Source organism: Arthrobacter sp. U41, from assembly GCF_007679325.1.
Taxonomy (GTDB): domain Bacteria; phylum Actinomycetota; class Actinomycetes; order Actinomycetales; family Micrococcaceae; genus Arthrobacter.
In genome coordinates this window covers 682,634-740,304 of sequence record NZ_VEGI01000001.1, presented here as the reverse complement: position 1 = coordinate 740,304, position 57,671 = coordinate 682,634, and the positions used below count along the sequence as shown (strand labels likewise).

Annotated in this window: 50 protein-coding genes and 2 tRNA genes (2 of these 52 running past the window's edge); 33 read left to right on the top strand and 19 right to left on the bottom strand. The window is 67.6% G+C overall.

Features of this window, described 5'->3' with window-relative positions:
• From FS787_RS03385 to FS787_RS03360, 6 genes are all read left to right on the top strand, one after another.
• Positions 1–431, top strand: partial view of an Lrp/AsnC family transcriptional regulator gene (locus FS787_RS03385; protein ID WP_144670895.1) — the 3' portion only. 43 nt of this gene lie to the left of the window's left edge; 431 of the gene's 474 nt are visible here — the last part of the coding sequence; its start codon lies beyond the left edge, outside the window; its stop codon occupies positions 429–431.
• 191 nt (positions 432–622) lie between these two features.
• Entirely contained in the window at positions 623–1,336 is a 714-nt protein-coding gene (locus FS787_RS03380) for an NrtR DNA-binding winged helix domain-containing protein (RefSeq protein ID WP_186329129.1), read from the top strand.
• A complete protein-coding gene (gene nadA, locus FS787_RS03375) occupies positions 1,333–2,646 on the top strand; it encodes a quinolinate synthase NadA (protein WP_144670893.1) in 1,314 nt (437 codons plus the stop codon). The genes FS787_RS03380 and nadA overlap by 4 nt, the downstream gene beginning before the upstream one ends.
• Positions 2,643–4,535, top strand: coding sequence for an L-aspartate oxidase (locus FS787_RS03370; protein ID WP_144670892.1), 1,893 nt, complete (start codon positions 2,643–2,645; stop codon positions 4,533–4,535). Before nadA ends, FS787_RS03370 begins: the two co-directional genes overlap by 4 nt.
• Entirely contained in the window at positions 4,532–5,545 is a 1,014-nt protein-coding gene (gene nadC / locus FS787_RS03365) for a carboxylating nicotinate-nucleotide diphosphorylase (RefSeq protein WP_144670891.1), read from the top strand. Before FS787_RS03370 ends, nadC begins: the two co-directional genes overlap by 4 nt.
• A complete protein-coding gene (locus FS787_RS03360; RefSeq protein ID WP_144670890.1) occupies positions 5,542–6,699 on the top strand; it encodes a cysteine desulfurase family protein in 1,158 nt (385 codons plus the stop codon). Before nadC ends, FS787_RS03360 begins: the two co-directional genes overlap by 4 nt.
• A gap of 73 nt (positions 6,700–6,772) precedes the next feature.
• Here FS787_RS03360 and FS787_RS03355 read toward each other — a convergent pair whose 3' ends face one another.
• Positions 6,773–7,324, bottom strand: coding sequence for a GtrA family protein (locus FS787_RS03355; protein ID WP_144670889.1), 552 nt, complete (start codon positions 7,322–7,324; stop codon positions 6,773–6,775).
• A 4-nt stretch (positions 7,325–7,328) separates the two neighbouring features.
• Positions 7,329–8,003, bottom strand: coding sequence for a DUF1684 domain-containing protein (locus FS787_RS03350; RefSeq protein ID WP_144670888.1), 675 nt, complete (start codon positions 8,001–8,003; stop codon positions 7,329–7,331).
• An 85-nt stretch (positions 8,004–8,088) separates the two neighbouring features.
• Between FS787_RS03350 and FS787_RS03345 the strand changes: the two genes are divergently transcribed.
• The 3 genes from FS787_RS03345 (at position 8,089) to FS787_RS03335 (ending at position 11,203) form a co-directional block, all read left to right on the top strand.
• A complete protein-coding gene (locus tag FS787_RS03345) occupies positions 8,089–9,438 on the top strand; it encodes a M20/M25/M40 family metallo-hydrolase (RefSeq protein WP_144670887.1) in 1,350 nt (449 codons plus the stop codon).
• Between the two features lie 29 nt (positions 9,439–9,467).
• Positions 9,468–10,310 (top strand): hypothetical protein, encoded by an 843-nt coding sequence (locus FS787_RS03340; protein WP_186329083.1) that lies wholly within the window; start codon positions 9,468–9,470, stop codon positions 10,308–10,310.
• Positions 10,311–10,396: 86 nt separating this feature from the next.
• Positions 10,397–11,203, top strand: a complete 807-nt coding sequence (locus FS787_RS03335) for a transglutaminase family protein (protein ID WP_144670886.1) — start codon at positions 10,397–10,399, stop codon at positions 11,201–11,203.
• Between the two features lie 40 nt (positions 11,204–11,243).
• On the opposite strand, the gene FS787_RS03330 is transcribed toward FS787_RS03335, so the two are convergent.
• Positions 11,244–12,185 carry an AraC family transcriptional regulator gene (locus FS787_RS03330; RefSeq protein ID WP_144670885.1) on the bottom strand — a complete coding sequence of 314 codons (942 nt, stop codon included), beginning with the start codon at positions 12,183–12,185 and terminating at the stop codon, positions 11,244–11,246.
• 275 nt (positions 12,186–12,460) lie between these two features.
• Here FS787_RS03330 and FS787_RS03325 point away from each other — a divergent pair, with 275 nt between their 5' ends.
• From FS787_RS03325 to FS787_RS03305, 5 genes are read left to right on the top strand one after another with little or no spacing between them, the layout of a single operon-like run.
• Entirely contained in the window at positions 12,461–13,807 is a 1,347-nt protein-coding gene (locus FS787_RS03325; RefSeq protein WP_144670884.1) for a sugar ABC transporter substrate-binding protein, read from the top strand.
• 26 nt (positions 13,808–13,833) lie between these two features.
• Positions 13,834–14,820, top strand: coding sequence for a carbohydrate ABC transporter permease (locus FS787_RS03320; RefSeq protein WP_144670883.1), 987 nt, complete (start codon positions 13,834–13,836; stop codon positions 14,818–14,820).
• Entirely contained in the window at positions 14,817–15,734 is a 918-nt protein-coding gene (locus FS787_RS03315; protein WP_144670882.1) for a carbohydrate ABC transporter permease, read from the top strand. Before FS787_RS03320 ends, FS787_RS03315 begins: the two co-directional genes overlap by 4 nt.
• Positions 15,735–15,777: 43 nt before the next feature.
• Positions 15,778–16,839, top strand: coding sequence for an NAD(P)-dependent alcohol dehydrogenase (locus FS787_RS03310; protein ID WP_144670881.1), 1,062 nt, complete (start codon positions 15,778–15,780; stop codon positions 16,837–16,839).
• A 23-nt stretch (positions 16,840–16,862) separates the two neighbouring features.
• Positions 16,863–17,825 carry a carbohydrate kinase gene (locus FS787_RS03305; RefSeq protein ID WP_144670880.1) on the top strand — a complete coding sequence of 321 codons (963 nt, stop codon included), beginning with the start codon at positions 16,863–16,865 and terminating at the stop codon, positions 17,823–17,825.
• A 60-nt stretch (positions 17,826–17,885) separates the two neighbouring features.
• Here FS787_RS03305 and FS787_RS03300 read toward each other — a convergent pair whose 3' ends face one another.
• Both FS787_RS03300 and FS787_RS03295 read right to left on the bottom strand, forming a co-directional pair.
• Positions 17,886–18,344, bottom strand: a complete 459-nt coding sequence (locus tag FS787_RS03300; RefSeq protein ID WP_144670879.1) for a MarR family winged helix-turn-helix transcriptional regulator — start codon at positions 18,342–18,344, stop codon at positions 17,886–17,888.
• Positions 18,344–19,471 carry an LLM class flavin-dependent oxidoreductase gene (locus FS787_RS03295; RefSeq protein WP_144670878.1) on the bottom strand — a complete coding sequence of 376 codons (1,128 nt, stop codon included), beginning with the start codon at positions 19,469–19,471 and terminating at the stop codon, positions 18,344–18,346. The genes FS787_RS03300 and FS787_RS03295 overlap by 1 nt, the downstream gene beginning before the upstream one ends.
• Before the next feature lie 211 nt (positions 19,472–19,682).
• Between FS787_RS03295 and FS787_RS03290 the strand changes: the two genes are divergently transcribed.
• Together FS787_RS03290 and FS787_RS03285 are read left to right on the top strand one after the other, a co-directional pair.
• A complete protein-coding gene (locus FS787_RS03290) occupies positions 19,683–21,137 on the top strand; it encodes an MFS transporter (protein WP_144670877.1) in 1,455 nt (484 codons plus the stop codon).
• Positions 21,138–21,231: 94 nt separating this feature from the next.
• Positions 21,232–22,248, top strand: coding sequence for a M20/M25/M40 family metallo-hydrolase (locus FS787_RS03285; RefSeq protein WP_144670876.1), 1,017 nt, complete (start codon positions 21,232–21,234; stop codon positions 22,246–22,248).
• Between the two features lie 125 nt (positions 22,249–22,373).
• Here FS787_RS03285 and FS787_RS03280 read toward each other — a convergent pair whose 3' ends face one another.
• From FS787_RS03280 to bcp, 7 genes are all read right to left on the bottom strand, one after another.
• On the bottom strand, positions 22,374–25,694 hold the full coding sequence (locus FS787_RS03280) for an efflux RND transporter permease subunit (protein ID WP_144670875.1): 3,321 nt from the start codon (positions 25,692–25,694) through the stop codon (positions 22,374–22,376).
• A gap of 85 nt (positions 25,695–25,779) precedes the next feature.
• Positions 25,780–27,285, bottom strand: coding sequence for a malate:quinone oxidoreductase (locus FS787_RS03275; protein ID WP_144670874.1), 1,506 nt, complete (start codon positions 27,283–27,285; stop codon positions 25,780–25,782).
• 79 nt (positions 27,286–27,364) lie between these two features.
• The gene (locus FS787_RS03270) at positions 27,365–28,999 is read right to left on the bottom strand and encodes an ABC transporter substrate-binding protein (protein ID WP_144671905.1); all 1,635 of its coding nucleotides are present in this window, start codon (positions 28,997–28,999) and stop codon (positions 27,365–27,367) included.
• Positions 29,000–29,335: 336 nt separating this feature from the next.
• Positions 29,336–30,010 (bottom strand): fasciclin domain-containing protein, encoded by a 675-nt coding sequence (locus FS787_RS03265; protein WP_144670873.1) that lies wholly within the window; start codon positions 30,008–30,010, stop codon positions 29,336–29,338.
• Between the two features lie 448 nt (positions 30,011–30,458).
• A tRNA-Leu gene (locus FS787_RS03260) sits at positions 30,459–30,540 on the bottom strand.
• A gap of 160 nt (positions 30,541–30,700) precedes the next feature.
• Positions 30,701–31,366 (bottom strand): GAP family protein, encoded by a 666-nt coding sequence (locus tag FS787_RS03255; protein WP_186329082.1) that lies wholly within the window; start codon positions 31,364–31,366, stop codon positions 30,701–30,703.
• A gap of 234 nt (positions 31,367–31,600) precedes the next feature.
• Positions 31,601–32,074 carry a thioredoxin-dependent thiol peroxidase gene (gene bcp / locus FS787_RS03250; protein ID WP_144670871.1) on the bottom strand — a complete coding sequence of 158 codons (474 nt, stop codon included), beginning with the start codon at positions 32,072–32,074 and terminating at the stop codon, positions 31,601–31,603.
• A gap of 117 nt (positions 32,075–32,191) precedes the next feature.
• Here bcp and FS787_RS03245 point away from each other — a divergent pair, with 117 nt between their 5' ends.
• Together FS787_RS03245 and FS787_RS17950 are read left to right on the top strand one after the other, a co-directional pair.
• Complete coding sequence (locus FS787_RS03245; protein ID WP_144671903.1) at positions 32,192–32,665, top strand: MarR family winged helix-turn-helix transcriptional regulator; 474 nt, start codon at positions 32,192–32,194, stop codon at positions 32,663–32,665.
• A gap of 413 nt (positions 32,666–33,078) precedes the next feature.
• Positions 33,079–33,219, top strand: a complete 141-nt coding sequence (locus FS787_RS17950) for a hypothetical protein (RefSeq protein WP_186329081.1) — start codon at positions 33,079–33,081, stop codon at positions 33,217–33,219.
• A gap of 26 nt (positions 33,220–33,245) precedes the next feature.
• Here the strand turns inward: FS787_RS17950 and FS787_RS03240 are convergent, their stop codons facing one another.
• Positions 33,246–33,698: a hypothetical protein gene (locus tag FS787_RS03240; protein ID WP_144670870.1), complete on the bottom strand. Its 453-nt coding sequence runs from the start codon at positions 33,696–33,698 to the stop codon at positions 33,246–33,248.
• A gap of 229 nt (positions 33,699–33,927) precedes the next feature.
• On the opposite strand from FS787_RS03240, the gene FS787_RS03235 reads away from it, so the two are divergent.
• Positions 33,928–34,473, top strand: coding sequence for a hypothetical protein (locus FS787_RS03235; RefSeq protein ID WP_144670869.1), 546 nt, complete (start codon positions 33,928–33,930; stop codon positions 34,471–34,473).
• Positions 34,474–34,554: 81 nt separating this feature from the next.
• Here the strand turns inward: FS787_RS03235 and FS787_RS03230 are convergent, their stop codons facing one another.
• From FS787_RS03230 to FS787_RS17945, 4 genes are all read right to left on the bottom strand, one after another.
• Positions 34,555–35,064 carry a hypothetical protein gene (locus FS787_RS03230; RefSeq protein ID WP_144670868.1) on the bottom strand — a complete coding sequence of 170 codons (510 nt, stop codon included), beginning with the start codon at positions 35,062–35,064 and terminating at the stop codon, positions 34,555–34,557.
• Between the two features lie 145 nt (positions 35,065–35,209).
• Positions 35,210–35,285, bottom strand: a tRNA-Lys gene (locus FS787_RS03225).
• 117 nt (positions 35,286–35,402) lie between these two features.
• Positions 35,403–36,626 (bottom strand): PQQ-dependent sugar dehydrogenase, encoded by a 1,224-nt coding sequence (locus FS787_RS03220; RefSeq protein WP_395940309.1) that lies wholly within the window; start codon positions 36,624–36,626, stop codon positions 35,403–35,405.
• A gap of 48 nt (positions 36,627–36,674) precedes the next feature.
• Positions 36,675–37,625 (bottom strand): hypothetical protein, encoded by a 951-nt coding sequence (locus FS787_RS17945; RefSeq protein ID WP_186329080.1) that lies wholly within the window; start codon positions 37,623–37,625, stop codon positions 36,675–36,677.
• A 105-nt stretch (positions 37,626–37,730) separates the two neighbouring features.
• Between FS787_RS17945 and FS787_RS03210 the strand changes: the two genes are divergently transcribed.
• The 13 genes from FS787_RS03210 to FS787_RS03150 all read left to right on the top strand — a co-directional run bounded on the left by FS787_RS03210 (position 37,731) and on the right by FS787_RS03150 (position 55,366).
• The gene (locus tag FS787_RS03210) at positions 37,731–38,669 is read left to right on the top strand and encodes a LysR family transcriptional regulator (RefSeq protein ID WP_144670867.1); all 939 of its coding nucleotides are present in this window, start codon (positions 37,731–37,733) and stop codon (positions 38,667–38,669) included.
• Positions 38,670–38,829: 160 nt separating this feature from the next.
• Positions 38,830–40,551: a dihydroxy-acid dehydratase gene (gene ilvD, locus FS787_RS03205; protein ID WP_144670866.1), complete on the top strand. Its 1,722-nt coding sequence runs from the start codon at positions 38,830–38,832 to the stop codon at positions 40,549–40,551.
• 403 nt (positions 40,552–40,954) lie between these two features.
• Positions 40,955–42,853 carry an acetolactate synthase large subunit gene (locus tag FS787_RS03200; protein WP_144670865.1) on the top strand — a complete coding sequence of 633 codons (1,899 nt, stop codon included), beginning with the start codon at positions 40,955–40,957 and terminating at the stop codon, positions 42,851–42,853.
• A gap of 2 nt (positions 42,854–42,855) precedes the next feature.
• Positions 42,856–43,368: an acetolactate synthase small subunit gene (gene ilvN, locus FS787_RS03195; RefSeq protein ID WP_069952167.1), complete on the top strand. Its 513-nt coding sequence runs from the start codon at positions 42,856–42,858 to the stop codon at positions 43,366–43,368.
• Between the two features lie 101 nt (positions 43,369–43,469).
• Complete coding sequence (ilvC, locus tag FS787_RS03190; RefSeq protein ID WP_144670864.1) at positions 43,470–44,495, top strand: ketol-acid reductoisomerase; 1,026 nt, start codon at positions 43,470–43,472, stop codon at positions 44,493–44,495.
• Positions 44,496–44,612: 117 nt separating this feature from the next.
• Positions 44,613–46,208, top strand: a complete 1,596-nt coding sequence (serA, locus tag FS787_RS03185) for a phosphoglycerate dehydrogenase (protein WP_144670863.1) — start codon at positions 44,613–44,615, stop codon at positions 46,206–46,208.
• Between the two features lie 206 nt (positions 46,209–46,414).
• Entirely contained in the window at positions 46,415–49,204 is a 2,790-nt protein-coding gene (locus FS787_RS03180) for an ABC transporter permease (protein ID WP_144670862.1), read from the top strand.
• The gene (locus FS787_RS03175) at positions 49,201–49,968 is read left to right on the top strand and encodes an ABC transporter ATP-binding protein (protein ID WP_395940308.1); all 768 of its coding nucleotides are present in this window, start codon (positions 49,201–49,203) and stop codon (positions 49,966–49,968) included. The genes FS787_RS03180 and FS787_RS03175 overlap by 4 nt, the downstream gene beginning before the upstream one ends.
• A gap of 9 nt (positions 49,969–49,977) precedes the next feature.
• A complete protein-coding gene (gene metG, locus FS787_RS03170; RefSeq protein ID WP_144670861.1) occupies positions 49,978–51,537 on the top strand; it encodes a methionine--tRNA ligase in 1,560 nt (519 codons plus the stop codon).
• Positions 51,538–51,690: 153 nt separating this feature from the next.
• Complete coding sequence (locus tag FS787_RS03165; protein ID WP_144670860.1) at positions 51,691–52,758, top strand: 3-isopropylmalate dehydrogenase; 1,068 nt, start codon at positions 51,691–51,693, stop codon at positions 52,756–52,758.
• Between the two features lie 125 nt (positions 52,759–52,883).
• The gene (locus FS787_RS03160) at positions 52,884–53,996 is read left to right on the top strand and encodes a branched-chain amino acid aminotransferase (protein ID WP_144670859.1); all 1,113 of its coding nucleotides are present in this window, start codon (positions 52,884–52,886) and stop codon (positions 53,994–53,996) included.
• Positions 53,997–54,150: 154 nt separating this feature from the next.
• Positions 54,151–54,525 (top strand): DUF1304 family protein, encoded by a 375-nt coding sequence (locus FS787_RS03155; RefSeq protein WP_144670858.1) that lies wholly within the window; start codon positions 54,151–54,153, stop codon positions 54,523–54,525.
• Between the two features lie 67 nt (positions 54,526–54,592).
• Positions 54,593–55,366 carry an MBL fold metallo-hydrolase gene (locus tag FS787_RS03150; RefSeq protein ID WP_144671897.1) on the top strand — a complete coding sequence of 258 codons (774 nt, stop codon included), beginning with the start codon at positions 54,593–54,595 and terminating at the stop codon, positions 55,364–55,366.
• A 39-nt stretch (positions 55,367–55,405) separates the two neighbouring features.
• Here the strand turns inward: FS787_RS03150 and FS787_RS18085 are convergent, their stop codons facing one another.
• On the bottom strand, positions 55,406–55,897 hold the full coding sequence (locus FS787_RS18085) for a class F sortase (protein ID WP_395940307.1): 492 nt from the start codon (positions 55,895–55,897) through the stop codon (positions 55,406–55,408).
• 172 nt (positions 55,898–56,069) lie between these two features.
• A complete protein-coding gene (locus tag FS787_RS18080) occupies positions 56,070–57,386 on the bottom strand; it encodes a hypothetical protein (protein WP_260982372.1) in 1,317 nt (438 codons plus the stop codon).
• A 116-nt stretch (positions 57,387–57,502) separates the two neighbouring features.
• Between FS787_RS18080 and FS787_RS03140 the strand changes: the two genes are divergently transcribed.
• On the top strand, positions 57,503–57,671 hold the start of the coding sequence (locus FS787_RS03140; protein ID WP_144670856.1) for a fumarylacetoacetate hydrolase family protein. Its footprint extends 608 nt past the window's final position; the window shows 169 of its 777 coding nt (coding positions 1–169); the start codon lies at positions 57,503–57,505; its stop codon lies beyond the right edge, outside the window.

Genomic DNA, 57,671 nt, shown 5'->3' with positions numbered 1-57,671 from the left:
CGGATTCCCCCCGCGCTTCGGTGCTGGAGGCGTCCCGCGTGCTCAGGGTTGCCCGCGCCACCGTGCAATCGCGGCTGGACCGGATGCAGGACAGCGGAGTTATCGGCACCTGGGTGCCGCAGCCGGATCCGGCGCACTTCGGGTTCCCGGTGGTGGCGTTCTGCTCTCTGACCATCAACCAGGACCTGGGGCACGACGCCGTCGTCGAAGCACTCGCGGCGATTCCGGAACTGATCGAAATCCATACCGTCTCCGGCGGATCGGACCTGATGGCACGCATTGCGGCCCGCTCCAATTCTGACCTCCAGCGCGTGCTGGACGCCATGATCGCCACCCGGACGGTGCTGCGCTCGTCCTCGGTCATTGTCCTGAACACCCACTTCCAGGGCCGCACCCTTCCGCTGCTGGAAGCCGCGGCCGCCGGCAGGTGATAGGCCCGCACGCTGGATCGCGGCCTGTCCGTGCGCGGCGGCCGCCCCTGTGACCTGAAACATTTTGCCCCCGGCAGGTGAGGTCGTAGAATTAGTTCTAGTCAATCTGACTATAACTACTCCGGCGGTCGGGCCGGAGCGTCCCGGACAGCCCCAGCGGGCCGGCCTGGAGCCTCAGAAGGCGGGTGACCATCGTTTACACCACAGCAGCCAACGTCTCCGAGCGCCAACTCGCGCCGCCGTCGCTGGCCATCTCCACGGTGATCTTCGCCCTCCGCCCCAGTGAGCGCTCCGGACGGCCCACCCTCTGGATCCCGCTGGTGCGCCGGATCCGCGAACCGTTCAAGGGCCTGTGGGCACTGCCCGGGGGCCCGCTGACCCACTCCGAGTCCCTGCCGGACGCCGCCTCGCGGAACCTGCAGGAGACCACGGGCCTGGCGCCCAGCTACCTCGAACAGCTTTACGCGTTCGGCGGCCTGCACCGTTCGCCCACCCAGCGGGTCGTCTCGATTGTGTACTGGGCGCTGGTGCAGCCCACCGAGGCCGCGCTCGCGGACGAATCCGAAAACGTCAAGTGGTTCCGGGCCGACCGGCTCGGCGAACTGGCCTTCGACCACAACGCCATCATCGACTACGCGCTCTGGCGGCTTCGCAACAAGATGGCCTACGGGTCCATCGCGTACCACCTGCTGGGCGAGTACTTCACCCTCGCCCAGGTCCGGGAGGTCTACGAGGCCGTCCTGGACCGCGAGCTGGACCCGGCCAACTTCCGCCGGCAGGTCAAGGCCACGCCGGAGATCGAAGAAACCGACCAGTACCTGCAGGGCGGCAAACACCGCCCGCCCCGCCTCTACCGCTTTACCGGCCGCCCCGGCCTTGACCCAGACAACAGGAGCACACCATGAGCAGCGTCAATACGGCCATCCAGCTGATCACGCGCGAACAGGCCGCCAGCAGCGCCACGGGCATTGCAGCGACCGCCTCCACCTGCAGCCCCGCGCTGGCCCGCGGACCCTGGGACTACGACCTCGCCGAGGCCCTCGCCGGTGTGCCCGCCTACGGCCCCGGCGCCTCCGTCGCCGACGTCGCCCCCGCCTCAACACCCCGGCAGGGCCAGCTCCCGGAGGAGTACAAGCTGGCCGGCGACGCCGAGCTCGACGCCCGGATCCGCGCCGCCAAAGCGGCACTGGGGGACCGCGCCGTCGTGCTGGGGCACTTCTACCAGCGCGACGAAGTGATCGAATACGCCGACTTCGTGGGGGACTCCTTCCAGCTGGCCAATGCCGCCCTGACCCGGCCCGATGCCGAGGCCATCATCTTCTGCGGCGTGCACTTCATGGCCGAAACCGCGGACATCCTGTCCCGCCCGGACCAGGCCGTGATCCTGCCCAACCTGGCCGCGGGCTGCTCCATGGCGGACATGGCGGACATCGACTCCGTGACCGAGTGCTGGGAACAGCTGGAGGAACTGTACGGCACCGAGCCCGACCCCGACGGCCGGGTCCCGGTCATCCCGGTCACCTACATGAACTCCTCCGCCGCCCTCAAGGGCTTCTGCGGCGAGCACGGCGGCATCGTCTGCACGTCCTCCAACGCCTCCACCGTCCTCGAATGGGCGTTCGAGCGCGGCCAGCGCGTGCTGTTCTTCCCCGACCAGCACCTGGGCCGCAACACCGCCAAGGCCATGGGCGTACCGCTGGAGCAGATGCCCCTGTGGAACCCGCGCAAGGACCTCGGCGGCAACAACGAACAGACCCTGCTCGATTCCCGCGTGATCCTTTGGCACGGCTTCTGCTCGGTCCACAAGCGCTTCAACGTGGGCCAGATCGAAAAGGCGCGCGCCGAGTTCCCGGGCGTCCAGGTGATTGTGCACCCGGAATGCCCCATGGAGGTGGTGGACGCCGCTGATTCCGCCGGTTCCACGGACTTCATCCGCAAGGCCATCGCCGCCGCCACGGAGCCCACCACCTTCGCGATCGGCACCGAGATCAACATGGTCAACCGGCTGGCCGCGGAGTACCCGCAACACACCATCTTCTGCCTGGACCCGGTGATCTGCCCCTGCTCCACCATGTACCGCATCCACCCCGGCTACCTCGCCTGGGTCCTGGAAGCGCTGGTCCGGGGCGAGGTGGTCAACCGGATCACAGTGACGGACGACGTCGCCGCCCCGGCAAAGGTTGCCCTCGAGCGGATGCTGGCGGCACGGCCGTGACCAGGCCCCCGCGGTTGGTGGTTGTCGGCAGCGGCATCGCGGGGCTGTATGCCGCGCTGCTCGCGTCCGACGCGGTCCGAGACGGCGGCCCGGCGTGCGAGGTGGTGCTCCTGAGCAAGGGAACCCTCGAGCAGAGCAACACCTTCTACGCCCAGGGCGGCGTCTCGGCGGTGCTCGCCCCGGGGGAGGCCGCGCCCGGAGACTCCGTAGCGGCGCACATCGCCGACACCCTCGCCGCGGGCGCCGGACTCAACGACCCCGACGCCGTACGGGTCCTGTGCACCGAGGCCGTCCGGGACATCGCGGGGCTGCAACGGTTCGGCGTGCACTTCGACGCCGGACCCGGCGGCGGCCCGGCGCTCGGCCTTGAGGCGGCACACTCGGCCGCCCGCATCCTGCACGCCGGCGGCGACGCGACCGGCGCCCGCATCACCCGCGCCCTGGTCGCCGCCGTCCTGGAGCGCGCCGTCCTCAACCGGACAGGCCAGGGCCGGCTGCGGGTGGAGACCGGCGCGTTCGTCACCGACCTGCTCACTGACCTTCCTGAACCCACCAGCCTCCCCGAACCCGGCCCGACGGCGGGCTCCGCGCGGGTCACCGGCGTGGCCTACCTGTCCCACGGGCAGCCGCGGCAGTTGCAGGCCGACGCGGTGCTCCTGGCCACCGGCGGCGCCGGACGGCTCTTCGCCCGGACCAGCAATCCGGCCGTCGCCACTGCAGACGGCCTGGCCCTGGCCTGGCGGGCCGGAGCGGCGGTCCGCGACCTGGAATTCTTCCAGTTCCACCCCACCACACTCGCGGCGGACGAGGTGCCCGGCGGCCCGCCGGCGCTGCTCATTTCAGAGGCTGTCCGCGGGGAAGGCGCCGTCCTGCTCGACGCCGCCGGCTACCGCTTTATGCCCGACTACCACCCGGACGCCGAACTGGCCCCGCGCGACGTCGTCTCCCGCAGTATTGCCCTGCACCTCGCCGCCACGGGCGCGCCGGCGGACAGCCCGGTTTTCCTGGACGCCCGGGCGATCGAGGCGGCCCGCGGGCCCGGCTTCCTGGCCCGGCGCTTTCCCAGCATCACGGCTGCCACCCGCGCCGCCGGCTACGACTGGACCACGCAGACGCTTCCGGTGTCCCCGGCGGCGCACTACTGGATGGGCGGCGTGTCCACCGACCTGTGGGGGCGCACCACCGTGCCGGGGCTGTACGCAGCCGGCGAGGTCGCGTGCACGGGTGCGCAGGGCGCCAACCGGCTGGCGAGCAATTCACTCCTCGAGGGGCTGGTCTTCGGCCGCCGCGCTGTGGAGGCATTCCTGGGTGGCGTGCCGTCGCACGGCACCGCTGCTCCGCGGGCTCCCCACGATCGCCCTAGCCTCGCAAGCTCGGCCAGGGAACCCGGATCGCGTGGGCCCACGGCCGCTGCCGGCCTCCCCTTGACGCCCGCTTCCGCAGCGCTGTCGCGCGACTCTGTCGGGGAAGAAGCTCTACCGGCGGCCCCTGAGGTTGGTGTTGTGAAGGCTGAGGCTGATTCCGTGCCATTTTCTCGCGAGGCCCTGCGGCGGTTGATGACTGCGGACGCCGGGGTCCTGCGCAGCGGCGATCAGCTGCGGGAGGCGGAGAACGTGCTGGCGTCATGGGCCGCCGTCGTCCGTCCCGGGAACGTGGCGGACGCAGCGGACCCGCGGGAGCACGAGGACCGGAACCTGCTGCTCGCCGCGCAACTTCTCGTGGCGGCCGCCCGGCAGCGGACCGGCTCCGTCGGCGCCCACTACCGGGCCGACGCGACAGCCGCCGCCCCCGCCCTGCTGGTAGCGCCCGCCCGCCCCACCCTGCCGGCCGGCGCGCACGGCCACCGGCCCGCCGCCGCGTCCCGTCCGAAACAAAGGATTTCCTCATGACCGCACCCGTTGCAGCCCCGACCTCTACACGGTCTACTACCGTGGCCACCGCGCGTCCGGCCGCGCCGTCGGCGACCGCCGCGCTCGCAGGCACCCTCCCCGCAGCAGCCGTGGATGCCGTCCTCCGTGCCGCCCTCTTGGAGGACGCACCCTACGGCGACATCACCTCGCAGACGCTCATTCCCGCGGACACGCGTGCGACGGCGGTCCTGGCCGCCCGGGTGCCCGGCGTGCTCAGCGGCGGGGAGGTGTTCGCTGCGGCGATGAAGCTCACTGACCCCGGCGCCGTCGTCGAACTCTTGGTGGCAGACGGTGCCGCCTTTGCCGCCGGAACGGCGCTCGCGAGGGTCTCCGGCAACGCCCGCGCCGTGCTGCTGGCCGAGCGTGTGGCCCTGAACCTGGTTCAGCGGATGAGCGCCATCGCCACCAGGACGGCGGAGTTCGTCGCCCTCGTGGACGGCACAGGGGCGCGCATCACTGATACGCGGAAAACGACGCCGGGCCTGCGGGTGCTCGAACGCTACGCGGTCCGCTGCGGCGGCGGAGCCAACCACCGCTTCGGCCTCTCCGACGCCGTGCTGGCCAAGGACAACCACCTGGCCGTCCTCACCGGGGGAGACCCGTCGAAACTCACCGCGGTGCTGCGTGACGCCAAAGCCCGGCTGGGGCACACCACCCACTTCGAAGTGGAAGTGGACAGCATGGACCAGATCGGGCCCGTACTGGACGCCGGGGTGGACACCATCATGCTGGACAACTTCACCCCCGCGGAGCTGGCCGCGGGGGTGGCCCTGGTGGCCGGACGGGCGCGGGTCGAGGCCAGCGGCAACGTCAACCTGGCCACTGTGGCCGGTATCGCCGCCACCGGGGTGGACGTCATCTCGATCGGCGGACTGACGCACAGCGTGGCCGCCCTGGATCTGGGACTCGACATTGACCTCGGACCCGGCAGGGACCAGCTCCGTGCTGACGGCACCACCGAACAGGCAGCGGGCCGGACCACGCCATGATATTCCTCGACGCCGCGGCCACCACCCCGGTCCGCCGCGAGGTGCTCGAAGCGATGTGGCCGTACCTCAGCGGGGAGTTCGGCAATCCCTCGAGCCACCATTCCCTCGGCGACGCCGCGGCCACGGCGCTTGCCGGGGCCAGGGCAGCGACGGCCAAGGCACTGGGCTGCCGCCCGGGAGAGGTAGTCTTCACCTCCGGCGGCACGGAAGCGGACAACCTCGCCGTCAAGGGCATCGCGCTGGCCCGGCGGGCCGCGGACCCGCGGCTGGACCGGGTGGTGATCAGCGCCGTCGAACATCCCGCCGTGGAGGAATCCGCACGCTACCTGGAGCGCGTGCACGGTTTCGCCGTCGACGTGCTGCCGGTGGATCCGTACGGCCGCGTCACCGAGGCGGCGCTCGCCGCCGTGCTCCGGCCGGAAACCGCCCTGGTCAGCATCATGTACGCCAACAATGAGGTGGGCACCGTGCAGCCGGTCGCCCGGCTGGCCGCGCTGGCCCGGGCGCAGGGCATACCCTTCCACACCGACGCGGTCCAGGCTGCCGGCTGGCTGCCGCTCGACACCGCGGCACTGGGCGTGGATGCCCTAAGCATCTCCGGCCACAAACTGGGAGCCCCGAAAGGCAGCGGGGCCTTGTTCGTGCGGAGCCGCACCCGGCTGGAGCCCGTCATCCACGGCGGCGGGCAGGAACGCGGGCGCCGGTCGGGGACCGAGAACGTGGCCGGGGCTGTGGCGCTCGCGACGGCGCTCACCCTCGCCCGGGGTTCCCAGGGGGACCGTGCGGCGCAGGTCTCCGCCCTGCGGGATGACTTTATCCGCTCGGTACACGCCGGGGTTCCGGGCGCGGTCCTCACCGGCCATCCGGTGGAGCGGCTGCCCTCCGTGGCGTCGTTCTGCTTCCCGGGGACCAGCGGCGAGTCCGTGTTGCTGGAACTCGAGCGCCAGGGCGTCATCTGCTCCAGCGGATCGGCCTGCGCGGCGGGCTCGGACGAGCCGTCGCCGGTGCTGCGCGCCATGGGCATCGAGGCCGAAGTTGCGCAGACCGCAGTGCGCTTCAGCTTCGACACCACCATCACGGCTGCCGAGCTGCAGGAAGCGGCGGCGGCGGTCCGCACCGCCGTCGGCAGCGTCCGTGCCCTCGCCGGCCCCTGACCCCGCGTTGCCCTGTCACTTAATGCTGTTCCGGGGCCCTCAGAGGGACGTTATCTGACAGGGCAACCGGGGTTTAGCGGTGCCGGGCGCGGCGGAAGATCCAGTGCCGCAGCAGGGTGAAGCGCACGGCCGTGGCCGCGAAACCGGCGAGGGTAGTGGTCCACAGCTCGTCGGCCACGGTGGCGGCGGGATTGATCCAGTGCAGGACGCCGAGGCTGCCGCCGGTAATCAGGAGCGCCACGACGATCACGATCAGCCCGTTGAGGTGGTCGCGCTTCATCCGGTGGCGGTCGGTGATTTTGAAGGTCAGCCGCCGGTTCAGGGCGGTGTTCATCTGCGAGGTCAGGATGAGCGCGGTGGCGTTGGCCGGCTGCGAGCCGAAGTACGGCCGGAGGAACGCGTACAGCGCCAGCGACGTCGCCGTGCAGACGACGCCGACGGCGGTAAACCTCAGCAGCTGCCGGACCAGCGGATAGCGCAGGACGCCGCGGTGCCGGCGTCGGACAGGAGCCCGGCCGGAAGGACCGACCGTCCCGACGGCGGAAGGTCCGGGGGCAGATCCGGTGGCGGCGCCGACGGCGGCACTTCCGGGGGCAGGGGTGTGCTGATCGAGCTCTGTGTCCATCCGCTCAGTACAGCTCGCCGACAGGGATCTCCACGGCCAGGCGGTTGGACGGGCCGGCGAGGGGGCATGCCCACGCCTCGTTGTAGGCGCAGGACGCGTTGTAGGCGAAGTTGAAGTCAACGACGAACTCGGCCTCCGCGCCGGACCCCTGCACGCCGTGGAAGGCACCCTTGATGGTGTCCAGCAGGTAGCGGCCCGCGCCGTAGGTGCCGCCCTGCTGTCCGGCCGTGGCATCACGGAAAGGAACAAAAATGCCGCCGCCGTAGCCGCGGAGCTTCCACACGGCGAGCTGGCCCATTTCCGGCAGGTCGAATGTGCCCAGCCGGACAAACCGCACCAGGCCGTCGGTCCCGGTCTCCACGTTCATTTCCCGCCCGGCACCCTCGCTGGTCAGCGGGATGTGGAAGCGGTAGATCGGATCGTAGTCCGCCGTCTTCAGCCCGCCGAAGCTGGACTTGGCGGACGCCGTGAGCGGCGATGCGGGGTGTGTGCCGAACATCCGGTCCCGCTCCTGGCGCCAGTACGAATGCGCCTCGGCCGGATCCTCTGCCGCGATCTTCCGCACGTTGGCGTAGAGCGCAAAGGTCCGGAGCCGCCAGTCCGCGATGTCGACGGCGGAGATGTCCGCCACGCTGTCCTGGTCTCCGAAATCCGTGGAGTCAAAATCCTGATCCGCCATGTCCCCAGCGTATCCCGCTTTCCCGGCAGCGAATCGCGTCCCCGGCGGCGGGCGCCGGGGCCGGCACGGCCGTAGACTTTCGCGCATGCAGAGCACCCCCAGGCCTCCCGCCAGCCGCGCCGCCGCCGCCCTGGCTGAACTTGTGCGGTTCCGCACCGTGTCCTCCCGGCTGGACCACGAGGTGGACGCCGCCGAGTTCGAAGGATTCATCGCAGCGCTGGCCCGCCTGTATCCCGCCGTCCACGCCGCCCTGGACCTCGAACGCGTCACCGGCAGCGCGCTGCTGTTCCGTTGGCCCGGGACCGGGCCGGACCCCGCTGCGCGTCCGACCGTGCTGATGGCCCACTACGACGTCGTGCCCGCGGGCGACCCGGAGGCCTGGACGCACCCGCCGTTTTCCGGGCACATCGACGGCACCCACCTGTGGGGCCGCGGCACCCTCGACGACAAGGGCCAGCTGGTCGCCGTGATGGAGGCGGCAGAATCCCTGCTCGACGCCGGGTTCGCCCCCGCCCGCGACCTCTACTTCTCCTTCGGCAACAACGAGGAGACCGCCGGGGACAGCGCCGCGGCAGCCGCGGCACTGCTCGCCGGCCGGGGAGTGCGGCCCTGGCTGGTGCTGGACGAGGGCGGCGCCGTGGCCGGCGGGGCGTTTCCCGGCGTGAGACGGCCGGCCGCCGTGGTCGGGGTGGCCGAAAAAGGGATCCTCGATGTGGAGCTGCTGACCCGGGACCCCGGCGGGCACGCCTCCACCCCTCCCCGGATGGGCGCGACGGCGCGGCTGGCGCGTGCCATCACCCGGATCGAACGCAGCCCCTTTCCGCAGTCGCTGCCGGACGTCACCGCGGAGATGCTCCGGCGGTTCGGTCCGCACGCCCCGGCGCCGTTGCGGGCAGTGTTCGCCAGGCTGTCCCTGTTCCGCGCCCCGGTGACCCTGCTCTTTGGCCGGATGGGGAATGAGACCAACGCCATGACCCGCACCACCGTCGCCATCACCACCCTGGAGGGCAGCCCCGGCGCCAACGTCCTGGCCGCCACCGCCCGGGCCAACGCCAACATCCGGGTGGCCGTGGGGGAGACTGTCGAGGGGACGGTGGAGCGGCTGCGGCGGATCATCCGGGACCCCAAGGTGGAGCTGCGAGTGGTGGAAGGCAACGATCCCTCCCCGGTCTCGCCCTACTCCGGACCGCAATGGGAGCTGCTGGAGGCCTCCATCACCGAGGTTTTCCCCGAGGCGCTCGTCACCCCCTACATCATGATGGGCGGCACGGATTCGCGTCGTTTCACCGGGATCTGCACCGCCGTGTACCGCTTCGCCCCGTTCTCGATGGACGCCGGGGCCCGGGCCTCCATCCACGCCGTCGACGAAAAGATCCTGCTGGAGACCCTGGAGCGCGGCGTCACCTTCTACGAAACGCTGATCAGGGAACTCTAGGAGGCCCGATGTCCCGCTACGCTGGCACCATGACTGGGACGGACACCTTCCGGCGGCCCGCGGCCCGCGGGCTCCGGACCGCCGCTGCCCTGGTGCTCGCCGCCACGGCGCTGGCCGGGTGCACCGGCGACGGCAAGGGCACGCCCGCCTGGACGGCGGGCGGCAGTCCCGGGGCGAGCGGTGCGCCGTCGGATCCGTCAGTGGAACCCTCCGCGGGCAGCACGACGCCGGGCGCCTCGCCAGGGTCCACCGCCTCGCCAGGGTCCACCGCCTCGCCGTCGCCGGGTTCGACGGCAGCGGACTGGAAGGTCTTTACGGATCCGGCGAAGAAAATCAGTTTCGAGCTGCCGCGGGAATGGATCGCGCAGTCCTTGCCCCCGGAGCAGGGCACCCTGCCCGGCGCACTCAAGATCGAGGTCAAGGACGCCGACGGCGGCTACCTCGCCACCCTGCAGACCGGCCTCCGGCCCCAGCCCGCCCCGGCCTGCGCAGACAAGGCCGCCAAACCCTACGTCGTGGTCAGCAGCATCCCGGTGGACCTGCCGCACCGCGGCGGCGACGGCACCATCGACCCGCGCGTGGTGTTCCGGGTGATCCAGGGCTACAAGTACTTCGGCTCCTACGGCATCACCAACATCGTCGGCGGCACGGAAGGAAAGGCCTGCGTGCTTCAGAACCTGGTCCGCGGCCCCGAGGGCATGGGCGATTACTCCTTCGCGGACCTGACGGCGCTGAAGGCTTTCGCCCCCGACCAGAAGGTTGCCCCGGCCAAGGCCTTCGACACCCTGGACCAGGCGGCCAAATACGCCAACGACGGCTCGGAATTCGCCAACGTCCAGCGGATGCTAATGTCTCTGGAGATCAAAAACTAGTCCCGCACCGCCCGCCGCCCGCACACAGCCGGGCCGGCAGGGACGACGGCGACGCGACCCGCCGCAACCTCACACCCCGGAGATCCATGCACCGCTCTGTAGCCGCCCGCCTGGCCTTCAAGACCGTGGCCGACACCAAGGTCGCCCTGGCGGTGTCCGTGGCACGAAACGCCGGCTACACCAGCTTCGTGGAGTCCCTGTCCGTGACGGCCGGCGGCGAAGATGTCCCGCTGACCGAGCTCTCCGACCACCACGGAGGGCGCTTCCACTACATGGAATTCGCCGAACCCGCCGACGTGCTGGTGGAGTACACCGCCGCCGTGTCGGGGTTCGCGCTGCCGGAGGAACCCCGGCTGATGGAACTCATCCGCTACGTCCGGCCGAGCCGCTACGCCGAGTCCGACCGGCTCCTGCCCACCGCCTACGCGGAATTCGGCGGGCTGCAGGGCGAAGAGCTGGTGAACGCGGTGCGCAACTGGGTCTTCAGCGAGCTGCGCTACATCAGCGGATCCTCCCGCGGGACCGACGGCGCCGTCGAGACGCTGCTGCACCGCCGCGGGGTCTGCCGCGACTTCGCCCACCTGGCCATCTCCCTGCTGCGCGCCAAGAACGTACCGGCCCGGCTGGCCGCCGTGTACGCCCCTGGGCTGAACCCCATGGACTTCCACGCCGTGGCCGAAGCCCACGTCAACGGTGCCTGGCACGTCATCGATCCCACCGGACTGGCTCCCCGGGAGAGCATGCTGCGGATAACCGCCGGCCGGGACTCCTCGGACACCGCGTTCCTGTCGACGGTGGGCGGCAGCCTATCGCTGACGCAGCTGCAGGTGACCGCCGTCGTCGACGGCGACCTGCCGGACGAGGACCCGGCGAAGCCGGTCATCCTCCACTAGGGATGGTCCGCCAGGCACGCCTCGGTCCCGACCGGCACGATCACAACTGGACGCGCTGGCGGTAATGGCGCGGGGTAACGCCCGCGTCATTCAGGAAATGCCGGTTGAAGTTGGAGAGATTCGAGAAGCCGACTTCGTAACAAATGTCGGAGATCGCTTTGTCGCTGTGTTCCAGCAGGCGCCGTGCGTGGGCGAGCCGCAGTTTGCGGACCAAATCGCTGAAGTTCTGGCCGGTGGCGCGTTTGAAGTATTTCGAAAACGTCGGCTCTGACATCCCTACCAGCGCGGCGGCCTCGGACATCTTGACGCTGCCGGCGTGGTTGCTGAAGACGTATTCGAGGACGATGTCCACCACGGCCGCGGCCTGGCCGTCCAGCTGGGGCCTGAACCATTCGTCGGCCAGGTAGCGCCGTTCCTCCTGCGGTGCGCGGGCAAGTGTCCCCAGCAGCTCAAAAAGATGGTGCAGCCGCTCCAACCCGGTGGATGCGCCCATCGCGTCGATGGACGCGGCGGCCGTCCGGGCCGTCCGTCCCAGGAACTCGATTCCGCGGGAGGACTGTTCCAGCAGCGGTTTGACCTCGGCCATTTCAGGAATGATCGACGCCGCCTGTTCAACCCACTTTCCGTCGAACTGGATGAGGGCGTCCCTGCCCTGGAGGACTTCTCCGGGCTCGAGGTCGCTGACCCAATCGTGCGGCAGCCCCGACCCCACCAGCACAACGTGTCCGGCCTCGAAGGTCCCGATGTGGTCTCCCACGATGAACTTTCCGGTGCCTTTCCGGATCAGGTGCAGCTCGTACTCAGGATGGTAGTTCCAACGTGCCACCGGACTGGGGTAGTCGTGCTCATGCCACCGGACCGAATGGTTCGGGTCTTCCGGGATGACTTCCCGGTTGGCGTGCATGCCCAGCAGTCTTTCTGCAAGCCGGGCAGCCGCACTGTCGACTGGGTCTGCGCCGCCGCTGGGATCTGCTGCGCTCATCCTGGTTCTCCCTAGGTCAAGGTTATGAAATAGCGACAGCCTTTGTGCTACCTGCTCCTAGCGTAGCGCCCGGCCGGGCGCAGGTGCGGAAAATTAGTATCAGAAACTGGCAACCACGGCGCTAGTTGTGCCCTATCCCACGGGCCTAATCTTGAGGAACATCAGCGAGGCGCCCCGGCTTCCAGCCCAGGTCCCGCATTCGGCGCCGCACCCCGACACAGGCAGTCGGAGCGCAGGTCGCATTGCATCCCCCGAAAGAACAAAGGAGTCCTTGAATGCGCGCAAAAACACGCGTCGCCGCGTTGGCCGCAGGTGCCCTCTGCGTGGCCATCAGCGCCTCGGCCTGTGCAGGTGCAGGCGGAGGAAATTCGGCAGGTGACCCGAATGCCATCAATGTCCTGATGGTGAACAACCCCCAGATGGAGGACCTGCAGCGGCTCACGGCGGAGAACTTCACCCAGAAAACCGGCATCAGGGTCAACTACACCGTCCTGCCGGAAAACGACGTCCGCGCCAAGATCAGCCAGGAATTCTCGAGCCAGGCCGGCCAGTACGACATTGCGTCGCTGTCCAACTACGAGATTCCGTTCTACTCCGCGAATGGCTGGCTGGCACCGCTGGACCATGTGGCCCAGGATCCCGAGTTCAACCAGGCGGACATCCTGCCGGCCTACACGGCCTCGCTGACCGGCACGGACGGAAAGCTCTACGGCGAACCGTTTTATGGAGAGTCCTCCTTCCTGATGTACCGGAAGGACATCTTCGACGCCAAGGGCCTGACCATGCCGGAGAAGCCCACCTGGGATGAGGTCGCAGCCTTGGCCGCACAGGCCGACGGCGCCGCCCCGGGCATGAAGGGGATCTGCCTGCGCGGCCAGCCCGGCTGGGGCCAGGTCTTCGCACCGCTGACCACGGTGGTGAACACCTTCGGCGGGACATGGTTCGACAAGGACTGGAACGCGCAGGTCAACAGCCCGGAATTCACCGCAGCAGTCGAGTTCTACACCAAGCTGGTCCGGGACCACGGTCCGGCGGGGGCCGCCCAAGCCGGGTTCACCGAGTGCCTGAACAACATGAGCCAGGGCAAGGTCGCCATGTGGTACGACGCCACCTCAGCGGCCGGCGCCCTGGAATCAGAGGCCTCCCCGGTGAAGGGAAAGATCGGCTACGCCCAGGCCCCGGTAAAGGAAACCAAGTCCTCGGGCTGGCTGTGGACCTGGTCCTGGGCCGTGCAAGCGGCCTCCAAGAAGCAGGATGCCGCCGGCAAGTTCATCGCCTGGGCGAGCTCGAAGGAGTACGAGGAACTGGTTGCGTCCAAGCTCGGCTGGTCCAAAGTCCCGTCCGGCAAGCGCATCTCCACCTACGAGAACACCGAGTTCCAGCAGGCCGCACCCTTCTTTGAAGCCGAACGCTTCGCCATCGAGAACGCCGATCCGACCAACCCCGGCGTCCAGCCGCGGCCGGCCGTGGGTATCCAGTTTGTCGGTATTCCCGAGTTCGCCGCCCTGGGCACCAGGGTGTCCCAAGGCGTGAGCTCTGTCATCGCCGGCCAGGGGACTGTCGCCGACGCCGTCGCCAAGGGGCAGGAAGCCGCGCAAAAAGTCGGCGACAAGTACAAGTAGCCACAACCCAACTGCAGGAGAACATCATGACTAACGCAGCGACGCGCGTCTCCCGGCACGGGAGCACCACAGCCAAACCTTCAAGAGACACCGGAGACACCAGAGATACAAGAGCACGGGAACGCGCCGTGGCCTGGGTACGGCGTGCACCGCTGTTGCCGGCCCTGATCTTCCTCATCATTGTCACCCAGCTTCCGTTCGTGGTGACCCTGTTCATCTCATTCATGAACTGGAACAGCCTCAGCCCGGACACGACCGGGTTTGCCGGGTTCGATAACTACATCCAGGTCCTCACCGATCCCTACTTTCTGCAGGCGATCGTCACCACCATCGTCATGACCGTCTCGGTGGTCCTGGCCAGCCTGCTCCTCGGCCTTGGCCTGGCCCTGCTCCTGGACAAGAAGTTCATCGGCCGCGGACTGGCACGGACCCTGCTGATCGCCCCCTTCCTCGTAGTGCCGGTGGCTGCGGCGCTCATCTGGAAGCACGCCATTCTCAACCCCGTATACGGCCTGATCAACGGCACGCTCACCTGGGTCTGGTCGCTCTTCGGCAGCGACGCCCCGCCGCAGACTGACCTGCTGTCCTCGGCGCCCCTGCTGGCGATCATCATGTCGCTGGTCTGGCAGTGGACACCATTCATGATGCTCATCTTGCTCGCCGGCCTGCAGTCCCGTCCCATGGACACGGTCGAAGCCGCCCAAATGGACGGAGCCACTCCCTGGGCGATTTTCCACCACCTCACCCTGCCGCACCTGAGGCAGTATCTGGAACTCGGCGGCCTGCTCGGAGCCATCTACATCGTGCAGAACTTCGACGCCGTCTTCACCCTCACCTCCGGCGGCCTGGGCACGGCCAACCTTCCCTACGCCATCTACGAGACGTTCTACTACGCCAACGAATACGGCCTGGCGTCCGCCGCCGGCGTCGTGGTGGTCATCGGCACCATCATCGTGGCGACCTTCGCACTCCGCACCGTTTTCTCGCTCTTCAAGAAGGAGGCAGCACGATGAGCACGCTCACCCCCACCGAGCGCCGGGCATCCGTCCCCGGCCCGAACGTCCGCAGTACGGGTTCACGGCGCCGCGGCAAGTCCCGCATGGACCCCACCCGGAACAACACGGCCGCCGGCATCGCGGCCTGGCTGCTGGCCCTGCTGTTCGCAGTGCCGGTCCTGTGGATGATCCTGACGTCCTTCCACTCGGAAACGGACGCCGCGACCAATCCGCCCTCCATCGCCGCTGACCTCACGCTGGACGCGTACCAGGAGTTCTTCGGGGCAACGTCCGGGGTCAGCCCGTGGCCGTCACTGATCAACTCCGCCACCGCCTCGATCTTCTCCACCGTCCTGGTGCTGCTGCTGGCGATCCCGGCCGCGTACGCCCTGTCGATCCGTCCGGTGAAGAAGTGGTCCGACGTGATGTTCTTCTTCCTCTCCACCAAGATGATGCCGGTCGTCGCCGCGGTCCTGCCGCTTTACCTCGTCGCCAAAAACATCGGCGCGCTGGACAACATCTGGTTCCTGGTCCTGATGTACACCTCGATGAACCTGCCCATCGCCGTGTGGATGATGCGGTCCTTCCTCGACGAAGTGCCGGTCGAAATGCTGGAGGCCGCCCAGATTGACGGCGCGGGCCTGCTGCTGACACTCCGCAAGGTGGTGGCCCCCGTGGCAATGCCCGGCATCGCCGCCACCGCCCTGATCTGCTTCATCTTCAGCTGGAACGAACTGCTCCTGGCCCGGGTCCTCACCGGCGTCGTGGCCGGCACCGCCCCGGTCTTCCTCACCGGCTTCGTCTCCGGCCAGGGACTGTTCCTCGCCAAGGTCTGCGCAGCCGCCGTCGTGGTCTCCCTGCCGGTGCTGTTCGCCGGCTTCGCCGCCCAGGACAAGCTCGTCCAGGGCCTCTCCCTCGGCGCCGTCAAATAGCCGGCGCCACCCCTCCGATTTTTGTAGGAAAAGGATTACTTCGATGACAACCTCAACCGCACAGTCCCGCACCCCCGGACATCCGGACGTACCCGCCACGATGCGCGCCGCCGTCCTCAAGCGCCAGGACCAGATGGCTCTGGAGACCCTCACCGTCCCGCAGCTCGAACCGGACCAGGTCCTGGTACAGGTCGCCGCCGTCGGCGTCTGCGGCAGCGATGTCCACTACTACGAGCACGGCCGGATCGGCGACTACGTCGTGGACCACCCGCTGATCCTCGGCCACGAACTTTCCGGACGGGTCGCCGCCGTCGGCAGCGCCGTGGACCCCGCCCGCATCGGCCGGCGGGTCGCCGTCGAGCCCCAGCGGCCCTGCCGCACCTGCAAGCAGTGCAAAGCGGGACGATACAACCTGTGCCCCGACATCGAGTTCTACGCCACGCCGCCGGTCAACGGCGCCTTCGCCGAATACGTCACCATTCAGAGCGACTTCGCCTATGACATCCCGGACAGCGTCAGCGACGAGGCGGCCGCCCTCATCGAACCGCTCTCCGTCGGCCTCTGGGCCTGCGAACGCGCCGGAATCAAGCCCGGCAGCCGCGTCCTGATCGCCGGCGCCGGCCCGATCGGCATCATCGCCGCCCAGGCCGCCCGCGCCTACGGCGCCGCCGAAATCTACATCACCGACATCGCCGAGGACCGCCTCGCCTTCGCCCTGGAACACGGCGCCACGCACACCCTGAACGCCCGGACGGACAGTGTTGAAGGGCTCGACGTCGACGCGTTCATCGACGCGTCCGGCGCCCCGCAAGCGGTCCGCTCCGGCATCAAGGCCGTGGGACCGGCCGGCCGGGTCATCCTGGTGGGGCTCGGGGCCGACGACGTCGAGCTCCCCGTCTCATATATCCAGAACCGGGAGATCTGGCTCTCCGGAGTCTTCCGCTACACCAACACCTGGCCGCTGGCCATCCGGCTGATCGCGGACGGCAAGGTGGACCTGGACATCCTGGTCACCGGCAGGTACGCCCTGGCCGACGCCGAAGAAGCGCTCAAAGCCGGCAAACAACCCGACCAGCTTAAAGCGGTCGTTTACCCCGGCCGCTGAGAAGAAGACAGCAGGGAAGAGCCATGCCAGCAAACGAAGTTACGGTGGTCGTTGTCGGCGAGTCACTTGTCGACATCATCAGCGATCCCCGCCAGCCGGAGGCGATCCAGGCCCACCCGGGCGGCAGCCCGCTCAACGTGGCGGTCGGGGCCGCGCGCCTTGGCCTGCGGACGACCCTGGTGACCCACTACGCCGATGACCGGCGCGGGCTTGAGATCGACGAACATCTGCGAGCGAACCGCGTCCAGGTGATCAACGGCGGAACCGCGACGACGTCGACGGCCCTGGCCGAGCTGGGGCCGGAGGGTGCCGCCCGCTACACCTTCTCCATCACCTGGGAACTCGACGGCGCCGCCCTGCCGGCCCTCGCCGCCGTCGAAGGTCCCGCCCACGTCCACACGGGATCAATCGCAACTGCCCTCCCGCCGGGGGACCAGACCACGCTCGCACTCGTGCGGGCCGCCCGTGAGCACACGACCGTCAGCTACGATCCCAACTGCCGCCCCGGCATAAGCCTCGATGCTGCCGCAGCGCGCCGGCAGGCCGAACTCTTCGTCGCAGCCAGCGACGTCATCAAAGCCAGCGACGAAGACCTCCGCTGGCTCTACCCGGACAGGACCCCGGAGGAAACCCTGGAACACTGGCTGGCGCTCGGCCCATCGGTCGTCGCCTTGACCCGAGGAGCCGCCGGACCGGTCATCCTGTCCCGAAACGGGCGCGTGGAGATGGTTGCTGACTGCATCACCGTGGCGGATACTGTGGGCGCCGGCGACTCCTTCATGGCTGGTCTCCTCTCCGGGCTCGCGCAGTTCGCAGCACTCGGGGCCGGCGGCAGGACACGGCTGAATAGCCTGACGCGGGATGAACTTCATGCTTTGGCTGCCTACGCCAACCGCGCGGCAGCGATCACGTGTTCCAGGCCAGGCGCAAATCCGCCCCGGAAGGACGAACTCGGCCCGATGTCCGCTGGTCTACCGAAGGAGTGAAGCCCCTGCTCGTCGTCAACCCGCTCAGGCGCGCCACCGAGGCTAAGGCCGACGTGACGCTCAGCGCGCGGCCACCGAGGCGCGCAGCTTCTCGGTGAGGCGCAGCAGTTCCTGCTGCTCGGCCGCCGACAGGGCCGGGCCCACCAGAGCTGCGATGTCGCGGACATGCTCGCGGCCGATCTTCTTCTGCAGCTCCAGGCCCGCTTCGGTGAGCCGGACCAGGACGCCGCGTCCGTCGTCGAGGGCCGGCCTCCGCTCCACGAGGCCCCGTTTTTCGAGCCGCTCCACCAGCCGGCTCAGGCTGGACTGGCTCAGCAGGACGTGGTCGTTGAGCTCGTTCTGGCGGAGCCAGCCGGACGGGCAGCGCGAGAGCGTGAAGAGCACGTCGTACTCGTTGACGGCCAGGGACTTGAACGCCGGGCCGGCCTGCAGCCTGCGCATCACCGCCACCTGGGCGCGGAACAGGGATTCCCAGGTTTCCGCGGCCAGGCGCACCGGTGATTCGGTGGGGGCTGACATTACGCGCCGCCCTGCGCCGCGGCGTGGCTGGCGGTGGCTGACTGCCCGGCCGCGGCGAGGGACGCTGCGACCCGGCCGGCGTGGGTGGGCGGTTCGGGCACATGGGCCGGGGTCTTCTCGGCGTATTCCTTGCGCAGGACCGGCAGGACCTCTTCGCCGAACAGGTCCAGCTGCTCCAGCACGGTCTTCAGCGGCAGGCCGGCGTGGTCGATCAGGAACAGCTGGCGCTGGTAGTCGCCAAAGTATTCGCGGAACGTCAGGGTCTTCTCGATCACTTCCTGCGGGCTGCCGACGGTCAGCGGGGTCTGCGAGGTGAAGTCCTCGAGCGACGGGCCGTGGCCGTACACCGGCGCGTTGTCGAAGTAGGGGCGGAACTCCTTGACCGCGTCCTGCGAGTTCTTCCGCATGAAGAACTGTCCGCCGAGGCCCACGATCGCCTGGTCTGCCTTGCCGTGGCCGTAGTGCTCGTAGCGTTCGCGGTAGAGGCCGATCAGCTGCTGGTAGTGCTCCTTGGGCCAGAAGATGTTGTTCGCGAAGAACCCGTCGCCGTAGTACGCGGCCACTTCCGCGATCTGCGGCGTGCGGATCGAACCGTGCCACACGAAGGGGGCGACGCCGTCGAGCGGGCGTGGGGTGGAGGTGAAGTTCTGCAGCGGCGTGCGGTGCTTGCCGGACCAGTTGACGGTGTCCTCGTCCCAGAGGCGGCGCAGCAGGGAGTAGTTCTCGATCGCGAGCTCAATCCCGTCCTGGATGTTCTTGCCGAACCATGGGTAGACGGGGGCGGTGTTGCCGCGGCCCAGGACCAGGTCCACACGGCCGTCGGCCAGGTGCTGGAGCATCGCGAAGTCCTCGGCTATCTTCACCGGATCGTTGGTGGTGATCAGCGTGGTGGCCGTGGACAGGATGATGCGCTCGGTCTGCGCCGCGATGTACGCCAGGGTGGTGGTGGGGGAGGAGGAGAAGAAGGGCCGGTTGTGGTGCTCGCCGAGGGCGTAGACATCCATACCGATTTCCTCAACCTTTTTGGCGATCGCCACGGACGCTTTGATGCGCTCGTGTTCCGTCGGGGTGCGGCCCGTGGTGGGGTCGGTGGTGATGTCGCTGACGCTGAATACGCCGATCTGCATGATGTGCCTTTCCGTGGCCGGAGACTTCCGGGAGCTGTTTCCTACTATATCCGATGTACATGCATTTGCATCTATCGACCGGTACAACGCCCACCGCGTCCAGATATTCCCCGCCCGGCCGCGGCCGTGTTTCCCGCCGATCGCGAGGCGCGGGCCTAGGATGCAAACCATCGGCTGGCCTCCAGGTGCTCAGCCCGCCCGGAAGGTTGCCATGCGCCGCGTCCTCGCTTTTCTGTGTCTGGTCGAGATCACCAGCGGGATCCTGCAGGGCTACTACACGCCCATCCTCACCGACATCGCCCGGCACCTGGACATCCGCGACGGCGACGTCAACTGGTTCGAGGCCGCGCAGCTGATGGTCAGCGCCCTGGCCGTCCCCGTCCTGGCCAAACTCGGCGACATGTACGGGCACCGCAGGATCCTGCTGGTCTCCACCGTGCTGACCGCCGCGGCATCCTGGGGCGTGGCGCTCGCGCCTGACTTCTGGACCTTCCTGGCGGCCTGGTCCCTGCAGGGCTTCTACGTGGTCTGGCTGCCGCTGGAGATCGCGCTGATCTTCAGCCGGGTGCACCAACTGCCCGACGGCGCCGCCCGCACCCGCCGCGCCGCCGGGCTCCTGGTCGGCGCGCTGGAATTCGGCGTCATCGCGGGCGCCCTGGCCGCGGGTGCCCTCGTGGAGATCCTCGCCGGCCAGCTGCAGCTCGTGCTGATGATCCCCGCCGTGGCCGTCACCGCCTGCTGGTTCGCCATCCGCTTCGGTGTCCCGGAGTCCACCGAACGCAGCGGCGGACGGGTGGACACGCGCGGCTTCAGCCTGCTCGCCGTCGGGCTTCTCTTGATCACGTCCGGGCTGACCTTCATGCGGCTCAACGGCCCCGGCGCGTGGTGGCCGTGGCTGCTGGTGGCCGCCGGCATCCTCGTCTTCATCCCGTTCACGCGCTACGAGCTGCGCCGTGAGGACCCGCTGGTGGATATCCGGATGCTGCGCAGCAAATCCATGTGGCCGGTCCAGCTGACCGCCGGCCTGTTCGGCGTCTCCGTGCTCGGCGCGCAGGCCCCGCTGTCCACATTCGCCAGGACGGACCCTGCCATTCACGGCTACGGGCTGGGGCTGCGAGCCGGCCAGGTCTCCATCATCATCGGCGTTTATGTGCTGGCACTGCTGGTGGGTGCGCTGCTCTACCCGCTGGTGACGCGGCGGCTGACCCCGCGCTGGACGCTCGTCTGCGCAGCCGTGCTGGTGGGCGCGGGGTATCTCTTGTTCCTGCCGTTCCACGGCAGCCTGGCCGAGGCCCTGGTCAACATGGCCATTGCAGGCATCGGCTCCGGCGCCCTCGTTGCCGCGCTTCCCTCCGCGGCGGCCGCCGCCGCTCCCCTCAACCGGACCGCGATGGCCACCGGTCTGACCAACACCACCAAAACGATCGGCGGAGCCTTCGCATCCGCGGTGTTCGGCATCGCCCTGCTGAGCCACGTCCTCGGCGAAGCCGGGGCCGTCGCGGCCGGGGCCGGCGAAACCGCGGCGCCGCTGGCCGGGTACCTGACGGTGTGGGCCGTCTGCGGCGTGACCGGCCTCGCCGCCGCCGGGGTGCTGGTCCTGGTGCCGAGGCTGGCGTTCTCCGATCCGGCGCCCGCCGTTGCCCCGCTTCCCGCCGGCTCTCACTAAGCCTGTTCGCACTAGGCCTGTTCGCACTAAGTGAGGCCTTACTCTTCCTCTGGAGCGGCCGGGGCGCTATCTTCGTAGCCTGGAGGCTGCCCACATGACGAAGAAACTCGGACGGACCGCGGTGGCAATCCTGGTTGCCGTCAGCCTCTTGTCCTTCGCGTGCACCGCCCGGCGGCTGGAGCCGGGAGACGGTCCGGACGCGCGGGCAGTGCTGGAGGCCTTCACGACCCGGGGACTGAGTGACCACCTCGAGGCGCTGCAGCGGATCGCTGATAACAACGATGGAAACCGCGCGACGGGGACCTCCGGGTATGAGGCATCCGCCCGCTACGTCGAGGAACAGTTGCGCGCGGCCGGGTACACGCCCGTCCGGCAGACCTTCACCTTCGAGGAGAACCGCAGGAACCGGGACCAGGTGGAGAGCTTCAATATTCTTGCCGAGACCGGGGGCAGCGCCGCCAACACCGTGGTGGTGGGCGGCCATCTGGACTCCGTACGCAGGGGTCCGGGCATCAACGACAACGCCAGCGGCGTCGCTGCCGTCCTGGAGACCGCCCTGTGGTTCAAGGAAGCCGGGATCACCCCAGCCAACCGGGTGGTCTTCGCGTTCTGGGGTGCTGAAGAGGACGGACTCTACGGTTCCCAGCACTACGTCGACCAGCTCAGCAACGCCGAAAAGGACGGGACCCTGGCGAACCTGAACGTGGACATGGCGGCCTCTCCGAACGGTATACGGTCCTTCCACGACGGCGACGGGTCCGATTTCGGTGACGGCGGGCCGGAGGGCTCCAAGGAGATCGAGGACGTCTTCTTCCGCTTCTTCGAGGCGAACTCGCTGCCGGCGGAAACCACACCCTTCGAAGCCGGCGACTCCGACTACGACGCGTTCCTGCAGGCCGGGATTCCCGCCGGCGGCCTGTTCAGCGGTGATGAGGAAAAGAAGTCCGACGCCCAGGCGCAGTCCTACGGCGGCACGGCAGGCCAGGACCTCGATCCGTGCTACCACCGAGCCTGCGACACCATCGGCAACACCGACACCGAACTGCTTCAGGAGATGACGGGCGCCTTGGCCTACGCCACGGTGTCCCTAGCCATGGCTACGCGGGGCTAAACCCCGCTGCCCTTGCTAACTACTACTGCAGCCCGCAGGGGTGGTGCAGACCTTCTCGCCAGAGAGCGGCTCGGCGGAGCTGGCGGCGTACTACACCGTCCGCCAGGACGCCGGCCCGCGGGCTGCTAGTGCGAGCCGGTGGGAACGGGCGCGTCCTCGGGCAGGTCGTCCGGGAAGTCGTCCGGGACAGCCCCGGGAGCCGCCCGGCGGCCACGGGCACCGGCACGGGCCGGGCCGGCATCCGCCCCCGCAGCAGCACCATTACCAGGACCGTCTCCTGTACGCGCTGCGGCCTTCCGTTCGCGCCGGCCCTCGACCAGCCGGTACAGCACGGGCACCAGGACCAGGGTCAGCGCGGTGGAGGAGATCAGGCCGCCGATCACCACGATGGCGAGCGGCTGCGAGATAAAACCTCCGCCGCCGGTCAGGCCCAGGGCCATCGGCGTCAGGGCGAACACGGTGGCCAGCGCCGTCATCAGGATGGGCCGGAGGCGCTGGCGCGCGCCGTGTGTGATCGCGTCCGCCACGTTCATGCCGGGTTCGCCGTTCCGCGGCTGGCGGTACTGGTTGATGAGGTCGATCAGCACAATAGCGTTTGTGACCACGATGCCCACCAGCATCAGCATGCCGATAAGTGCAGGCAGTCCAAGCGGCACCCCGGTGATCAGCAGCAGGCCGATGGCGCCGGTGGCCGCGAAGGGCACCGAGACCAGCAGGATCAGCGGCTGGACGAGCGACTTGAACGTGGCCACCATGATCACGTAGACGATCGCGATGGCCGCCAGCAGCGCGAGGCCGAGCTGGGAGAACGATTCGGCCTGCTGGGTGGTGGCTCCACCGATCTCCGCGGTGACGCCCGGCGGCAACTGGACTGTCTTGAGCCGGGCCTGCACTTCGGTGCTCACCGCGCCGAGGTTGGCGCCCGACGGCGTGACGGACACGCGTGCGGTCCGCTGGCCGTTGCTGGCGGTGATGGAGACGGGGACATCCACCTGTTCCACGGAGGCGATGCTGGACAGCGGCACGGGACCGGCCGCCGTCGGCAGCGGGGTCCGCTTGACGGCGTCGATGCTCGTGAAGCGGGTGCCTTCACCGATGCGAACCGGGAAGTCGTTGGTGTCGATGCGCACGGTTCCGGCAGGGATCGGGCTGATGGTGGAGGCGAGCACGCCTGCCACTTGTTCCTCGGTCAGGCCGGCGGCGACGGCTTTGGCGCGGTCCACCTTGACCTGGACCACGGGCTGGCTGGCGGCCAGGTTCGTGGCCACCTCGGATGCACCGGGGACGCCGTCCATGGCCTTGACCATGGCGTCGCTCGCGGTCCGGAGATCGGCGGTGGTGGCGGCCTTGAGGGTGATGTCCACGGTGGACGACGTGCCGAACCCGCCCTGCTGCGAGCCCACCGTGATCTTGCCGGAATCGGGGACGCCGGCCAGCTGGCTGCGGACGGTGTCCTTGAGCCGGGCCTGGTTGGCCTTCTCCTCGGTCACCACGGTGAAGGTGGAGTTGGAGGCGCCGGAGGACAGCAGCGCGGAGAACCCGGTCTGGGCGTTGCCGGTGGTGACCTGGACGTCCTTAACGCCGTCGATCTCCCGCAGGACGTCCTCCACCTTGACCGCAGCAGCGCTGGCTTCGGACAGGCTGGTGCCGGCGGGCAGGGCCTGCCGGACCGTCATGCTGTTTTCGCCGGAGCTGCCCAGCAGGTCGGTGGCCAGCAGCGGGGTCATGGCGGCGGTGGCGCCCAGCACCAGCGCCGCCGCAATGAGGGTCACCACCGGGTGCTTCTGGGTTTTGGTCAGAACCGGGAGGTAGCCGCGCTGCAGGACGGTGCGTTGCTCGGCCTCGTGGGCCTTCGCCGCGATCTCCCGGGCGGTCATCTCCCGGGCGGCGGTCTCACGGCCCGTGGCGTCCGAAACTGTGGCGTCCGGAACCGTGTCCGGGGCTGCGGCGCTACTGGCTGCGGCCGAATTTTCGGCGGGGTTCCGCAGGAACCAGTAGGCCAGCACCGGCACGATTGTCAGGGAGACAAGCAGCGAGGACAGCAGGGCGATGGTGACCGTCAGCGCGAACGGGCGGAACAGCTCACCGGCCAGGCCGGCCACAAAGGCGATCGGCAGGAAGACGGCCACCGTGGTGAGGGTGGACGCCGTGATGGCGCCGGCCACCTCGCGGATGGACGTCTGGATCGCGGTGATCTTCGCCTCGCCGTAGCTCAGGTGGCGTTTGATGTTCTCAATCACCACGATTGAGTCGTCCACCACGCGGCCGATCGCGATGGTGAGGGCGCCGAGGGTCAGGATGTTCAACGAGTAGCCCGTGGCCGAGAGCCCGATAAACGTGATCAGCAGGGACAGGGGAATGGAAACGGCCGTCACCAGGGTGGCGCGGACGGACATCAGGAACACCAGGATCACTCCGACGGCGAAGCCCAGGCCCAGCAAGCCCTCCGTGGTGAGGTCCTTGATGGACTTTTCGATGAACGGCGCCTGGTCGAAGATCGGCGTGAACCGGGCGTTGGAGCCGAGTTCGGCTTCGAGCTGGGGGAGGGCGTCCTTCACCGCGTGGGAGATGCCGACCGTATCGCCTTCGGGTTTCTTCGTGACGGACAGGGCCAGGGTTTCCTTGCCGTTGGTCCGGGTGATCGAGGTGCGGGCGTCCTCGGCGATGCTGACGTCGGCGACGCCGCCGATCGTTGCGGCTTTGCCGGCGCCGCCCAGCGGGAGCGCCTTGATGGCGTCGAGCGAGTCCACCGGGCTGCCGATCTGCAGCGACAGCGTCTTGCCCTGGTCCTCGATGGTCCCGGCCGGAACCAGGTCCCCGTTGTTCGTCAGCGCATCGCGGATGGACTGGACGCTGGCGGCGGAGGCAGCCATGGCCGCGGGCCGGGGCAGGATTTTGATGTGCTGCGTGGCGCCGCCGGTCACCTCGGCGCCGCGGACGCCGTCGAGCTTCTGCAGCTGCGGGACGGTGAGCCGGGCGAGATCGGCGTTCAGCTCGCTGAGGGGCTTGTCGGAGGAGACGGCGAGGAACACGATCGGGAAATCGCTGATGCTGCCCGCGATGGCCTGGGGCTCGACGTCGTCCGGCAGCGACCGCTTGGCGTTGGAGATGGCCCGGTCGATCTGGTTCCGTGCCCGGTCAAGGTTCGAACCATAGGTGAAAGACAGGCTGATCTGGGAAACGCCGTTGCGGGAGGTGGACGACGTCGACTCCAGGCCTTCGACGCCTTTGAGGGCCGTTTCCAGCGGAGCGCTGACCTGCTTGTCCACGACTTCGGGCGAGGCTCCCGGCATCGAGGTGATGACCGTGATCTGCGGAAACTCGATGGACGGGATGAGCTCCTGCTTGAGCGAGGACATCGTAATCACGCCGAACACCGACGCGAAGACGGTGATCAGCGCGATCAGGGCCCGGTTTGCCAGCGACAGCTTTGCGAGCCGGAACATCTTATGGTCTCCTGATGGGTCGGCGGACGTGATTCGACGGGATCAAAGCTGCACAGCGATCAAAACGGCTCCAACCCGGCGGGCGTCAGCCGCGTGCGGCGTTGACCGTGTCCAGCTGCAGTGCCTTGGCGGTGTCGGCCTCGAGCCGGGCGGCGAGGTCCGGGTTCTCGTTGAGCTTGACGCCGTAGCCGGGCATCATCTCCTTGAACTTGGACTGCCACCCCTTGAACTGCTTGGGGAAGGACTTCTGGAGCAGTTCGATCATGATGGGCACTGCGGTGGACGCGCCCGGGGACGCACCCAGCAGGGCGCCGATGGAGCCGTCGCGGCCGGCGATGACTTCGGTGCCGAACTGGAGCACGCCGCCCTTCTTCGGATCCTTCTTGATGATCTGTACACGCTGGCCGGCGGTGATGAGTTCCCAGTCGCCGTCCTGTGCCGCGGGGTAGTACTCGCGCAGGGCTTCCACCTTGGCGCCGTGCCGCTTGGCGACTTCCTTCACCAGGTAAGCGGTGAGGTCCATGTTGTCCTTGGCCACGGCCAGCATCGGGATGATGTTGGAAGGCCGGATGGACAGCGGCAGGTCCAGGTAGGAGCCGTTCTTGAGGAAGTTCGTGGAGAAGCCGGCGTACGGGCCGAACAGCAGGGATCGCTTGCCGTTGACGTAGCGGGTGTCCAGGTGCGGGACGGACATGGGCGGGGCGCCGACGGAGGCCTGGCCGTAGACCTTGGCGCTGTGCTGGGCCGCGAGCGTCTCGTCGGTGCAGCGGAAGAACTGGCCGGAGACGGGGAAACCGCCGTAGCCTTTGCTTTCCGGAATGCCGGAGGCCTGCAGCAGGTGCAAGGCCCCGCCGCCGGCGCCGACGAAGACGAACTTCGCGCGGATCGAACCGTGTTCGCCGGACCTGGGGTGCTTGATCGACAGGTCCCAGCCGCCGCCGGGGGCGCGCTTGATGCCGGAAACGTCGTGGCCGTAGTTGACCTCCACGCCGTTGTTGCCGAGGTAGGTGGTCAGCTCGCGGGTCAGGGCGCCGAAGTCGACGTCGGTCCCTTCCGCGGCGCGGGTGGCGGCGATGCGCTGCTTCGGGTCGCGGCCCTTGACGATCAACGGGGCCCACTTGGCGATCTGGGCGTGGTCCTCGGAGTATTCCATCGAGCGGAACAACGGGTTCGGCTTGAGCGCCTCATAACGGGTGCGCAGGAACTTGGTGTTGTCCTCGCCGATCACAAAGCTCATGTGCGGCACGGTGTTGATGAAGCCCTTGGGGGAGCCGATCATGCCGTTCGTGACCAGGTGGGACCAGAACTGGCGCGACAGCTGGAACTGCTCGTTGATGAGGAGCGCCTTCGCGGGGTCCACCGAGCCGTCTTTGGCGGCGGGGGAGTAATTAAGCTCACACAGCGCCGCATGTCCGGTGCCGGCGTTGTTCCAGGGGTCGGAGCTCTCCAGACCCGGCTCATCCAGCTTCTCGAAGAGGGAGATCGTCCAGTTCGGCTCGAGCTGCTTCAGGAAGGCACCGAGCGTGGCGCTCATGATGCCGCCACCAATCAGGACGACGTCGGCATGTTGGGTCTTGGAAATGAAAGTCACAATCAGTCTCCGATTAGCAGCGGGTCTGGCTGTCACAGAATATCCCGCACCGGCCTCTTACTGAAATTGGCCCCGTCCGTCAAGGCTTTAGCTCCACCTTTGTGAAAACTTCGTTGAGAACGGGCGACGCCGGGTACTTCACCACCCGGTCGGAAAGGGCCAGGGCCGAGATCGGGAAAGCGATGGGCACGGCGGGGACCGAGGCGGCGATCTGCGCGTTGATGGTCTGGTACTCCGCGGTCCGCTCCTCGCCGTCGGGCAGGCCGCGGGCCCGGGAGATCTTGGAAAAGACCTGCGGGTCCTGGTAGCCGAACTCGCCGGTGTTCTCGCCGAAAAGCGGGCCGACGAAGTTGTCCGGATCAGCGTAGGAGCCGTTCCAGCCCAGAAGGTGGAGGGCGTGGTCCCCGGGGGACGTGACCTTCTGGAGGTAGCCGTCGGACCACTCCACGGGCACCGGTTTGATGTTCAGCCCGACGGCGGTCAGCTGCTTGCTGATTTCCGCGTAGACCTTTTCCGGCGTCGGGAGGTAGGGCCTGGTGACGTTCAACGGGTAGTAGAACTTCAGTTCCTGCCCGTTGTAGCCGGCCTCGGCAAGCAACTCCTTGGCTTTCGCCGGGTTGTGCCCCAGGGCGGGCGCGTTGTTGTTGAAGCCGCTGAGCTTGGGCGGGACGAATTGCGTGGCCTCGGCGGTGTTGTCAATGAAGAACCTGCGGATCAGCAGGCCCTTGTCCAGCGCCATTTCGATCGCCTGACGGACCTTGATGTCGCCCAGGATGGGCACTTCCTGGTTCATGCCGACGTACATGACGGAGAACGGATCCCGCTGGACGATCTGCTGTCCGCGTTTGACCAGCTGGTCGAAGTTGCCGATGGTCACGGCGTCGTACGCGTCGATTTTGCCGTCGAGCAGGGCCTGCATGCGGGTCTGGGTGTGATCGTAGGTGACAAAGTTGATGGTGCCGATCTGGCCTTTGTCGCCCCAGTAGTCCTTGTTGCTGGAGAGCGTGATGCTGCTCGGATCCCAGGAATCAAAGACGTAGGGGCCGGTTCCCACCGGATGGAGCCCGTAGGCGGAGACGGGCTGGCCGTCGCGGCTCTGGTTCAGCTCGTCGGCGTTTTTGGCCGCAAGGGCCTGGGGCGAGGAGATGGCGAAGGCGGGCAGCGTGAGGGCCTGCAGGAATCCGGTGAAGGGCTGGGTCAGGTCGATCCGGACGTTGTCCGGTGCCAGCGCGGTGCATCCCTTGTAGATGGACAGGGATGCCTGATCGGCGTGGGCCTTGAAAACGCCCTTGAAGGTGGTCCCGGGAGCCTGCTTCCGGAGCGCCTCGGGGAACTTGAACCAGCGGTCAAAGTTGCTGCAGACGGCCGCGGCGTTGAAGGCCGTCCCGTCCTGGAACGTCACCTTCTCGCGGAGCTTGAACGTGTACGAGCGGCCTTCAGCGCTGGTGGTCCATTCGGTGGCCAGCAGCGGCGTGGGCTGTCCCGTGGTCTGGTCCACGCCGACCAGTCCCTCAAGGACCTGGCGTGTGATCCGGTAGGACTCGATATCGGAGACTACAGCCGGATCCAGTCCGAGCGGCTGGGACGCGGTGCCGAAGTTGAACACCGCGTCGGGGGCGGCATCCGAGGAGCTGGGCGAGGCGGTGGCGGAGGCCGGGCCGGGGCCGGGGGTTCCGGTGCAGGCGGCGAGCGGCAGTGTCAGGAGCACGGCCATACCGGCCGCGATGCGGCGCACTGCGCCGGTCCGCGCTCCGCTGGCTTGCAGTCTGCTGGCCTGCAGTCTGCTGCGGCGCAGGGCGCGGCTGGGCACTGTACTTTTGGGCACTCGGTTATCACCTCAGGGACTGGATGGACCGCCGGCTGCGGAACAGGCTCATTCTAGTTGACCCACCCGGGCGGTAGCTGGGAGCCAGGCGGCGCCGCGGGCCGCGCCCGGTCCACCGGCCGCGGCAGGCACAAACGAAGGCCCGCACCAGGGGTGCGGGCCTTCGTTTCTCCCGGATGGTCCAGTGAGTCAGGCTGGAATCGCAGCAGGAGCGTTCAGCGGAGCCTACTTGGGCATCAGGACGGAGTCCACCATGTAGACCGTGGCGTTGGCGGTCATAACGCCGCCGCAGACGACGTTGGCGCTGTCAACCTTGAGGGCGTCCTTGGTGCCGGTCACCGTCACGGAACCGCCCTGGACCGTCTTGTGGGTGCCGACGATCTCGTCCGGGCTGATCTTGCCGGGGACTACGTGGTAGGTCAGGATCTTGCTGAGCAGGGCATCGTCCGTCTTCAGCGTTTCGATCGTGGCGGCGTCGATCTTCTTGAAGGCGTCATCCGTCGGTGCGAAGACCGTGAACTCGCTGCCGTTCAGGGTGTCCACCAGATCGACCTTCGGGTTGAGCTTGCCGGAAACTGCGGCGGTCAGCGTGGTGAGGATCGGGTTGTTGGACGCCGCGACCGCTACCGGGTCGAGGGCCATTCCGGAGACGGAGCCGGCGCCGCTGGGAACCTGCTCGGCGTAGGCTGCGCAGCCGGAACCGACGAGGTTGGCGGCCGGATCCATGGCTGCTGCCGAGCTGGCGGACGGCGACGGTGCCATGCTCGATTCCATCGGCGCGGAGGCCGGGGCCGAGGAGTTGGGTGCCGCGGTGGTGGATCCGCCGCAGGCGGTGAGGCTGAGCATGGCTGCAGCAGCGATTCCTGCAACGGAAAGAGTCGTGCGCTTGATGGTCTGCATTTCGGTTTCTCCTTTGTTGTGCCGATCATTGCCGCGGCGAACTGTTGCCGCTTTGGCCCTTTTCCGACTTGTGGGCACCGACCCTTGGTTGGTGTCTCAATGGGTATTCGGGGGCTCGGGAGAAATGGATGGGTGCGGGATTGAATTTCTTTTTATTGGATCGCTTTGTGCCGGATTCTGAGGCGGATTAGCGGCTTGATGTGACCTGTTTTTGGGTGATTTCGGCCCGGTTTTGCGCGGTTTTGTGGTTTTAGGCTGGGTAGGCCCGGGCACCTCCGTTCGCCGTCCGGGGCGCCTTTGATCACGATCGCGTGCCATTGGGTCCGGCGTTCCCGGCGTGTCCGTGCCTAAGTGCCCGGACCGCCGCCCGTATAACCCGCAGAGCCCGGAAAGAGCGGTTAACCAGGAAGGGAGCCCCGGTCCGAAGACCGGGACTCCCTCTAATGTGTGCGCAAGGGGGGACTTGAACCCCCACGCCCGAAGGCACAGGAACCTAAATCCTGCGTGTCTGCCAATTTCACCACTCGCGCGCGGCGCCGCCGTCTGTCGGGTCCTTCGACCGTCGGGGGCGGATGCCAGGCTCCATTGTACATTTCGCGGCACACGCTGCGGCGACTTCCCCAGACAGCGGCGGGGCAGCGGTCGACGGCGGCTGCCGGGCTGTCGGGGGTTCTGGCGGATCCGGTACAGCTACAACCCGGCGAGGCCTTTTCCGATCATGACTGCGCCGATGATGGCCAGGACGGCCGCGATGATGACGTTGTAGTAGCGGACCAGCCAGGTCCGGACAGGTTCCAGAGCTGCACGCACCGGGGTGCCGATAACGAGATACGCCACCACGGGCCCCACGACCGTGATGGTGGCGATCCCCGTGTAGATGAGTATGGCGGCGGAAACCATACCGGGCGGGAGCGTGGAGCTGCCGATCACGACGCCGGCCGCGATGCCGAAGATGAGCTCCTTCGGATTGACCGCGGTCACCAGGAACCCCGTCCGCAGGGCTTTCGCGGGCTTCATACCGTCAAGGGCTTGCATCCACCCGGGGGTCTTCTGTTCCGCTTCGCTCCTGGGCCGCGAGCGGAACTTGGAGAGCGCCAGGATGACGAACAGCACGCCCAGCACGAGGCGGATGGCTGCGCCGACGCGTGTACCGCCCGATCCCTGCGTGGCAACGTCGGACAGTGCGGCCACCGCAAGCACCGTGGCTAGGGCCGCGAGGACCCGGCCCGCGGCGAAGGCGATGCTCCGGCCCCTGCCATTCGGGGAAAGGATGATCAGCAGCACAGCTATGAGCGGGAGCGGGCTGGCCGCCATGCCGATGGCCTGGGGCACCAGTTCCGCAATCAGTTCAAGCACGCTGGGGTCCCGTGCACTGCTCCGTCGACGCGCTGTGCCCGCCGCGGGGAGCGGAGTCCGCATCCGTCGTCGGCACCGGTTTCCTCCTCAGGACTCCGTATCCACTGGGTTCCAGGGCCTGATCCTCGCCATGAACCCGGAGAGACCTGGACCTCCAGCGAATGTAGGCCGGGGAACGGCCTTCACACATCACCCAAGGGGGATGAGTGAAGGCGCCCCAGTGACATCAGGCCGTTAGGCGTCGATTTTGAGGTCTCGGCGCAGTTTGGCGACATGCCCGGTGGCCCGGACGTTATATTGCGCTGCCGCGACGTTCCCGTCGGGGTCCACCACCACCGTCGACCGGATGAGACCCTGGTAGGTCTTACCGTAGTTTTTCTTCTCGCCCCAGGCCGCGTAGGCCTCGGCGACGGTGTGGTCCGGATCGGACAGCAGGGGGAAATCCAGTCCTTCCGCAGCTGCGAACCTGGCCAGTTTCTCCACGGGGTCGGGGGAGATGCCCACCACCTCGTAACCGGCCTGCCGCAGGGATGCCAGGGAATCCCGGAAGTCGCAGGCCTGTTTTGTGCAACCCGGGGTGGACGCCGCCGGGTAGAAATAGACCACAGTGCTGCGGCCCCGGAAGTCCGTGAGGGAGACGTCGTGCCCCTCGGCGTTCTTCAGGGTGAAAGCTGGCGCCGGATCACCGGGGATGAGTCGTTCAGGCAAGTTGTGCTCCTTATCGGGGTGGGCGCTGCGGGGCTTCCTGGGGGCGATATACCAGCCTAGTGAGAGTCGGTGGCAGCGCCGAATCGTACGATCGCTATACTCTTTGGTATGCCTGATATGGATCGCTGGCCCACGGGCCGCCTATTGTCCACGGCAGCACGCCTTGTTGAACACTCCTGGAACGAAAAATTGGGGGCCATTGGCCTGACCCATGCCGGGGTCATCGCGATGGAAGTGCTCTCCGTCAACGGACCGATGACCCAGGCCCAGCTTGCCCAATTGGTGCGTGTACAGGCGCAGACCATGGGCAAGACTCTCAGCCGGCTCGAAGCCCACGGTCACATCTCCCGCCAGCGCAGTGCCTCCGACCGCCGCAGCCACGTCGTGTCCCTGACCGACCGGGGCCGCGAGGCAGTTGCCCAGGCCGCAGACATGGAACGTGCCGTGCTCGCCGCCGCCTCCATCGATCCGGATGTCCTCAGGCAGGAACTCCAGGCGGTGGTCACCGAACTGGCCACCAGGATTTCCTCTCCTGAGGTGAAGGCAATCGTCGCCACCCAGGATCCGAGCCTGTCCGTCGAGGCTAACTAGGCGGCAAATTTCCCCCGACGCGGGGTGCCCGACGTCGAACATCCCGCCTTCTGGGCGGAGGAGCGCTCTTTCTCCCTTAAGTAGTCCGGTGCCTGAAACGAGTACAGATTACTCGTTTCGACTCCGGAGCACCGGAGGAGCATGGGGCGCATGACTAGCTACGTTCTCGAAGCGAGATCCCTGGAGCATCGTTGCCAGTGCTGCGGTGAATTTGCTGATGCCGTGTTCTGTGAAGGGTGCGATCCCCACCCCGCGGACCCCGAATCGTCAGCGCCGCCCGTGGCGGGACCACACCGGCACGCCGATATAGGGCACTCCGTACCCCGTCGTAGACGTTGACCCCGAGGCTCTCCGATCAGCGGCGTCCCGTGTCCCTCACGGGTGCGGGCCCCGGCTGCGAATAGGCTCAAGGGATGGACACAAACCCGGTTGCTGAGCTGGAAGGGCAGACCTCGATCAACGAGCTGCTCGACGAGCCCGTCGGGGCGTCACCGGTGCAGTTGGCCCTGCCCATCCACTTCCAGCTGGCTGTTGCGGTCCGGCGCGGAGCCTGACCGAAGTCCGTGAGCGCGGCTCCCGCTTAGTCGCATCCGCCGCCACCGTCGCCGCCGCCACAGTCACCCGAGGAATCCCCTCCGGAGCTGTAGCCGCCGTCGCCGCCATAGCCTTGGCTGTGCGATTTCGAACTCCTCCTGCGGGGAGTGAGCACCCCGAAAAGCAGAACGCCGGCCGCCTGCGGATCGCCCCCTGATGCGGCAAAAGCCTTCCGCCGACTCCGGCCCAGAAGCCACAGAACAGTCAGGAACAAGGCGAAAGATAGAGCCATGCCGGCGAGCAGGGCCGTGTCGCCCGACGGGTCCGCAGTTTCCAGGTTGAGCGCCGTGCTCAGCATGCCGCCAAGGAACAGTCCGACAGGAACCGCGAGCAGCAGCCTCCGCACCAGCGCCCAGCGAAGACTGGACACAGCCACGGGCAGCTGTTTCAGGCCGCGGGTGCGCTTGTAGCTGCGCACGGCCATCTTCGACTTGCTCATGGCAGGCTCCCCGCGCTCACAGGTCCGGGTACGTTGTGCAATTCATTCATTGATCCCCCAAAAAGCGTTCGGTACGTCACTGCCATGCAGTCTATGCGGCCCGATCATAGTAGGAGCCGCCCCCGCGGGGGTCATCTAGGCGAGCAACTCAACGCCGGCGAGGCTGTCAAAGCGGGATGATTCCCCTTCGGGGCCGCCCAATGTGACTAGCGGGCGCTAGGATGCGGATATGGCCGGCGAGATGCTCAAGCCCTCACCCCGGGGGAGGTGGGAGAAGGCCGCTGCCTCCTCGAATTTCTGGCTGCTCTTCCTCGCGCTGTTTGCCATGAACGTCCTTCGCGATGAACTGGGTCCCTGGGGATCCACGGCCGCAGTCGTTGTCATCATGGGTCTTGGTTCACTTCTGCTCGGCCGCAGGGCAGCCCCTGAGCGGAGGGCGCGGCTGGCACGTGATGCCGATCGCGGAATCGTCGAATGCGCTCTCCGCTACCCGGACGCGCTTCCCGGTTCCCTTCGAGGCATGTGGCTGCCCGGGTTCGCGGAGATCAGCAGCGGTACCATCAAGTTCCAGCCGGACTACGTCGACAAAGGCGAACCCGAAGGCAAGGTCACCGTCTTCTCCGACGTTGTCAGCCAGGACCAGGTCGAGCCGCCCCCGAAAAGGCCGCCCGGGCTTAAGAAGAATTGGACAATCGTGGCCCTTGCGACTGACAAGGGGCGGCTCCACCTTGCCAGCGGGGAGTCTGGCGTGAAGCTCATCGAAGAGAGGCTCTAGGGCAGGTCTCCCTGGTGATCTCCCTTTAGGTCGGGCATGGGTAGCGGCCGTCCCACGGGCGGTACGCCACACGTGTTTCGCCTATGGACGCGGGAGCCAGCTGAGGTCGCGGACATGATAGGTCCGCGCAGGCGTCACGTACTCGGTCATAACCCCGTACTGGGTGTTCACGAACGCAGACCCGGTGAAGCGGGGATCTTTAAGTGCGACCAGGGCAAGCCTGACTCCTTCGCCTTCCACCTCCGCTCCAGCCACCCGGAAGTCGTCCGGGAGTCCGCCCCAGATGCGCATGGACAACGGGAAGAACAGGGCGATTTCCGGGGGAAGGTAATCGTCCCGGTCCCGGGGCCGCTGTTCAACCTTCCCGGTGGTGTACTCGATCCTGCCGCCAGTGGAGGGCGTGAACGTCCAGGTTTTGTTTTCGTCGGCGACCGTCCAGATCCTGTCGTTGTAGCTGACCATGACCTCTGCTGACCGTGTGGCGCCATCTTCCAGGTTGACCTGTTCGACGGTGGCGCCCAGCCGGCGCTGCATGCTTGAGTTCCGCACGGCAGTCAGAATCGACAACAGGGCCTCAAAAGATTCGTCCAAAGCGGCGTCCTTTACATGGGGAACAGTGGGCAGGCTGTTGGATGCCAACCTACTCCAGAACCGCGGAATCCTATCGGGCGTATTTCGGGCAAAACAAAAACCCCGCCTTCCGGACCATAAGGCCTGAAAGACGGGGTTTTCTTGGTGGTGCACCCCCCGGGACTCGAACCCGGAACCCATTGATTAAGAGTCAATTGCTCTGCCAGTTGAGCTAGAGGTGCATCTGTTGTTTTTGTTCTTCGCGGTCTTTTTGTTCCCGCGTTGTTCTCCGCAACGACATGAAACTCTACACGAGTTTGGGCGGAGTGTGAAATCGGGCCGACTGCCCGCCCCGCGGGCTACTCCGGCAGCTCCAAAACCAGCACGAAATCAGGGTTTTTGTTGTTGCTGAGGACCCAGAGGCGGCCGTCCGGAGCCAATGCAACGTTCCTGATCCTCCCGTACTCCCGTGTGAAATAGCTCACGGGATCTCCGGCGAATTCGCCGTTCAGGGGTGTCGCCCACACCCGCTGGCCGCGCAGCGCCCCCAGGTAGGCCGTGTCGCCGACAATTTCCAGCCCGCTGGGGGAGGACTCCGCCGTCGACGGCCACACCACCTTCGCGTCCCGGAAGCCTTCACGGCGCGGGGCGCCCGTGACCTCCGGCCAGCCGTAATTGCCGCCGGGGACGATCAGGTTCAGTTCGTCGTCGACGTCGGGCCCGAATTCACTTGCCCACAGCCGGCCGGCGCTGTCCCACGCGAGGCCCTGGACATTGCGGTGGCCCACGCTGTACACCGGGTTGTCGCCAAACGGGTTGCCCGGCGCAGGGCGCCCCTCCGGCGTGATGCGCAGGATCTTGCCGCCGAGGGCGTTAACGTCCTGCGGCTGCTCCGTGCGCCGCGAATCCCCGGTGCCGACATACAGGTGTCCGTCCGGACCGAAACGGATGCGCCCGCCGTTGTGCGTCGCGGCCTTGGGGATTCCGGAGAAGATGACCTCCGAGGGGCCCAGAACCAGCGTCCCGCCCCGCTCCTCCAGACGCATCCGCGCGATCCTGTTGTCACGCGCCGCTGTGAAGTAGGCGTACAGGTAGCGGTCGTTGGCGAAATCCGGAGACAGCGCCAGCCCCAGCAGTCCACCTTCTCCGCCGGGCACGACGTCGGGCACCGTGCCGATAGTGCCGGCCCGTCCATTGCGCGCTCCCGGCGCGATGCTCCGGAGCCGCGTGCTGTCGCGTTCGGAGATGATGGCGGTGCCGTCGGGCAGGAAGACCGTGGACCACGGCAGCTGCAACTCGGCGTCGAGCTTTTCGGCAACCGTAGGCCGGTCCACGCCAGTCGGGGTCACGTCAGGCGTGGCGCTCTCCAGGCCCGGTGTGGCGGTGCTGCCGCTGGGCGGGGGAGCGGTGCCGGCGGGCACGTCGGCACCGCCGGCCGAACAGCCGCTGAGCATGATCGCGACGGCGGCCGCCAGGCCCACCCAGCCGCGTGCGCCCGCGGAGGGTGCGCCCGCGCCCCGGGCGCGGCGAAGAGCGGGGCGCGGTTCAGCTACGTGCCGGCGTCCTGCCGCTGTCCCCGTCATCGCTGGTCCGGTCCCGTCCAATGATTTTTCGGTGTCCCGCGCAACGGGTTACTGCCGCGTCCGGCGCGGAGGGCGGAAGCCCGCGGCCTCGGCGTGCGCCGCGGAGAGGAACCAGACCTCGGCGCGGGTTTCCTCGTAGGCGGCGCTGGTCTCCTCGTGATAGATCATCGAGGAGGCGTTGCCCTTGACGGTGAAGCCCTCGGGGCCGCTGCCGTCGGCCGAAGCTGCCGCCGACCCCTCGCCGTATGGCTGGTCGGCCGCCAGATGCCCGGCGGGCTCGGCCTCGAGGACTGCCTCCGCCGCAGCCGATTCGGCGCCAGGGAGGGTCGGGGCGTGGGGCTCCGTGTATTCGGGGTGGTGTACGGGGGCGCCTGCCTGTCCCGCTGCTGCTGCACCGGTCGCGGCGGTGGCACCGGCGGCGCCCGCACCGGCGGCACCCGCGACGTGCGCACCGGCGCCGTGGACGGGTTCCGGGTGGACGGCGGTATGAGGCTCGGCCGGCGGGGTTTCGGACCACTGGGTTTCCCACTCGGGGCTTTCGGCCGGGGCGGATTCGGCCGGCGCCGCTGTGGCGCCCGATGCGTTAGCACCCGCCGCCTCGGTGCCCGACACCTCGGCTGCTGCAGCCGCAGCCGCCGCCCGAGCCTTCAAGTGGGCCTCGACGGCCGCCCGGTCTTCGGCCTCGGCAACGGGGTCGGGGGCTGGTTCGGGTTCGGATCCGGGTTCGGCCTGGTTGAAGCCCGCGGACGTGGGCATCCACGCGAGGCCGGCCGCTGCCGCTGACGGCGAGGAGCCGCCGCCGGACAAGGCGCCGCGGTGACTGGGGCCGTGCTCGGCGTCGTGCAGGTGGGGAGGCGTGGAATCGTCGGTGGAGGCGGTTTCGGCCCCGGCCTTCGTATCTGCGGAGCCGGAGCGGCCGCGGGAGCTGTTGCGGTTCAGCAGCCACCAGACGACGGCGACAATCACCGCGATAACGACGAGCCAGATGATCCAATCCATAGCAGAGTCCTTCTGTCCATGAGGCAAGGTTGCCGTTGCTTGACGGTACGTCCGCCTTAAGGGGGCTGTCCACCCTTCCAGCCACCCGCGCTGTAGCCTCTGTTCATGGATTTCAAGAGACTGCGGATTCTCCGGGAACTGGCGGACCGCGGCACGGTCGGGGCCACAGCCGAGGCCATGAGCGTCACACCCTCCGCCGTGTCGCAGCAGCTCAAGACCCTGCAGGACGAACTGGGGGTGGTCCTGGTCGAGAAATCGGGCCGCGGCGTGCGCCTCACCGAGGCCGGCCTCGCTATGGCGGAAGCCGCCGCCGAGGTGTCCACCGCCATGGCCCGCGCGGAGGCCACCATCGACACTTACCGGCGCGGCTGGCAGACCCACGTCAAGGCCGCGTTCTTCCCCAGTGCCGCCGAGATGTTCCTTCCCGGCCTCCTGCACCGGGTGAAGTCCATCGACGGTCTCCGCTTCCAGGCCCACTTCGAGGATCCCAATGTGGCCGGCTTCGCGGGCCTGACTGCCGACTACGACATTGTGCTGGCCCACAGCGTCGACGGGCCCGATGTCTTCGCCCGGCTGGGACTGACGGTGGTGCCGCTCCTGGATGAGCCCCTCGACGTCGCCATCCCCGAAGGCCACGTGCTGGCCGGAAAGGAGACGCTACGGGCGGAAGACGTGACCGGATACCCGTGGATGGGGGTGCCCGAGGGGTTCCCGTTCGACACCGTGCTCCGCCAGATCGAAGTGCAGGCCGATTCCCCTGCGGTCCGCGCCCAGCTGTTCCCGGACCTGCGGGTCCTTGAGGCCCTGGTCAGCGCCGGCCACGGGCTCAGCCTCCTGCCGCGGTACACGGCCCTGAAAAACCAGGGGAGGGGCTTCGTTCTGCGCCCCCTGGCCGGGGTGAAGGCCAGCCGCAGCATCGTTGCCCTCGCACGCCCGGACGTCGCGGCCCGGACCACCATCCAGCAGGTGCTCACCCTGCTCAAGGCCGAGGCGCAGTCCGTCGCCCAGGCGCCGGAACTGCGTGATGCTGCTCACCTCAACTGAACTCAACGGAGACGCGACCCCGGGTCGGCCGGAGATTTGAGCCGCTGGAGTCCATCAGGTGAGACGCGAGTCCACTATTTGGTCGCAACATTCCCGGTTTTCCGCTTAATGCGTCCATCCGGGTCGTTGTGCCCTGCGGCGGAGCCCTAGACTTTGACCCATGAGTGAGGACACCCAAACAGCGACAGTCACCCAACCGGACATCAAGCCCCGCAGCCGGGTCGTCACCGACGGGATTCACGCCGCGCCCGCGCGCGGGATGTTCCGGGCGGTCGGCATGGGTGACGACGACTTCGCCAAGCCCCAGATCGGCGTCGCGAGTTCCTGGAACGAAATCACTCCCTGCAACCTCTCCCTGAACCGGCTGGCCCAGGGCGCCAAGGAAGGCGTGCACGCCGGCGGCGGGTTCCCGATGCAGTTCGGCACCATCTCCGTCTCGGACGGCATCTCCATGGGCCACGAAGGCATGCACTTCTCCCTGGTGTCCCGCGAAGTCATTGCCGACTCCGTGGAAACCGTGATGCAGGCAGAGCGAATCGACGGCTCCGTGCTCCTGGCCGGCTGCGACAAGTCGCTCCCGGGCATGCTGATGGCCGCCGCCCGCCTGGACCTCGCGAGCGTCTTCCTCTACGCCGGCTCCATCATGCCCGGCTGGGTCAAGCTGGAGGACGGCTCCGAAAAGGAAGTCACCCTCATCGACGCCTTCGAAGCCGTGGGCGCCTGCGCCGCCGGCAAGATGAGCATGGAGGACCTGACCCGCATCGAAAAGGCGATCTGCCCCGGCGAAGGCGCCTGCGGCGGCATGTACACCGCCAACACGATGGCCTGCATCGGCGAGGCACTGGGCATGTCCCTGCCCGGCTCGGCCGCGCCGCCCTCCGCGGACCGCCGCCGCGACGAATTCGCCCGCAAGTCCGGCGAGGCCGTGGTCAACCTCCTGCGCAAGGGCATCACCGCCCGCGACATCATGACCAAGAAGGCGTTCGAAAACGCGATCGCCGTGACCATGGCCTTCGGCGGTTCCACCAACGCCGTGCTGCACCTGCTGGCCATCGCCCGCGAGGCCGAGGTGGAGCTCACCCTGGACGACTTCAACCGCATCGGCGACAAGATCCCGCACCTGGGTGACCTCAAGCCGTTTGGCCGCTACGTCATGACCGACGTCGACAAGATCGGCGGCGTGCCGGTCATCATGCGCGCACTGCTCGACGCCGGCCTGCTGCACGGCGACTGCCTCACCGTCACCGGCAAGACCGTCGCGGAGAACCTCGAGGCAATCAACCCGCCGGACCTGGACGGCAAGATCCTCCGCGCCATGGACAACCCCATCCACAAGACCGGCGGCATCACCATCCTGCACGGCAGCATGGCTCCGGAGGGGGCCGTTGTGAAGAGCGCCGGCTTCGACGCCGACGTCTTCGAGGGCACCGCCCGCGTCTTCGAGCGCGAGCAGGGCGCCCTGGACGCGCTCGACAACGGCCGGATCAAGGCCGGCGACGTCGTCGTCATCCGTTACGAGGGCCCCAAGGGCGGGCCGGGCATGCGCGAAATGCTCGCCATCACCGGCGCCATCAAGGGCGCTGGCCTGGGCAAGGACGTGCTGCTGCTGACCGACGGCCGCTTCTCCGGTGGAACTACCGGCCTCTGCATCGGCCACGTCGCCCCGGAAGCCGTCGACGGCGGCCCCATCGCCTTCGTCAAGGACGGCGACCGGATCCGCGTGGACATCGCTGCCCGCACCTTCGACCTCCTGGTCGACGAGGCGGAGCTCGAAGCCCGCAAGGTGGGCTGGGAGCCGCTCCCGGCCAAGTTCACCAAGGGTGTGCTCGCAAAGTACGCCAAGCTGGTCCACAGCGCCTCCACGGGCGCCTACTGCGGGTGATTCGCACTGAACCCAACTAGCTCGCAGTTGAGGCCGTTTTTGAGCGGTCAGACCGGCCTTAACTGCGAGCCGGTGGGATAAGGCGTTCAACCAGTGGACAATGGAGTCCAAATAGTGAGACAGGACGCGGGCTCGTTGACACGTGTCTCACTAAGAGGGAAAACTGAACGCATGATCGCATTCGTTACCGCTGGCGTCACTGCAGGCGTCTCCGTCGTACTTACCAAGCGCGTGGCTCCATAGCCGCAACTGGTAACGAACCGTCACGCGCAAACCCCTCGAAGAGCCGCCAGGCTGAGGGGTTTTTTTATTTCCGCACCACCGGTTACACCAGCACCATGCATCACCAGCAGTTCCACGATCACCGAAGATCCAACCATATGATCCACAAAGGAAGAGTCCGATGAGCAAAGGATCGCCGATCAGCCCCTCGCTGATGGCCACTAAGTCCGCTGGAGCCCACAAGGCTTCTGAACGCGTCGAACGTCCGGCCGACGCCGGCGTCGACATTGCTGCCGTCTCTCCTGTCCTTGGACCGAACAACGTCGTACCCCCGACGGTGATGACCGGTTCACAAGCAATTGTCCGCTCGCTCGAAGAACTCGGCGTCGACGATATTTTTGGTTTGCCCGGTGGCGCGATCCTGCCCACCTATGACCCCTTGATGGCTTCCCGAATGAACCACGTTCTGGTCCGTCACGAACAGGGAGCCGGCCACGCCGCGCAAGGCTACGCCATGGTCACCGGACGGGTGGGCGTCTGCATCGCCACGTCCGGCCCGGGTGCCACCAACCTCGTTACCGCCATCATGGATGCCCACATGGACTCCGTGCCGATGGTGGCCATCACCGGCCAGGTCTCCAGCGGAGTCATCGGCACCGATGCCTTCCAGGAAGCGGACATTGTCGGCATCACCATGCCGATCACCAAGCACTCCTTCCTGGTGACCGACCCCAACGACATCCCGCACGTGATGGCCGAGGCATTCCACCTCGCCTCCACCGGACGCCCCGGTCCGGTCCTGGTGGACGTCGCCAAGGACGCCCAGCAGGGTCAGATGACCTTCTCCTGGCCGCCCAAGATCGACCTGCCCGGCTACCACCCGGTGCTCCGCGGCCACAACAAGCAGGTCCGCGAAGCGGCCCGGCTCATCGCGGCGGCCAGCAAGCCCGTGCTCTACGTGGGCGGCGGTGTGGTCAAGGCGCACGCCTCGGCGGAACTGCTGGAACTCGCGGAGCTCTCCGGCGCCCCCGTGGTCACCACCCTGATGGCCCGCGGCGTCTTCCCGGACTCGCACCCGCAGCACGTCGGCATGCCGGGCATGCACGGCACCGTCTCCGCCGTGACCGCCCTGCAGCAGTCCGACCTGCTCATCACGCTGGGTGCCCGCTTCGATGACCGGGTGACCGGCGTCCTGAAGACCTTCGCGCCCAACGCCAAGGTCATCCACGCGGACATCGACCCGGCCGAGATCTCCAAGAACCGCACCGCCGACGTCCCGATTGTGGGCTCGGTCAAGGAGATCATTCCGGAACTCAGCGAGGCCCTGCGCACCCTGTTCGCCGCCTCCGGCACCCCGGACTACACCAACTGGTGGGCCTTCCTGAACAACCTCAAGGAAACCTACCCGCTGGGCTGGACCGAACCGGACGACGGACTCAGCGCCCCGCAGCGCGTGATCGAACGCATCGGCGCCCTCACCGGCCCCGAAGGCGTGTACGTCGCCGGCGTGGGACAGCACCAGATGTGGGCCTCGCAGTTCATCAAGTACGAGCGCCCGCACGCCTGGCTGAACTCCGGCGGCGCCGGCACCATGGGCTACGCCGTGCCGGCCGCGATGGGCGCCAAGGTGGGCAACCCGGACCGCGTGGTGTGGGCCATCGATGGCGACGGCTGCTTCCAGATGACCAACCAGGAACTGGCCACCTGCGCGATCAACAAGATCCCGATCAAGGTCGCCATCATCAACAACTCCTCGCTGGGCATGGTGCGGCAGTGGCAGACCCTCTTCTACGAGGGCCGCTACTCCAACACCGATCTCAACACCGGCCACGACACCGTCCGGATCCCGGACTTCGTGAAGCTGGCGGACGCCTACGGCTGCGCGTCCTTCCGCTGCGACCGCGACGAGGACATCGACGCCACCATCCAGAAGGCCCTGGAAATCAACGACCGCCCTGTGGTCATTGACTTCGTCGTGAGCCCCAACTCCATGGTGTGGCCGATGGTCCCCGCCGGAGTCAGCAACGACCAGATCCAGGTTGCCCGCAACATGACCCCGGAATGGGAAGAGGAGGACTGAACATGACCCGCCACACACTGTCCGTTCTGGTCGAAGACAAGCCCGGTGTGCTGACCCGCGTCGCCAGCCTCTTCGCCCGCCGGGCCTTCAACATCAACTCCCTGGCCGTCGGCCCCACCGAGGTCCCGGGCATGTCCCGGATGACCGTCGTCGTCGACGCCGACGGTGAGCTCATCGAACAGATCACCAAGCAGCTGAACAAGCTGGTCAACGTGATCAAGATCGTTGAACTCACCTCCGAATCTTCCGTACAGCGTGACCACATCCTGGTCAAGGTACGTGCGGACGCCGCTACACGGCTGCAGGTCACCCAGGCTGCAGACCTGTTCCGCGCATCAGTGGTCGACGTCTCCACAGAGTCGGTGGTCATTGAGGCAACGGGCCACCCGGAAAAGCTCACCGCACTGCTCTCAGTGCTGGAGCCTTTCGGCATCCGCGAAATCGTGCAGTCCGGCACCTTGGCCGTTGGGCGGGGATCCCGCTCCATGAGCGACAGGGCTCTGCGCAGCGCTTAGGGGCAGTCCCCGGGCGTCGGGCAGATCCTGCCGCAGCACCACACCACACAAGTTTCACAGACAAGCACCACCCAAGAATCCATTCAAAAGGAGACACCCCAGTGACTGAAATGTTCTACGACGACGACGCCGACCTGTCGATCATCCAGGGCCGCACCGTCGCCGTCATCGGTTACGGCTCCCAGGGCCACGCCCACGCCCTTAGCCTGCGCGATTCCGGTGTTGACGTCCGCGTCGGCTTGAAGGCCGACTCGAAGTCCCGCGCCAAGGCCGAAGCCGAGGGCCTGCGCGTCCTCGACGTCGCCGCCGCCGTCGCCGAAGCCGACCTGATCATGGTCCTCACCCCGGACCAGGTCCAGCGCCACGTGTACGCCGAGGACATCGCCCCGAACCTGCAGGCCGGCGACGCCCTGTTCTTCGGCCACGGCTTCAACATCCGCTACGGCTACATCCAGCCGCCGGCAGATGTTGACGTCGCCCTCGTTGCCCCGAAGGGCCCGGGCCACATCGTCCGCCGCGAGTTCGAAGCCGGCCGCGGCGTGCCGGACCTGATCGCCGTCGAGCAGAACCCGTCCGGCAAGGCCCGGGAACTGGCACTGTCCTACGCCAAGGCAATCGGCGGCACCCGCGCGGGCGTCATCGAGACAACCTTCACCGAAGAGACCGAAACGGACCTCTTCGGCGAGCAGGCGGTCCTCTGCGGCGGCGCCTCCCAGCTGATCCAGTACGGCTTCGAGGTCCTCACCGAGGCCGGCTACAAGCCCGAGGTTGCCTACTTCGAGGTGCTGCACGAGCTGAAGCTCATCGTTGACCTCATGGTTGAAGGCGGCATCGCCAAGCAGCGCTGGAGCGTCTCCGACACCGCGGAATACGGCGACTACGTCTCCGGCCCGCGTGTGATCACCCCGGACGTGAAGGAAAACATGAAGGCTGTCCTGGCGGACATCCAGGACGGCACCTTCGCCAAGCGCTTCATCGACGATCAGGACGCCGGAGCCCCCGAGTTCAAGGCGCTGCGCAAGAAGGGTGAAGACCACCCGATCGAGGCCACCGGCCGCGAACTGCGCAAGCTGTTCTCCTGGATCAAGAACGAAGACGACTACACCGAAGGCTCAGTGGCCCGCTAGGCACTGACCGGCAGGGGAGCCGGACACCAACTCTGGGGTCCGGCTTCCCTGCTGTGAAGCACCACCCGTTTCACCAAAATCCCCACCTGAAATACAAGAGAGCTAAAGAGGTCACCGGTGACAAGCACCAAACCTGTAGTACTCCTCGCTGAGGAACTTTCGCCCGCCACGATCGACGCCCTTGGCCCGGACTTCGAAGTCCGGCAGACCGACGGCGCGGACCGTTCCCAGCTGCTCTCTGCGATCGCCGACGTCGACGCGATCATGGTCCGCTCCGCCACCCAGGTGGACGCCGAAGCCATCGCCGCCGCGAAGAACCTCAAGGTGATCGCCCGCGCAGGCGTCGGCCTCGACAACGTCGACATCAAGGCCGCCACGCAGGCCGGTGTCATGGTGGTGAACGCCCCGACGTCGAACATCGTCTCCGCCGCCGAACTCACTGTCGGCCACATCCTCAGCCTCGCCCGCCACATCCCGCAGGCCTCCGCCGCGCTCAAGGACGGCGAGTGGAAGCGCTCCAAGTACACCGGCATCGAACTTTTCGAGAAGAAAATCGGCATCATCGGCCTCGGCCGGATCGGCGCCCTCGTCGCCGCCCGCCTGAAGGGCTTCGACACCAAGATCCTTGCCTACGATCCCTACATCACCTCGGCCCGTGCCGCCCAGCTCGGCGTGCAGCTGGTGACCTTTGATGAGCTGCTGGCGCAGTCCGACTTCATCAGCATCCACATGCCCAAAACGCCGGAGACCGTCGGCATGCTCGGCGCCGAGTCCTTCAAGAAGATGAAGAGCACCGCGTACGTCGTCAACGTCGCCCGCGGCGGCCTCGTCGATGAGGAAGCGCTCTACGCCGCGCTCCAGGCTGGCGAAATCGCCGGCGCCGGCGTCGACGTCTTCGACAAGGAGCCCAGCACCGACCTGCCGTTCTTCAAAATGGACAACGTGGTGGTCACCCCGCACCTGGGCGCGTCCACGGACGAAGCCCAGGAAAAGGCCGGCGTCTCGGTGGCCAGGTCCGTCCGCCTGGCCCTCGCCGGGGAGCTGGTTCCCGACGCCGTCAACGTCGCCGGCGGCGTGATCGCCCCCGACGTCCGGCCCGGCATCGCGCTCGTGGAAAAGCTGGGACGCATCTTCACCGCGATGACGCACGCCTCGCTCACCCAGTTCGACGTCGAGGTCGCCGGCGAAATCTCCTCGCTCGACGTCAAGGTGCTCGAACTCGCCGCGCTCAAGGGCATCTTCGCCGACGTTGTGACCGATCAGGTCTCCTACGTCAACGCCCCCGTGATCGCCGAGCAGCGCGGCATCAACGTCCGCCTGATCACGACGCCGGACACCGAGTCGTACCGCAACGTCCTGACCCTGCGCGGCGCCCTGAGCGACGGTTCGCAGATCTCCGTGGCGGGAACTCTGACGGGGCCCAAGCAGGTCCAGAAGCTCGTCGGGATCAACGGCTTCGAGGTGGAGATCCCCATCAGCGAGCACCTCGTGGTGGTGGCCTACGCGGACCGCCCCGGCGTGATCGGCACCATCGGCCACATTCTGGGCATGAACAACATCAACGTCGCCGGCATGCAGGTTGCGCGGCAGGACGAGGGCGGCCAGGCGCTCGCCCTGCTGACCATCGACAGCTCCGTTCCGCAGCAGGTCCTGGACGCCATCAAGGCCGGAATCGGCGCGGATATGGTGCGCGAGGTCGATCTCGAGGACTGACGTCCCCACCGTGGTTACCGGCGGCGGCGTGGGCCGCCGCCGGGTGTCCGCGAACACATGGCTGGTCTGCGTACAATGGCTACGTCCGATTTTCGGATCCGGCCGGCAGCCCGGCCTTTACTTTTGCACACCCGGCAGGGGACGCCTTCACTTCCGCTTTGGGATGAACTTCGGTGTGCGCACGCAATCCAGCTTTCAGGAGCCCAATGAACGCCGTCCAGAGGTTCATCAGAAGCCGAGTGCTTCTGCTGACCGCGTCCATTTTGATCGTGGCCATGTGCCTGTCGGTCCTCGTTCAGGGTCAGTCACAGGCCGCCCTGAACCGGACCGTTGACCAGAACTCGCGGGGACTCTACGACATCCTGGTCCAGGCGAAAACCGAGGACAACGGCGGGCTGATGCAGCCCGAAATCGCCGCCGGCCAAGGCGGCATCAGCTTCGAGCAGCTGGACAGCCTCCGGAAGCTCTCCGGCACCTCCGTGGCAGCGCCCATCAGCCTGGTCTCCCGCGTCACCCAGGACCTCGAGTCCCCGCGCCTGGAGGCCACCGACTACCTCGGCTACCAGGCCGGACTCGCCGGCACCGCCGGGGACCCCACCGCCACGGATCCGAGCAAATGGCCCGCCGCCGAGTCCGTCCTGTCCGACGAGCCGAAGACGTACCGGCTCACGGCCAGCGCCGTCAGCTCCGACGGACACTCCGATCAGACCCTGTTCAAGACCACGGCCGAAGGCTCCCTCGGCAAGGCGCGGCTCATCGAAGAGGACGTGGCCGGCGGCAAGAACGTCCGTATCGCGGGCCCCGAGGGGGAGACCGGCATCAAGTTCCCGGCCCCGGCCGGCGGCTCCGAGCACAACCTCTTTAACCTCTCCGTCTCGCTGCCCCTGGCCCCGCAGGTGACGGAATCCGTCGTCGCCGTCGATCCCGTCTCCGAGCGTGCCCTGCTGGGCAGCGCCGGCGACTTCCTTGCCCCGCTGGAGAAGGCACCGCCCGCCGACGCCCGCAACGCCGGAGCGATCGGCCGCCACTTCGAGAGCCTCTTCACCACCGGCATCGGCATGGACGAACTGAAGGAAGGCCCGGATTTCCTCGGCGTCAAGCTCAAGTACTGGGCCCCGCTGATGAGCCAGTACCAGCAGGCCAAGCGCAACGGCCAGCTGACCGAGGACTCGCAGGCGATCCCGCTGATCGTCCGCTCCGGCACGTCCCTTGACCTCAAATACTCGGTCAAGATCGAGGAAATCGACGCCTCCGGCAACGTCACCAAGGACGTCGGCACCGTGACCCGCTCGCTGGACAAGGACTACCTCCCGTTCGTCTCCAAGTCCCCGTTCTCCCTGGCCTGGCCCGGGTCCAAGGACCTCACCCCGCTGCTCGGCGACACCGCCAGCTTCGGCCAGGGCCTCTACAACCCCGCAACGTGGAGCACCGACTTCGCCGCCGCCCCGAAGTACACCGACGGCCAGGCCGCCGGCAACGGCGCCGTGGACAAGAGCGCCACCCCCGGCGACTGGGTCACCGTGAACCGCCTCCCGGAGAAATCCGCCAGCGGCGAGCCCGTGGACCAGACGCAGCGCAAGCCCGTCGACGAGCGCTCCTACCGCGCCGACCTTGAGACCGGCAAGAAGCTCGCCACGCCGCTCGCAATGGTCTACGGCACGTTCGACGCCGAGAAGGTCAAGGAAGCGGCCGGCGACGTCAACCGCCTGCCCCTGGGCGGCTACGACCCCACCCCGTTCACCCTCACCAAGGACGCCGCCGGCAAGGACGTCGAGAACACCGAGCTCAAGCCCTCGCTCAGCGCCACGGGCCTGGCCAGCCAGTCCGCCGGCGCCATCACGGACTACTACGGCCTCGCCGCCGCCCGCGGCTACGAGGACAACGCCGCCGTGATCGACGCCGTGCGCATCCGCGCCAAGGCACCCGGCAGCTGGAAAGAAGCCCAGCCCGAGGTGGAGAAGCTCGCCAACGAGATCCGCGACATGGGCCTCGAAGCCACCATCGTTGCCGGCTCGGCCCGCGAAGACGCCAGCATCTTCGTCCCCGGCTACTCCAAGGACGACGCCGGCAAGGAAACCCCGCTGGGCACCGTCCAGCAGTCGTGGGTCCGCCAGGACGCCGCCGACGCCGTCACCGGTTCCCTCACCGCCACGAACCTGACACTGCTTTTCCTCACGCTCATCGGCGCGGCCCTGCTGACCGGCGCCTCCACCGTGAGCTACGTCCGGAAACGCCGCACCGAGGCCGGCACCCTGCGCGCCATGGGCTGGACCCAGCGCCGCATCCGGTCCTGGGTGCTTGCCGAATTCGGTGTCGGCGCCGCCCTGCTGGCCGTCGCCGGAATCGTCCTGAGCCTGGTCAGCTGGAACCCGGCCACGGCCATTGTCTCGGCCTCCGTCCTGGTGCTCTACGCCGCGGCGGCCTTCTTCGCCGCCCAGCAGCTGCGCCACCGCGAGGTGGTGGACCAGGAACCGCAGCACGATGAGCGCCTCATCGCAGTGGACTCCCCGCTGACCTTCGCCAACCGGCAGTTGAGCACCAACAAGTTCAACACCATCTCCCTGGCGGTCGCCGTCGGCGTCTTCGCCGCAGCGGTGGGCGGCATGGTGGCGCTCCTGATCGACATTCCCCGCGCCGCCGGCGCCAGCGCGCTGAGCGGGCTCGCCGCCACCAGCATCGCCCTGCCCAGCATCATCCTCGGCCTGTCCGGCGTCGCCGTCGGCCTGCTGCTGACCATGGTCACCGGCCGCTTCGAGCTGCAGGCCAAGCGCCAGTACCTCGGCACACTGCAGGCCATGGGCTGGAACCCGGACATGCTGGGCCAGGTCCGCCTCTTCGAAAATGCCATGGTGGGGACGGTCGCGCTGCCGCTGGGTATCCTCGGCGCCCTCGGCGTTGGCCTCCTCCTCGCCCCTTATGCCGCGCTCTGGGCCGCTGTCGCCGGGCTCGTGGCTGTACTTTGCTGGATTCCGATTGCAACGAAAGTGGTCCGATGAACAACGACCTGAACCTTGACCGTGAGGCTCACGAGCGGATGACGGCAAGCACCCGCCGCGGTGCCCACCAGACGCGCGCCAACACGATCGTGAAGGCCGCCGACCACGCCACGCCGCTGGAGCTCAGCAACATCACCATCCACTACGGCGGCGGCAAGGGCGGTGCCGAAGCCGTCAACGTCGTGGACGACTTCAACATGACGCTGCACGCCGGCGAAATGCACTGCGTCGCCGGCCGCTCCGGCTCCGGCAAGACCAGCATCCTCACCGTCGGCGCGGGCCTGACCCTGCCGACGTCGGGCCGGGTGTTCTGGGAGGGGGACTCCCTCGAGACCATGGGCGACGACGAAATCGCCGACCGCCGCCGGGCCCTGATCGGCTACGTTGACCAGGGCGGAGCCCTGATCGACGGGATGAGCGCGCTGGAGAACGTGCTGCTGCCCGCCGTGCCCGACGGCGAGGTGGACCAGCGCCGCGACATGGCCAAGGACCTCCTGGACCTCGTGGGCCTGGGCCGGCGCATGCGCCACCGCCCGGCGCAGCTCTCCGGCGGCGAACGTCAGCGCGTCGCCATCGCCCGGGCCCTGATCCTGGGCACCCGCGTGCTGGTGGTAGACGAGCCCACCGCCAGCCTGGACCGGTCCTCGGCCAACCGCATCATCAGCATCCTCAAGGACACCACCTCGGACGGAATCGCCGTCCTGGTGGCGTCACACGACCACGAGCTGGTCCGCCAGAGCGACACCCTCACCGAACTGATCTAGGTTAAAACTGTGACCGCTTCCGAAAAAACCCCGTTCTACATCACCACGGCCATCAGCTACCCCAACGGCGTGCCGCACATCGGCCACGCCTACGAGGTCATCGCCACTGACGCGATGGCGCGCTTCAAGCGCCTGGACGGCTACGACGTGTTCTTTATGACCGGCACGGACGAGCACGGCCTGAAGATGCAGCAGACGGCGGAAAAGGAAGGCATCCCGGTCAAGGACCTCGCTGACCGCAACTCGGCCGCCTTCCGGCAGATGAGCGATGACCTCGGCATCTCCCTGAGCCGCTTCATCCGCACAACCGACCCGGACCACTACGAGGCCGCCAAGGCGCTCTGGCAGCGGATGGAAGCCAACGGGGACATCTACCTCTCCAAGTACGCCGGCTGGTACTCGGTCCGCGACGAGCGCTACTTCGTCGAGGACGAGACCGAGGTGCAGGCAGACGGCCTCCGCTACGCCTCCGAGACCGGCACCGAGGTGACCTGGACCGAGGAGGAGAGCTACTTCTTCAAGCTTTCCGCCTACCAGGACCGGCTGCTGGCCCTCTACGCGGACCACCCGACCTTCGGCGCGCCGCACAACCGCTTCAACGAGGTGGTCAGCTTCGTCAAGGGCGGCCTCGAGGACCTGTCGATCAGCCGCACCTCCTTCGACTGGGGTGTTCCCGTCCCGGGCAACCCGGAGCACGTGATGTACGTCTGGGTGGACGCGCTGACCAACTACCTGACCGGCGTCGGCTTCCCCCGCACCGACTCCGAGCTGTTCCGGAAGTACTGGCCGGCGGACGTCCACGTCATCGGCAAGGACATCTCCCGCTTCCACGCCGTCTACTGGCCCGCGTTCCTGATGTCCGCCGGGCTGGAACTGCCCAAGCGCGTGATGATCCACGGCTTCCTGCACAACCAGGGCGTCAAGATGTCCAAGTCGCTGGGCAACGTGGTGGCCCCGGCCGACTGGGTGGCCCAGTACGGCCTGGACCAGGTGCGGTTCTTCCTGCTCCGCGAGGTCCCCTTCGGTGCGGACGGCTCCTACAGCCACGACGCCGTGGTGGGCCGGATGAACGCGGACCTGGCCAACAACTTCGGCAACCTGGCCCAGCGTTCGCTGTCCATGGTGGCGAAGAACTGCGACGGCGCCGTGCCCGTCCCCGGAGGCTTCACCGCCGAGGACGCCGCGCTGCTGGGCCAGGCCAACGGACTGCTGGACATTTCCCGGGCCGCGTTCGAAAAGCAGGAGTTCAGCCGCGCCCTCGAGGCCATCTGGAACGTCCTGGGCGACACCAACGCCTACTTCGCCGAGCAGGCCCCGTGGGTGCTGCGGAAGACCGACGTCGATCGCATGAACACCGTCCTCTACGTGACGCTCGAGGTGCTGCGGATTGTCGCCATCCTCGCCCAGCCGGTCATGCCGGCGGCGACGGCGGCCATTCTGAACACCCTGGGCCAGCCGGAAGGGGAGGCACGCGAGTTCGCCGCCCTGGGCACGCCGATCGTGGCCGGAACCCCGCTGCCCGCCCCGTCCCCGGTCTTCCCGAAGTACGAGGAGCCTGCCGAGGCGTAAACTCCGACGCTCCCGCAGAGGTGAGACTTCGCGCCCATGTCTTTCAGTGACATCGGCGCGAAGTCTCACCTCGACGTCGTTTAACGGGATGCTCTGCGTTCGGATAGTGAGACAAGTTGACCAGCATGTGGATCACTTGGCTACGCTGAAAACATGAGCGCATCCACCATTGATCTGGCCGTCATTCCCGGCGACGGCATTGGCCCCGAGGTCACCGCCGAGGCCGTGAAGGTCCTCGAGAAGGCTGCCGCCGCCGAGGGCATTGTGCTGCAGCAGACGCACTACAAGCTCGGCGCGCAGCACTGGCTCGAAACGGGGGAGACCCTGCCGGAGGAGACCCTGGCCGATCTCCGCACCCGCGACGCCATCCTCTTCGGTGCCGTCGGCGCGGCCCCGGGCGATACCCGCATCCCCTCCGGCATCATCGAGCGTGAGTTGCTGCTCAAGCTGCGCTTCAGCCTGGACCACTTCGTCAACCTGCGCCCGTCCCGGCTGTACCCGGGCGTCGCCAGCCCGCTCGCCAACCCCGGCGACATCGATTTCATCGTGGTCCGCGAGGGCACTGAGGGCCCCTACGTCGGCAACGGCGGGACGCTGCGCCCCGGCACCCCGCACGAGGTAGCCACCGAAGTCTCGCTCAACACGGCCCACGGCGTGGAGCGTGTGGTCCGCGACGCCTTCCGCCGGGCCAACGACCGCCCACGCAAGAGGCTGACCCTGGTCCACAAGCACAACGTCCTGGTCTTCGCCGGCCACCTCTGGAAGCGGACGGTGGAGGCTGTGGCCCAGGAGTTCCCGGATGTCACCCATGACTACCTGCACATCGATGCCGCCACGATCTTTATGGTCACGGACCCGGCGCGCTTTGACGTGATTGTCACGGACAACCTCTTCGGCGACATCATTACCGACCTCGCCGCTGCGGTCACCGGCGGCATCGGCCTGGCCGCCTCCGGCAACATCAACATGGAGCGCACCGCCCCGTCCATGTTCGAACCCGTCCACGGTTCGGCTCCGGACATTGCCGGCCAGCAGAAGGCGGACCCGACGGCGGCCATTCTCTCCGCCGCTCTGCTGCTGGACCACCTGGGCTACGGCGCCGCCGCCCGCAAGGTTGAGGCGGCCGTCGTCGCCGACGTCGCGGCCCGCGGCACGGCAGCCCCGGGCACTGCAGCGCGCACCACCAGCGCGATCGGTGACGCCATCGCCGCCGCCCTGTAACCGCCACGAGGCACCGGGCCGGCGGCCCCGCCAACGGGCGTAAGCTTGTTTCGAATCACCAATATGCTGCCGTGGTCCGGAGATGAACCACGTTTACACACCAGGCAGCCGACCGTGGAGGAACCATGACTCAGACTGCCCATGGCGTCGAATTCACCCAGCAGCCCTCGGCAACCCCGAAGTCCGCTGAAGAACGTGCTGCCATCCTGGCGAACCCGGGTTTCGGCAACCATTTCACCGACCACACCGCGATCGTTGACTACAGCGTCGACGCCGAGGGCAAGGGCGGCTGGCACAGTGCCCGGGTTGAGGCCTACGGCCCCATCTCTCTGGATCCCTCCGCCGCCGTGCTGCACTATGGCCAGGAAATCTTCGAGGGCCTCAAGGCGTACCGCCACGCCGACGGCTCCATCTGGACCTTCCGGCCGGAGGCCAACGCCGCCCGCCTGAACAAGTCGGCCCGCCGCCTGGCCCTCCCCGAACTCCCCGAAGAGTACTTCCTGGGCGCCATCCGCGAGCTTGTTTCCGTGGACAAGGAATGGGTCCCCTCCGGCGACGGCGAAGCCCTCTACCTGCGGCCGTTCATGATCGCCACCGAGGCCTTCCTCGGCGTCCGCGCCGCCCGCGAAGTGTCCTTCCGCGTCATCGCCTCCCCGGCCGGCAACTACTTCGGCGGCGAACTCAAGCCCGTCTCCATCTGGATTTCCCGCGAATACGCCCGCGCCGGCCGCGGCGGAACCGGCGCCGCGAAGTGCGGCGGCAACTACGCCGCGTCTCTGATCGCGCAGCAGGAAGCCGAGGCCCACGGCTGCAAGCAGGTCCTCTTCCTGGACCAGTTCAATGACAACGCCGTGGAAGAGCTCGGCGGCATGAACGTGTTCTTCGTGATGAAGGACGGCTCACTGGTGACCCCCGCGCTGAGCGGCACCATCCTGGAGGGCATCACGCGGATGTCCGTTATCCAGGTGGCCAAGGACATGGGCCGAGAGGTCACCGAACGCAAGATCACGCTGGATGAATGGCGCGACGGCGTGGCCTCCGGCGAGATCGCCGAGGTCTTCGCCTGCGGCACCGCCGCCGTGATCACCCCCATCGGCGTACTCAAGGACGACACCGAATTCATCGGCTCCGAGGACGCGAAGGCGGGGGAGACCACCATGGCCATCCGCGAGCAGCTCCTGGGCATCCAGACCGGCACCGTCGAGGACACCCACGGCTGGCTGACCCGCCTGGCCTAAGCGGTAGCGCCTTACTTACATAGGCAGCGTTCGACGGCGGCACCCACCTTCCGGTGGGGAGGCCGCCGTCGTCGTTAATCGCCCGGTGCGTGGTCCGGTGGCGCCGGTCAGAAGCCCCTAGCCACGTCCCGGACGCAGGGGCACAATATGGCGCATGACTGGACTTGTTCAGGTTCTGGGTGTCATTTTCGGGGTCCTGCTGATCCTCGTGGGGATCCTGGAGTCCTTCTTCTTCCGGGACCAGCGCTTCCACCGGCTGTTCCTCATCAAGCCGGAGGACACGGAAACCGTGCGGATGTGGGTCTTCAACCTGGGGTTCTACAACATGATCTGGGGTGTGGGCGCGACCGTGGGCTCGGTTATGCTGACGGGCGACCAGCCCGCAGCCGGGGAGGCGCTGCTGCTGTTCACCTGCCTGGGCCACGTCCTGCTGGGCATCATCCTGGTCCTGTCCGAGCGGCGGCTGTGGGCGAGTGCCATCGCCGAGGCGCTGCTGCCGGCCGTCATTGCGGTGATGCTGCTGGTATGACGCCGGCACTGCATCCCGTCCGGTTCGGTGGGAAGATGGAACTGTGATCCCCGACGACCCCCGCGCCATGGTGCGCAGCACAGAGCTGACCCGCTTCAGGCTGGCCCCCAACCCGGGGCCGATGAGCCTGCACGGGACCAACTCCTACGTCATTGCCGCCCCCGGCGCGGCCGGCACCGTCGTGGTCGATCCCGGGCCGCTGGACGAGCCGCACCTGCAGGAACTGGCCCGGGCCGGGACCGTCGAGCTCATCCTGATCACGCACCGGCACGCGGACCACACAGCCGCAGCCGCCCGCTTCGCCGAGCTCACCGGCGCACCCGTGCGCGCCAAGGACCCGGCCCATTGTCACGGCGGTGAACCCCTCGCGGACGGCGAAGTCATCCACGCCGCCGGCGCGGAAATTCGGGTCGTGGCCACACCGGGCCACACCTCGGATTCGGTCTGCTTCCACCTGCCCGACGACGGCGCCCGCGGCTCGGTCCTCACCGGCGACACGATCCTGGGCCTCGGCACCACGGTTCTGGACTACCCCGACGGCACTCTGGGGGACTACCTCGCCTCCCTGGACCGGCTGGAACTGCTGGGCGCCGCCACCGTCCTCCCGGCCCACGGGCCCATGCTGCCGGCACTGGACACGATCGTCCGCGCCTACCGGGACCACCGCGAGGACCGCCTAGCGCAGATCCGCACTGCCCTGGACGGCCTGGGCGCCGGCGCCGAGGTGACCGAAGTGGCGGACGCTGTGTATGCCGCCGTCGACCCCGCCGTCCGGCCCGCGGCGGAACTGTCCGTGGCCGCCCAGCTGCACTACCTGCGCACGGACAGCGGCACCCTTTAGAGGACGATTTGCGCGGGATACGGTTCCTGCAGCTGCCGGCTACGGGTTGGGCACGGCCGTGACAATCACGTTCTTACCCTGGATGTCTTCGGTATAGCAGCTGATGAGCACCAGCTGGCCGGGCACGATGTTCCACACATTGCTCGAACGCAGCGTGTCTTTGTCGTGGGTGGTGACGCTCAGCACCTTGAAATTCACGGTGCCTGTCGCCGTGCTGACGCTCAGTTCGTCCCCGATTGCGGACTGGCCGCTGAGCCGGTTGAAAGGGGCCTCGGCGTTTTCCCAGCTGTGCCCGGCGATGTACGTCGTGTTGCTTGAGCCGGAACCAGGCTGCCCGTAGTTTGTGAGCCAGTAGGCGTCCATGGTCGTCGGCGGGACCAGGGAACCGGCTCGCAGTTCGCCGGCGCTTGGCGTCAGCGGGAGCACGGAGAGTTCAATGCCGGCGGCCGGATAGCTGATCCATAGGGGAGGGGAGGCCGGGGGAAGTGCAGACGAGCCAGGTCTGGCTCCTCGGACGGCCCCCGGAGCCACGTCGGTCTCAACAATGGACTGCCGCGGAGCCGGAGAGGGCTCCGCGGCAACTGACGTCGGCTCGTGGGGGCCGCCAGGCGTACAGCCCGGCAGCACTCCCACAAGACCGGTGAGCAGCGCGATTTGGATTAGAGCCTTTCCTCCGGAACGGCACCACCCATCGGCCTGTTGGCTACCCACGCACAGAGCGGCGCCGCACGCCAAATGAAGCAGCCGCGAGGACGACGAGTCCTCCCAGCGACCATGCGGCCACCGGCAGCCCGCCCTGACCCTGGGGACTAGCAGGTGCTTGAGCGGCGGCATCGGTGATAACGCCGGTCTGCACGTTCAGGCCGGGATTGGCCGCATTTGCAGCACCGGTCTGTTGCGCCGGAGCTGAGGACGAAACCTCAACTGCCGCACGCCGGGACTCCGTGGCTATCACCGGCGCCACGACCGGCGTGGCCACAGCCACTGGTGTCTTTGGGACGGTCTCAGAAGTTGCCGCGCAGGCTTCGAGGGCAGTACGGAACAGCCGGTCGATGGATGCGGGGTCAGGAGGCGTCGTTGTTTGAGCGTGCAGCGCCTTGGCGGCCGCGCTGGCTGTAGCCAGAGCCGCATCTGCTGCAGCAATGCCTTCCACATTCTGGGCCGCCAGGAGGGTGGCCTGCGCCCGCGTGACGCCATCGGCTGCGGTATCGGCCTGATCGTTGGCGGCGCGGAACGCATCGTCGGCCTGCATGAGGTGATCACCCATCTCCCACAACAGCTGCTCCGCGGCTTCTACCCTGTTCCAGGCATCCGCCAGCTGAGCCTCACCGTCGGCCTTCACGCCTTCGAGTGCCAATTTTGCTGCAGCCAGCTGCGCCTCAGCCGCTTCCAGCACCACTTGCTTGGCCAGCAGTGCGGCTTGGGCGGCATCGATCGCCGGCTGGTCCTGAGACGCGTTGGCGGCTTCCAGCGCTGTTTGGGCGGCAGTGACACTAACAGCGGCAGCGGACTGCGCGGCGGTCGCTGCTTCGAGCTGAGTCCTTGCTTGTTCCTCGGCCGCGGCATTCAGCTCAGGCAGCTCATCAAGTTCGGTCTGGATCCGGTCCACGCGGTCGGCCGCCCACCTGGCGGTGTCGAGTGCGCGTTGCAGTCGCTCCCGGGCCGACTCCAAGCCGGTTTCCGTCTTGGCTGCGGACGCGACGGCGACGTCGAGGTCGGCCTGCGCCTGGACAGCGTCGGCAACGGCGGCTGCGGCCAGGGCATCGCGGGCCTGCTGCGCTTCGGTCACGGCTTGATTTGCTGCCGCGACTTGGGCGGAAAGTGTGTTGCTCGCGCCGGTAGCGGTCAAGGCGGCCTGGTAGCTTGCCTGCGCAGCGGTGCATGTTTCCGACTCTGCAGCGAAGGCCGGCGCAGAAAATACGACTAGCCCTCCGGAGGCGATCACAGCGGTTGCCGCGCCGGTTGCTAATCTCCCGCCGAGACGTTTAGAGCGCGCTGAAGAAGTATCGATGCCTAACATGTTTCCCCCATTGAACAGATAAAACGCCTCGTGCGTCGCGTCAGACTAACACTGGGACCGCAAGAGGCACGGTCACGGAGCCCGGCGCGCCTGACGGAGACGGTACGCTAGGAGCCATGCGTATCGCCCGGTTTGTAGTCGATTCTGATCCCCTCTACGGCATTGTTGAAGGTGAGCCCGGCAGTGAGATGGTCACTGTCATCAACGGCGACCCCTTCTTCCAAGGCGTGGAACGAACCGCCGTGCGGCACAAGCTCGAGGACGTGCGCCTGCTCGCCCCGATCA

Bases quoted from the DNA above. Each gene is read 5' to 3' on its own strand.
- nadA (WP_144670893.1), top strand. From the start codon at position 1,333: ATGAGCAGCGTCAATACGGCCATCCAGCTGATCACGCGCGAACAGGCC.
- nadC (WP_144670891.1), top strand. From the start codon at position 4,532: ATGACCGCACCCGTTGCAGCCCCGACCTCTACACGGTCTACTACCGTG.
- FS787_RS03360 (WP_144670890.1), top strand. From the start codon at position 5,542: ATGATATTCCTCGACGCCGCGGCCACCACCCCGGTCCGCCGCGAGGTG.
- FS787_RS03355 (WP_144670889.1), bottom strand. From the start codon at position 7,324: ATGGACACAGAGCTCGATCAGCACACCCCTGCCCCCGGAAGTGCCGCC.
- FS787_RS03350 (WP_144670888.1), bottom strand. From the start codon at position 8,003: ATGGCGGATCAGGATTTTGACTCCACGGATTTCGGAGACCAGGACAGC.
- FS787_RS03345 (WP_144670887.1), top strand. From the start codon at position 8,089: ATGCAGAGCACCCCCAGGCCTCCCGCCAGCCGCGCCGCCGCCGCCCTG.
- FS787_RS03340 (WP_186329083.1), top strand. From the start codon at position 9,468: ATGACTGGGACGGACACCTTCCGGCGGCCCGCGGCCCGCGGGCTCCGG.
- FS787_RS03335 (WP_144670886.1), top strand. From the start codon at position 10,397: ATGCACCGCTCTGTAGCCGCCCGCCTGGCCTTCAAGACCGTGGCCGAC.
- FS787_RS03330 (WP_144670885.1), bottom strand. From the start codon at position 12,185: ATGAGCGCAGCAGATCCCAGCGGCGGCGCAGACCCAGTCGACAGTGCG.
- FS787_RS03325 (WP_144670884.1), top strand. From the start codon at position 12,461: ATGCGCGCAAAAACACGCGTCGCCGCGTTGGCCGCAGGTGCCCTCTGC.
- FS787_RS03320 (WP_144670883.1), top strand. From the start codon at position 13,834: ATGACTAACGCAGCGACGCGCGTCTCCCGGCACGGGAGCACCACAGCC.
- FS787_RS03315 (WP_144670882.1), top strand. From the start codon at position 14,817: ATGAGCACGCTCACCCCCACCGAGCGCCGGGCATCCGTCCCCGGCCCG.
- FS787_RS03310 (WP_144670881.1), top strand. From the start codon at position 15,778: ATGACAACCTCAACCGCACAGTCCCGCACCCCCGGACATCCGGACGTA.
- FS787_RS03305 (WP_144670880.1), top strand. From the start codon at position 16,863: ATGCCAGCAAACGAAGTTACGGTGGTCGTTGTCGGCGAGTCACTTGTC.
- FS787_RS03300 (WP_144670879.1), bottom strand. From the start codon at position 18,344: ATGTCAGCCCCCACCGAATCACCGGTGCGCCTGGCCGCGGAAACCTGG.
- FS787_RS03295 (WP_144670878.1), bottom strand. From the start codon at position 19,471: ATGCAGATCGGCGTATTCAGCGTCAGCGACATCACCACCGACCCCACC.
- FS787_RS03290 (WP_144670877.1), top strand. From the start codon at position 19,683: ATGCGCCGCGTCCTCGCTTTTCTGTGTCTGGTCGAGATCACCAGCGGG.
- FS787_RS03285 (WP_144670876.1), top strand. From the start codon at position 21,232: ATGACGAAGAAACTCGGACGGACCGCGGTGGCAATCCTGGTTGCCGTC.
- FS787_RS03280 (WP_144670875.1), bottom strand. From the start codon at position 25,694: ATGTTCCGGCTCGCAAAGCTGTCGCTGGCAAACCGGGCCCTGATCGCG.
- FS787_RS03270 (WP_144671905.1), bottom strand. From the start codon at position 28,999: ATGGCCGTGCTCCTGACACTGCCGCTCGCCGCCTGCACCGGAACCCCC.
- FS787_RS03265 (WP_144670873.1), bottom strand. From the start codon at position 30,010: ATGCAGACCATCAAGCGCACGACTCTTTCCGTTGCAGGAATCGCTGCT.
- FS787_RS03245 (WP_144671903.1), top strand. From the start codon at position 32,192: ATGGATCGCTGGCCCACGGGCCGCCTATTGTCCACGGCAGCACGCCTT.
- FS787_RS17950 (WP_186329081.1), top strand. From the start codon at position 33,079: ATGGACACAAACCCGGTTGCTGAGCTGGAAGGGCAGACCTCGATCAAC.
- FS787_RS03240 (WP_144670870.1), bottom strand. From the start codon at position 33,698: ATGAGCAAGTCGAAGATGGCCGTGCGCAGCTACAAGCGCACCCGCGGC.
- FS787_RS03235 (WP_144670869.1), top strand. From the start codon at position 33,928: ATGGCCGGCGAGATGCTCAAGCCCTCACCCCGGGGGAGGTGGGAGAAG.
- FS787_RS03220 (WP_395940309.1), bottom strand. From the start codon at position 36,626: ATGACGGGGACAGCGGCAGGACGCCGGCACGTAGCTGAACCGCGCCCC.
- FS787_RS17945 (WP_186329080.1), bottom strand. From the start codon at position 37,625: ATGGATTGGATCATCTGGCTCGTCGTTATCGCGGTGATTGTCGCCGTC.
- FS787_RS03210 (WP_144670867.1), top strand. From the start codon at position 37,731: ATGGATTTCAAGAGACTGCGGATTCTCCGGGAACTGGCGGACCGCGGC.
- ilvD (WP_144670866.1), top strand. From the start codon at position 38,830: ATGAGTGAGGACACCCAAACAGCGACAGTCACCCAACCGGACATCAAG.
- FS787_RS03200 (WP_144670865.1), top strand. From the start codon at position 40,955: ATGAGCAAAGGATCGCCGATCAGCCCCTCGCTGATGGCCACTAAGTCC.
- ilvN (WP_069952167.1), top strand. From the start codon at position 42,856: ATGACCCGCCACACACTGTCCGTTCTGGTCGAAGACAAGCCCGGTGTG.
- FS787_RS03180 (WP_144670862.1), top strand. From the start codon at position 46,415: ATGAACGCCGTCCAGAGGTTCATCAGAAGCCGAGTGCTTCTGCTGACC.
- FS787_RS03175 (WP_395940308.1), top strand. From the start codon at position 49,201: ATGAACAACGACCTGAACCTTGACCGTGAGGCTCACGAGCGGATGACG.
- FS787_RS03165 (WP_144670860.1), top strand. From the start codon at position 51,691: ATGAGCGCATCCACCATTGATCTGGCCGTCATTCCCGGCGACGGCATT.
- FS787_RS03160 (WP_144670859.1), top strand. From the start codon at position 52,884: ATGACTCAGACTGCCCATGGCGTCGAATTCACCCAGCAGCCCTCGGCA.
- FS787_RS03155 (WP_144670858.1), top strand. From the start codon at position 54,151: ATGACTGGACTTGTTCAGGTTCTGGGTGTCATTTTCGGGGTCCTGCTG.
- FS787_RS03150 (WP_144671897.1), top strand. From the start codon at position 54,593: ATGGTGCGCAGCACAGAGCTGACCCGCTTCAGGCTGGCCCCCAACCCG.
- FS787_RS18080 (WP_260982372.1), bottom strand. From the start codon at position 57,386: ATGTTAGGCATCGATACTTCTTCAGCGCGCTCTAAACGTCTCGGCGGG.